Source organism: Lacibacter luteus (assembly GCF_004118265.1).
GTDB classification, from domain to species: domain Bacteria; phylum Bacteroidota; class Bacteroidia; order Chitinophagales; family Chitinophagaceae; genus Lacibacter; species Lacibacter luteus.
The window spans coordinates 634,388-692,058 of sequence record NZ_SDHW01000002.1 but is presented as its reverse complement, the minus strand read 5'-3'; the positions used below and the strand labels follow the sequence as shown (position 1 = coordinate 692,058).

Below are 57,671 nucleotides of genomic sequence, written 5' to 3'. Positions count from 1 at the left end.
CACCGCAAAAATTTCATACATCTGGGCAGTAGTAATGCCTAATTCGTGGCATTTACCAAGGTGATATTTAATACAGTCATCGCAACGGAGCACCATGCTTGCCACCAGGCCGAGCATTTCTTTGGTTTGAGTTGATAATGCTCCTTCTGCATAGGTATTCGTATCGAGGTTCCAAAGACGTTTAATTACAAGATTATCTTTACTTAGAATTACCTCGTTCATTTTGCTGCGATAATCGTTAAATTCCTTTACCAGGTTACTCATTTGTTTTTTTGGTAAAGATACCGCCTAAGTTTAGTGTAAAACAAAAGCCCCGCAGTAAGCGGGGCTTTGCTATCTGGTATTAAACAAGATTAGTAACGGTTGTTGCTGAAGCTTCTGTTGTTACCTGAAAAAGAGCGACGGTTGTTGTTACCGCCTGCACGCTCTTCACGAGGTTTAGCTTCTGTTACTTTAATAGCACGGCCTTCTACCATACCACCATCGAGTTCGCTGATCGCTGTTTTAGCAGCCTCATCATCACTCATTTCAACAAAACCAAAACCACGACTGCGGCCAGTGAATTTGTCGTTAATTACTTTAGCGCTGGTTACATCACCATAGCTTTCAAAAAAACCTCTTAAGTCATCGTCTGTTACGTTGAAGCTTAAGTTAGAAACATAAATGTTCATGTTTGTTAATTAAACATTGAATAATAAAAACTGAGAAAATACGGAGCTGAAAAGAAGATGACTAACTATTAGCAGATTGTGCGTAGCAGATAATACGATTCACTTACAAAACACTGTATAACTCAAATAACGGCGCAAAGATAAGGGTAATTCTACCTACAATGCATGTTAAGTAAGTATGAATACACTTGTTATATAAAAAATTTTATACTTAGTACAACGTAGGAAAACACTAATAATGCATTATTCCACAATACCTTATCTGCACTTAATACGAACACTGACTCGTAGATTTACGGCAACATTTAAAAAAAATACTGAAAAATGCTATGCCGTTTCAAAACTTGCATATACTTTTGCTATGTAATTACCCTTAGAGAACGATAAATACTTTCTAAAACAGCCTTTTCTGGTTTGTTTTTTTTCCGATCGACATCTTGGGGTTTTTACTTGAAAACTATAAGTAACCGTACCATGAAACAAAAATTTTACCCCGTAATTTGTGCAATTGTTATTGCCCTCACTTTTTTCTCAACAACCGTTAGTGCTCAATCAAGTATGCTTTCAGGAAGTTATCCCGCAGCTTCAGAAAATTTGCTTGGCGTTCGTTACAGAAAATTAAATCTTGCTACAAGTAATCAAAGTGGCGCCGTTTACAGCGGTATTCCCGATCTTAACTCAAACCGTAGCAATAGCCGTGCAGATGGCGATCTCGTTTACGGTACCGGAGGCACCTACATTTTTGCTATTACTTACAATACTGTAACAAACACTTTTACTACTGCAACTACAATTGCCGGTTCTACAGTAAGTAATGTTGTAACAAACGTATCTGGCAAGCTTAGCTCAGACGGCAAAGTTGCTTCGGCAGGTAACATTAACCTTATGAACCTGATCGTTAAGTCGCACAATGCCAATACTATTACGGTTTCAAACCTTACAATTGATGGTGTTCCAGTAACAGGCACCTACGGTCGCAGCAACTCTTTAGGCACTTCCAACTGGTATATTCCTTCTGCTGCATTAAACAATGGGTTTGTTGTTACAGGTATTGTAACAATGGCCGGCACAATGGCTAATGGTAATGAAGCTCAGTTTGTTGAACTTGGTTTTGCAAACTCAGCCGCTGCTGCTCCTGGTCCATTACCTGTAGTTTGGGGTGGTTTTGCCGGCAAACGTGTAAACAACGCTTCTATTGGTTTACAGTGGAGAACTTTGCAGGAGCAAAACACATCGCATTACAATATTCAACGTTCTGAAGACGGTGTTCATTTCCGCACAATTGCAATGGCAATGGCTCAAGGAACTACTGCTTCAGTAACAGACTACAACTTTGAAGATAAACAAGCAACCGGCAACATGTACTACTATCGTTTAGAGCAGGTTGATCTGAATGGTTCGAGCAGTTTTTCTTCTATTATTAAATTAGGTAACGGTGGTAAAAAGACATTGGTTGGTGGCCTTGGTAGTAATAAAATCCTGGTTCAGTTTTTCAGTAACGATAACCGCAGTGTCCGCATTGTAAACAACAGTGGTGTTATTGTTAAACAAATGAACAGTACAACACAACAAGAAACGCTTGATGTAAACAGTTTGCCTATTGGTGTTTACGCATTACAAATCATTAACAGCGATGGCACCTCAGAAGTACACCGCTTTGTAAAATAATTTCTAGTTCTCTTATGGTACGGATCTGAGGGCAGTTGTTTCTACAGCAGCCCATCAAGATCTAAAAAAGCCCCACATTAATTATGCGGGGCTTTTCTTATTTTAAAGACGACTCCTTTATGCTGTTACAGCTTCTCCATATAACTCCTGCTGCAGTTGTTTTACCCTTGCATCTTCCAGGTATTCATCAAACGTCGTTAAACGATCGATGATGCCACCCGGCGTTAACTCAATAATACGGTTGGCAGTAGTATGCATAAAAGTATGATCGTGCGATGTTAACAACACCACACCTTTATATTCAATACACTGTTCGTTAAAGCTTTGGATACTTTCCAGGTCAAGGTGGTTGGTTGGCTGATCGAGCAATATCACATTCGGATTCTGCATCATCATTTTACTAAGCATACAACGAACTTTTTCGCCACCACTTAATACGTTGGTCTTTTTCATAATGTCATCACCACTGAACAACATCTTACCTAAAAACCCACGGAGGAAAGGTTCATCCGCATCCGTAACATGACTTGGCACATATTGACGCAGCCATTCCATCAGGTTCAATCCTTCCGTAAAAAAGCTGTTATGTTCAACCGGCAAGTATGCTTTTGTAATAGTTGACCCCCATTCGAATTTACCTGCATCAGCTTTTTCTTCATCATTAATAATATCAAAGAAATGGGTTACAGCAAGAGGATCTTTACTTACAATGGCAATCTTATCGCCTTTGTTAACTGTAAAGTTTACTTTATCGAACAGCACACGACCATCAATTGATTTTTTCAGATGTTCTACGTTCAGGATCTGGTTACCAACTTCACGCAATGGCTGAAAAATAATACCAGGGTATTTTCTGTTCGATGGCTCAATTTCTTCAATGGTGAGCTTTTCCAACGCCTTTTTACGGGAAGTAGCCTGCTTACTTTTAGAAGCATTGGCGCTGAATCGGGCAATAAAGTCGATCAATGCCTGGCGCTTTTCTTCCACTTTCTTATTCTTATCGCCCAACTGGCGTGCCATTAACTGACTACTCTCGTACCAGAAAGTATAGTTGCCGGTAAATACTTTGATTTTTGAACGATCCACATCGGCCACATGCGTACACACAGCATCGAGGAAGTGACGATCGTGACTCACCACCAATACGATGTTTTCATAATCGGCAAGGAAGTTCTCCAACCAGCCGATTGTTTCAATATCCAGACCGTTTGTAGGTTCATCGAGCAGAAGAATGTCGGGGTTGCCGAACAACGCCTGCGCCAATAACACACGCACTTTGAGGTTAGAAGGAATATCCTTCATCAACATCTGGTGGTAATGATCTTTCATACCCAGACTGCTGAGAAAAGTAGCGGCATCGCTTTCAGCAGTGTAACCACCCATTTCGCCATACTCGGCTTCCAGTTCACCTGCCTTCATATAATCATCTTCGGTAGCATCGGGGTTTGCATAGATGGCATCTTTTTCATGCATTACATCCCACATTTTCTTGTGGCCCATCAAAACCGTGTTTAACACAGTTTCCTCATCAAACGCAAAGTGGTTCTGCTTCAACACAGCCAGGCGCTCGCCGGGGGAGATCTCCACTGTTCCTTTGTTCGGTTCAATTTCGCCGCTGAGGATCTTTAAAAAGGTACTTTTTCCGGCACCATTGGCACCAATAACACCGTAACAATTTCCTTTTGTGAAGTTGATATTTACTTCATCGAACAACACCCGCTTACCGTAGGAGAGGGTTATATTTCTTGCACTGATCATAGTTGTGATTGTATTTCAACGGCTGTTACCTGATGTTTGCAAAGTTCTGCAGCCGTCGCCAATTTTTGAAGCCGCAAAGGTAGGTAAAAACAGGCAGGGAAAGGGTTTGAACGAAACAATCTGATGCCATCATTTCATTTAACCAGAGAAATAAATGTCGGAAAAATACTTTTGTATTGCTCGCCCCCCTATTTTTGATTTAACCAAACCAAAACTAAAATCCGGCGACTTTTTGTTCCCATTGAAAAGAACGCCACTTAAAGTACTCACTATGCGTAAAGCCTTTGTTCTTTCGTACCTGCTTGTTTGTACCCTTTTTATCCAAGCTCAGGAATTGAAATCCAACGTTAAAAAAGGGAAGCTTTATATCAACGACACTGCAGTATGCATCATTGAAAAAATGAAAAAGGGATTTCTTGCAAAACAAGAATTCTTTATTAAATCGCTGGATGAAAAAGAGATCGGAACAGTTTATAACCATGATCTCACCGGCCCTGTAACGGGTCTCAAATCCTGGTTCGTATTTAGTTTTCAGGGATCAACCGACTCTGTACAGCTATCGATGAGCGATGTAAAACAATTCAACAGTGGTTTACTGGTTGATTATGCAGAGTGCATTGGTAAAGTTATTGCCAAATACAAAATTCTTGAAAACGGAACGATTAATGTTGCCGGAGTAAAAGCATTTAAGCAGGATTATGCAAAAGACTATGGAGTTGAATATGCCGCCGTTGTTGAAAAGGAAAAAACCTGCGCAACGCATAAAAACGATCCGGCATTAAGTATTTCTGAAGAACCCGTAATTGTGAGTTTACGTAACATCGATACAAGCGGTAAACTGGCAACGATGTATTACGATGTAAAACAAAAAGAAACAGCAATAGGAGTTATTGTAGTGCGTGGCCATATAAAATCGGTAAGTGAGGAAGATGCCGAATACGATTACAGTTCGGGCATGATGAATCTTAACCTCAAAGGTGGCGGCCCTATGTATTATGAATTTAATAAAGCCGATGGATGTTTTATTGCCAACTACAATCCTGAAGAAAAGATTTTGTTTACCTGGAAGGATGGTTTAAACACAAAATCAACTGATCTGAAAAAATTCAACAAAGAAAAAATAAATAGCCGATTGGCTTATCTCCAGGCTATTGCAAATTTTCTTGTGCAAAAAAGATACCTCTAAAGATTTTTTTCAAACCACAACTGACACATCAACATGAAAAAGATTACCCTGTTTATTACAATGCTTGCAACAGCATCCATGCTGGTGGCTCAAAAAGTAGATCTGGACCGCTTTAATTTTCGTTATTTAACAAGAACACTGCCAACAAATCCGCTGCCTGACGGTTACAAAACCTATCACTTCAATATTGCTTCAAGCGCAAGCGTTCGTGAGGTTTATAACGATGACCGGATTAAACAAACACTTACACTTAATGGCTTAAAACACAACGAAGGAAAAGGCCATATCACCATCAATATGAATCTTGGAGAGGTGAGTTTAAAAAATCCAGAATTGAAAGAGCGAGAAGAAGTAATAAAGGATAAAGATGGCAAAGAAACCGGTCGTAAAAAATATTATTGGATAGAGGCTGTTTATGCCTGGACAGGTGAAGTAAATGTAACCGACTATAAAGGAACGAAACTATACAGCACAACAATTGGGGTTGGTAATACTATCTGGAAAGGTGCTGAAAGTGAAAACAAAGGTACTCCCGGCGACTATTACAACAATAACAAATATGCAATCCGCAGTGCCATTGCAACAGATGTTGTTACAAACAGTATGCAGCGTTTAAGCTTTGGTTTAAACCGGATGTATGGTTACGGTACTATTACTGATGCTGATTTTCTTTGGTTGCTTGACAGCAAAAAACACCCCGAAAACGATGCGATGAAAAAAGCATGGGCTTCGTTTAAAGAAGCTGTTTCATTAATGAATGAGAAAGATGAAATTACCCCGGTAAAAGAAAAGATGATTCCCGTAATTCAATATTTAGACAGTTTAAAAACAAGAATTACCGGCACAGAAAAAGCAGATAAAAAACTTCGTTACGCAGCTTACTATTCATTAGCAAAAATTTATCTGATATTAGATGAGCCGGATAAAGCAATTAAAGAAGCAGAATTACTTATTGTAAACGATTATGACACAAATGATGGAAAAACACTAATCAGTCTTGCAAACGATTTAAAAGCCTCTTTTGAAAAGAACAAAATTAACACACGCCATTTCCCGATTGATATAAGCAAATACTCAGCACCGGAAGGAAATTAATTCTCTTCTGAAAAATATAAAAGCCCACTTTGTAGAAGTGGGCTTTTATATTTTATAATCTGAGCAACTGTGCTTAGAGCTCTTTGATCCTAATATTTTTAAACCATACATGATTGCCGTGATCCTGCAACGCAATGTGTCCTTTTTTGTAGGTGCCGAAATCGGGCCATGCTTTAAATTTACTACCTGCGATCATTTTCTTCCAACCTTCATCCCACATGGTTGTGGTTACTACTTTAACACCGTTGAGATAAAATTCAAGTGTTCCGTTTTGTGATTTGATTTCTGCAAGGTTCCACTCCAAAGCCGGCTTAACAGTTTCCAGAGCTGAAGTAATTAAATCGTACAGATCGCCTGCACGATGCTTAATGATTTTTGCATCGGGATGGCATTTGTTATCCAACACCTGCATTTCGGGACCTGTCATCCAGGGAAACTGATATTTAGCTGTGTCTTCATGAATATTAAAAATAATCCCGCTGTTGCCACAGGTGTCTATCTTCCATTCCAGTTTTAAATGAAAGTTTTCATATTCCTTATCACTTACAATGTCGCCACCATCTTTTATCTGCCAGTTTTCTTTTTGGTTTGCATCTAAATGCAACACCCCGTCTTCCACTTTCCATGCACTGCCAACCGGTGCACCCCCATACTTATGCCAGCCTGCAGTTGTTTTACCATCAAACATGGCCTGCCATCCATCGTTGATCTCTTCCTGGGTTAACACTGTTACTGCAGGTTCAGCAGCAGTAGATGTATCGTTGTCTGATACTTTTTCGCCATCGTTATTACAACTAATGGTCATAGCAATCGTTGTCATTAATAAAGCAGAACGAATCATGGTATTTATTTTTTAAGTAAGAGGATGTATTTCACCATTTGTTCTGCATCGGCTTGCGTAACAGCAGGGTGCGGAGTCATTTGTACTTCGCCCCAAACACCAGCACCACCTTTTACAATTTTTTCTGCAAGCAGTTTTACATTGGCTTCAGTATTTTCATATTTATTTGCCACTTCACGGTAGGAAGGGCCAATTACTTTTTCATCTACTTTATGGCAGGTTAAGCAATCGCTGCCTGCAACCAGTGCCAGGCCTTTTTCATAATCCGGATTATCGGAAGGGGCTGGTGTTGTTGCAGCCGCTTCTGCAGCTTCTGATTTTGTTTCAGTTGTTGCGGTATCTTTTTTTTCTTTATCTGAACCACCACATGCAATTAATGCAAGCGCAACTGCTGAAGTAAATAAAATCTTTTTCATGATCTATTATTTTAAAAATTGAAAATTAACTTAATCGAGCCCTAAAATACGACGGTTCGATGCAACATCGCTTCCACCGCCTGCAAAATCATCGAATGTTTTATCGGTTACCCGTATGATGTGGTTTTTTATAAATTCTGAACCTTCACGTGCACCATCTTCGGGATGTTTAATACAGCATTCCCATTCCATTACTGCCCAGCCATCGTAACCGTATTGTGTAAGTTTACTGAAGATGGTTTTGAAATCAACCTGTCCATCGCCCGGTGAGCGATAACGACCTGCACGGTTCAACCAGCTTTGATAACCACCAAACGTTCCTTGCCTACCACTTGGATTAAATTCGGAATCTTTTACATGAAATGCTTTGATGCGTTCGTGATACAGATCGATGTATTCAATATAATCGAGTTGCTGCAATACAAAGTGCGAAGGATCGTATAACAAACATGCACGTGGATGATTGTTTACTTTTTCTAAAAACATTTCATACGTAATACCATCGAACAAATCTTCACCGGGATGAATTTCATAACAAACATTCACACCGCATTCATCAAAGTAATTCAGAATCGGCAACCAGCGTTTGGCGAGTTCTTTAAATCCTTCATCTACTAATCCATCAGGTCGTTGCGGCCATGGATGAAATGTATGCCACAACAACGAACCGCTGAATGTTGCATGTGCAGTTAAGCCTAAATTCTGCGATGCCTTTGCACCATACATTAATTGTTGCACTGCCCATTCCTGTCTTGCTTTCGGATTATTCTTTACCTCATCAGCAGCAAAAGCATCGAACATAGTATCGTATGCAGGATGTACAGCAACAAGTTGTCCTTGCAAATGTGTACTCAGTTCAGAAATTTCCAAACCATAACTGTTGATCTTTCCTTTCAACTCATCAGCATACGTTTTACTTTCTGCTGCAAGTTTCAGATCAATCAATCGTTTTTCCCAAGTTGGAATCTGTACTGCTTTAAAACCAAGTGATGCAGCCCATTCGCAAATTGTTTCCAAACTGTTGAATGGTGCTTTATCGCCCATGAACTGGGCTAAGAATATAGCTGGACCTTTTATTGTTCTCATTTTTCAATTATCAGTTATCAATTAAACAACAAACTCTTTCCACTTCACCTCACTCTCACCGCTGTCGATTACATTATTCACAAAGGCCATTCCACGCACACCTTCGTTAACACTTGGATAATCGAGGCACTCATCTTTTGGTTGTTCGCCATTCATTTTTGCACGAACGGTTAAGATAAAGTTGCGGTAGAGATTACCAAATGCTTCAAGGTAACCTTCCGGATGACCCGCAGGTACACGTGTGTTATGTGCTGCAAACGAACTGTTGTAACCGGCGCCTGTACGGTAGATCTCTGTTGGTTTATCGAGCCATTTTACCAATAACGTATTTGCATCTTCCTGTTTCCATTCAACACCACCTTTCTCACCATATACACGAATCTTTACATTGTTCTCTTCACCTGCTGCAATTTGTGTTGCCATAAGCACACCTGTTGCACCATTGTTGAATTTTAAAAATGCAGCACCATCATCATCCAGCATTCTTCCCTCAACTACAATATTAATATCGGCGCAAAGATGTGTTACTTCCAAACCTGTAACATATTCTGCTAAGTTGAAAGCATGTGTACCAATATCGCCCATAGCACCTGCTTTACCGCTACGCTTGGGATCGGTACGCCAGCTTGCCTGTGCATTTCCTGCTGCTTCCAGTAAGGTACTTAACCAACCTTGCGGATATTCTACATATACTTTACGGATCTTCCCCAATGCGCCGCTTTTCAAAAATTGTTTGGCCTGTTTTACCATTGGGTAACCGGTGTAGGTATGGCAAAGCAATAAGCTCAATCCTGTTTCTTCAACTTTTGCCTTTAATTGTTTTGCTTCATCTAAAGTAAACGTGATGGGCTTTTCAATAACAACATTGAAACCTTTTTCCAACGCCATCATTGCCGGTTCAAAATGAACAAAGTTGGGCGTAACAATACTTACAAAATCAATCCGTTTATCTGCAGGCATCGCTGCTTCTTTTTCGAGGAGCGTTTTGTAATCGGTGTAAATACGTTCTTCATCGAGAAATAACATGTTACCCGATTCAATGGCAACTTCCGGTTTAACACTTAAAGCACCGGCAACCAATTCAACCTGTCCATCCATATTTAAAGCAATGCGATGTACGGCGCCGATAAATGCATCCTTACCTCCACCAATCATTGCCATGCGAAGTTTTCTGTTCATACAATCAATCGTTGTTAATGTTTATGTAATCACTTTTATAAATGAACAATAGTGAATGCGCAAAATTCACATTCACTATTGACTATTGACTATTCACCTTTTTACCAGCCTGTTCTGTATTCTCTTTTTACAAACTGATTTGCTTCGTCAAAGTTGGTGATTTTCATGTTCTGTGCATCCCACAATAATTTTTTTCGACCAAGATATTTGTCACCCCAGCCTGTAAGCTTCGGATTTTTGATCATCCATGAACGTATTGCAAGATTACCCATCAGAATACTTTCAGTAAACGGACCGGCATATTCAAACGGCGAACTTGTTTCTGCATTACCATGACCCGCAATACAAGCATTTACCCATTGTACGTAATGGCCTTCGGGTACACGTTTCAGTTTTTGCTTAGGTAATTTAGTTTCCTTCATACGACTTGTTGGTAATAAACGTGGGTTGCCGCCATAGCAATCGCACATCATTTTACCTTTTGTGCCTTCGAAAATAACACCACCATCCCAGTTACCCATCTCTTCATCAGGTAATAATTCTGCCGGACGTTGTGGCAACAAACCACCATCCATCCAGGTTACTTTTATTTCACCTTTACCATCTGTACGTGGATAATTCAAATGTATGATGGATGCAGGAGGGCAACTATCAATATATCCGGCTTCTGTCCATGCACCTGTAAATTGGTTTGGCAAACTACATTCTACTTCGTTCGGATAAAGAATGGGAAGTATGCGGTAGATAGGATCCATGATGTGGCAAGCCATATCGCCCAATGCACCTGTACCAAATGCCCACCAGCCACGCCAGTTGAACGGATGATAAGCAGGATTAAAATCTTCATACTTCGATGGGCCGATCCACAGATCCCATTTCATTGTTGAAGGAACAGTGTGTGTACCGCCTGGCTTCGCTAAGCCTTGTGGCCATACCGGTCTGTTTGTCCATGCATATACTTTGGTTACTTTACCAATCAGTTTGGCATCGTACCATTCTTTCATGCTGCGTACACCATCGCCGCTGCCGCCCTGGTTACCCATTTGCGTAACCACTTTGTATTTTTTAGCAGCTTCAGTAAGCATACGTGCTTCATAAATATCATGCGTTAATGGCTTCTGCACATATACATGCTTACCCATTTCCATTGCAGCTAACGTTGCAATAGCATGTGTATGATCGGGTGTTGAAACCGATACTGCATCAATATTGTTCTTTTCCTTCTCCAGCATTTCACGATAGTCGTAATAGAATTTTGCTTTGGAGAAACGCTTCATTGAACCTGCTGCCTGTGCTTCATCAACATCGCAAAGTGCAACAATATTTACCTTGGGGCTTTTTGCAAATTCCGCCAGATCGCTGGCGCCTTTACCACCGGCACCAATGCCTGCAATGTTTAAACGATCGCTTGGTGCAATGTAACCCGGTCCGCCGAGTACATGACGTGGTACAATGAAGAAGCCGGCTGTAGCCATAGCTCCGGTACGGAGAAAGTCTCTTCTCGATTTGTTGCTCATAATAATAGTTGTTTGGATAGATCAGGAAAATAATATCAGGTTGTTTTGTCGAAAGAGATACATTCTTTCAATTCCTTTTCGGTATATGAAAGTCCGTATTGCTTCAACACATCATCAGGTACACCGTTCCATTGGTTTGGAGTGTTACCCATGTAACCAAGGTCTTTTACACCAATTTGTGAAGTATAAAATCCTGTTGCTGTTAAGTTGCGCATGAGGTTAAAGAAAGCAACACCCTGTTTCATTTCGGGTTTTGCTTTTTCGGGATAAGCAATATCATCAACGATTGCTGTTTGTTGTTTACTGTCGCAATCCACAAATGCTTTTTCAAAACGTTTGCTGCTTTCCAGGTCGAGCCAACGCAAACCACCACGCATAGGTGTTTGGTGTTGCGGCATGTCTTTTACAATAAACTCAATAAAATCGGGCACCCCTGCTTCTGTTGCACTGCCGCTTACATCATCTTTAGGTATGATGATGTCGGCCAATACAGCAATGGTTGCCAGTTCATGTTTACTGAAGTAGGTTTCGGCCATCAGTTTGGCTTCGATCTCTGCTTCAACTTTTGTACGGTCGATGGTACTTGCAGGAGTTGATGAAGTTGCATTTGCTTTTTCATCAGCTGTTTTACAGGCATCAACCAATACCGATGATGCAACTGTACCAACAAGAATGGCTCTAATGGAATCTCTTCTTTTCATATGTAACCCCCTAAATCCCCCTGCAGGGGGACTTTTAGCTTTGTGCATTAATTTAATTTCAAATAAATACTCATCTTTTGTTTTTCAATTCATCAATAATATCTGCAATTCGTCTGATCACTTTTTCTTCATCTTTAAATATCTGTTCATTTGTAAATCGTACTACTTCATAACCCCACTCATTCAGATTTTGTTCCCGTATCGCATCATATTCTTTTACTTCAGGTTTGTTATGTATACCACCATCTGCCTCTATAACGAATTTCAGTTTGTGACAATAAAAATCAGCAATGTAGTTTTTCAAAGGATGCTGACGTCTGAATTTAAAACCACCGATTCCTTGCTTTAAATGAGACCAAAGTTTTTGTTCAGCTACAGTCATATTTCGCCGTAACTCTTTCGCAAGTTCGAATACAATTGGATTAGCGCCTTCAAACATCTCACCATACTTCTTGCCTAAATCTTCGCTTGGTTGTTGTTTCATATGTTGAATCTTGTTTTGTTGTTCATCAACCATTCAACAGTCAGCAAGTCCCCCTCAAGGGGGATTTAGGGGGCTACAAATTCCCCTTCTTCAATTCACTAACAATATATTCGCTTGCACGCATGCTCAATGCAAGAATGGTCCAGGTAATATTTTTATCGGCCTGCGATACAAAGGCAGCACCATCTACCACAAACAAATTTTTACAATCGTGTGCCTGGTTATTTTTATTCAATGCACTGCTCTTAGGATCGTTGCCCATACGTGCAGTACCGGCTTCGTGAATAATTTTTCCGGGAGCTTCTAAACCGTAACTGTTTTCCGGACCATCATCGCCACCCCATGTAATAACTGCACCCATGTTGTGCATGATTTCTTTAAAGGTTTCCTTCATGTGTTTGGCCTGTTTAATTTCATGTTCACTCCACTTTACATTAAACTTCAACACCGGAATACCGTACTGATCAACAACCTCCGGATCAATAGCACAATAATTTGTTTCAACAGGTATTGCTTCACCACGACCAGCCATACCCACGTTTGCTCCATAGAAGAAACGCATGTCTTCTTTCAACGATGCACCGTAGCCACCCGCTTCTTTCTGTTTACCTGCAACAGCGTATTTACCGTTGAGCATTTGAATGTTCATTCCAAAACCATACGCAGGTTGACCCATGCCGCCCCAATATTCAATATGATAACCACGGGGAAAATCAAGCTTTTTATTATCTAACCACCAAGGGCTGTAAATATGCGCACCACCTACACCATCTTCGTTATACTTTTTACGGCCAAACAAAGTTGGTAAGTAGCCGCCCAAAGCAGCACCTGTACTATCGTGCAGATATTTACCAACTACGTTGCTGCTGTTGGCTAATCCGTTTGGATGACGTTGCGATTTTGAATTGAGTAATAAACGTGAAGTTTCGCAGGCACTTGCAGCAAGTATCACCACTTTACCTTTTACCTGGTACTCGTTCAAATCATCTTTGTTTACATAACTAATGCCTGTTGCCAACCCTTCTTTATCAGTTAACACTTCACGTGCCATGGCGTTAGGAATAATATCTACATTACCTGTTTTTAATGCAGGGTATATTAATACGTTGGTAGATGAGAAATCGGCTTTTGCCACACTACAGTTACGGCCGCATTGCGAACAGTAAAAACATGCACCTCGTTCTGTAGTGCTTTCAATTTTCTTTGTAAGAATTGATAAACGTGAAGGAATTACTTTAACACCTGTTTGTGTTGCTGCATTTTTAATAAACAATTCGTGCAGGCGAGGTTTAGGTGGCGGAAGAAAATAACCATCCGGATCATTTTCTAAACCTTCATTTGTACCAAAAATACCAATGAGTTGATCTACACGGTCGTAATACGGTTTAATGTCTTCGTAACCAATTGGCCAGTCATCGCCTAAGCCATCAATACTTCTGCGTTTAAAATCTTTCGGACCAAAACGAAGAGATATACGACCCCAATGGTTGGTGCGCCCGCCGAGCATACGTGCACGAAACCAATCCCATTGTGTGCCTTGTTCTTTTGTGTATGGTTCGCCGTCAATTTTCCAGCCACCATAACACGCATCAAAATCACCAAAGGGACGGTGCTGCGTACTTGCACCTCTTCGTTTACTTTCCCACGGACCTTTTAATTGTGTAACATTTTTTTGCGGATCGTACATGGTGCCTGCTTCGAGCAAACACACTTTTAATCCTGCCTTGCTTAATTCGTAAGCAGCCATACCGCCACCGGCTCCGGAGCCTACAATTACTACATCATACGTTTTAGGCTGAACTTTTACCTGGAAATCTCCCATGACATGCAATTGGTTTGAAGGTTCTAAAGGTAATGACAAAATGAAAACAACAAATTCTAATTACACCTGCCCATTGGCCATTCCTGTAAATAAGGTTGTAATATAAAATAGTATCAATGAACTGCAATACAGGTTTGATATTCATTAACATTTCAAACGTTTGCAAGCAGCCACCGAAAAAAATTAAGGTTTACACAATGAATAAATACCCTAAATTTAAAACCTCGATTGCGAAGGCAAACAAAATAAATTACAAAAACCAACCACAACGATTGCAGCATGAATTCGATCAACCGTAACCAATTATTTATAGGAAGCTGTCTTGCTTTATTAGTTACTTCACTTTCATTTGGTATAAGAGCTGGCATCCTTGGTAAACTTGGAACTGATTTTAATTTGAATGCTACTCAACTGGGTACAATTGCTGCAACAGCATTCTGGGGCTTTCCGCTGGCTGTAATTATAGGAGGTCTGGTAGTTGACGTTATTGGAATGAAACGCTTGCTTGAAATGGCGTTTTTCTTTCACCTTGGCGGTATACTTCTTACCATTTTCGCCGGTGGTTTCTGGAGTTTGTTTTTTTCAACATTATTAATTGGTATAGCCAATGGTACTGTTGAAGCCGCTTGTAATCCTTTAGTAACAACTTTATACCCCGATAAAAAAACCACCAAGCTAAACCACTTCCATTTATGGTTTCCCGGTGGTATTGTTATTGGTACGTTGATCAGTTTTTATTTCTCGAAGTTTAATATCGGCTGGCAAGTACAGGTAGGCACAATGCTGATACCTACTCTCATTTATGGATTCCTGTTTTTGAAATTGAAGTTCCCTGTTACAGAACGTGTAGCTGCAGGTGTAAGCACAAGTGAGATGTATAAATCATTGGGAAATCCATTATTCCTGTTTATGATCATCTGCATGTTTGGTACAGCAATAACCGAATTATTTACAGGCCAGTGGATCGATGTGTTGCTCCGTAATGTAACCGACAATGCCCTTCTCATTCTTACTGTAACTACATTGGTAATGGTTATTGGGCGAGGTTTTGCAGAACCAATCGTTCATCGTCTTTCGCCAACAGGCGTGCTGGTTATTTCCGCTGTTTTATCTGCAGCAGGTTTGTATTTATTAGGACACAGCAGTGGTAACACGTTGTTTGCAGGAGCAATAATATTTGGAATGGGTGTTTGCTTTTTTTGGCCAACAATGCTGGGTTTCGTGGCAGAGTATTTACCTAAAACGGGTGCTGTTGGATTAAACCTGATGGGCGGTGCAGGCATGTTCGCTGTTTCGGTTTACATGATGTTTATGGGTAAGTTTTATGATGAAAAACTCATAGCCAAACTTCCTGCAAATGCGAGTCTTGCTGATTACAGTGCTGCTGCACCAGATTCTGAAATGGGCAAAGCATTGGCACAGGCAAAAGTTACTGCCGGTCCTGAAATTATCAATGCAACGCTTATTATACCTATTATATTAACTGTTGCCTTCACCGGCTTATACTTTTACATGCGTGGCAAAAGCAAACAAACATTAACAACAGCATAAGATGTTCTTAGCACAGAAATATCCTACATTTAAAACCCCGATAACGATTAGCAGGCTTTAGCAATTATGCTAAATTCTTTTGGGACTACAACCAACCAACTTAAACCCGATTGTGCATGACTTCGACCACCCGTTTACAATTATCCATCATGATGTTCCTGGAGTTTTTCATCTGGGGTGGATGGTTTGTAACACTGGGAACGTTTTTAAACAATAACTTATCAGCAACGGGTGCGGAATCGGGACAGGTTTTCTCTACGCAATCATGGGGTGCTATTATTGCTCCGTTTATTATTGGTTTAATTGCTGATCGTTTTGTAAATGCAGAAAAAATTCTTGGCATACTGCATCTTATAGGTGCAGTGTTAATGTACCAGATGTACAGCGCCGATAATATTGCAGTGTTTTATCCTTACGTATTAATCTATATGATCTGCTACATGCCTACGCTGGCATTGGTAAACTCAGTATCCTTCAACCAAATGAAAAATCCTGAAAAAGAATTTTCGGTGATCCGTTTGTTTGGTACTGTGGGATGGATAGCTGCCGGTCTGCTCATCAGCTTTTTGTTTCATTGGGATTCAGCAGAAGGTACAAAAGAAGGTTTGCTGAAAAACACTTTCCTGCTTTCCGGTGCGGCATCATTAGTGCTTGGCCTGTTCAGTTTTACATTGCCAAAAACACCACCGAAAGGAAAAGGCACAAAAGTTACTGTAAATGATATTTTAGGTTTGGATGCTTTAAAGCTGTTGAAGGATAAAAATTTTCTCATCTTTTTTATCTCATCTATCCTTATTTGTATTCCACTTGCCTTCTACTATCAAAACACAAATTCATTTCTTTCGAGCATAGGTGTAGAAAATCCTACCGGCAAAATGACCATTGGACAAGGATCGGAGGTACTCTTCTTATTGTTATTGCCTGTATTCTTTAACCGATTTGGGTTTAAAAAAACAATTCTGGTTGGTATGCTTGCATGGGCTGTACGTTATGTATTGTTTGCTTACGGTAATGCAGGAGACCTCACGTTCATGTTACTGATAGGAATTGCTCTGCATGGTATTTGCTATGATTTCTTTTTTGTATCGGGCCAGATCTATACCGACTCTAAAGCAGGTGAACAACACAAAAGTGCAGCACAAGGTTTAATTACACTGGCTACTTATGGTTTAGGTATGCTCATTGGTTTTGCTGTAGCTGGAAAAATTACAGACAGCTACAAACTTGCAGACGGTACGCTGGATTACAAAATGGTTTGGCTTATTCCGGCAGGTATTGCTTTTGCTGTGTTCCTGATCTTTGCATTATTATTTAAAGACGAAAAAACAAATAAGACCGCATAATTGTATAAAGTAAGTATTCATGTCAAATCAATCATCGAGAAGAGAAGCTATTAAAAAATTTGCAGCAGCCACCGTTGCTGTTACTGCAGGCAATGTTGTAACAGGTGGTACAATTGAAAGAGTTATGGGAGAAGAACAGTATAAATTAAAAGGTAACATCAATCATTCTGTTTGTAAATGGACACATGATTTTCTTTCGCTTGAAGAGTTGTGCATGGAAGTAAAGAAGATGGGCTTTTCTGCTATTGATCTTCTTACACCAAGTGAGTGGCCCGTTGCCAAAAAACATGGCATCCATGTTTCCATGTGCTATACCAATGGTAAGGTTAGTTTAACCGAAGGATGGAATAACAAAAAAAATCATCCGCAATTGATCGCACAGTTTACCGAAGCTATTCCATTGGTAGCAGAAGCAGGTTATCAAAATCTTATCTGCTTCAGCGGTAACCGTAATGGTATGGACGATGAAACAGGTTTGCAGAATTGTGTGGAAGGTTTAAAACAAATAATGCCATTGGCAGAAAAGCACAATGTCATCATCCAGATAGAAGTGTTTAACAGCAAAGTAGATCATAAAGATTATATGGCTGATAATACAAAGTGGACCATTGAATTATGCAAACGTCTTGGTTCGCCCAATTTTAAAATACTGTACGATATCTACCATATGCAAATCAGCGAAGGCGATATCATCCGCACCATCAAACAAAACCATCAGTACTTCGGTCATTATCATACAGCAGGTGTTCCCGGCCGTCATGAAATCATCGAAAACCAGGAATTGTTTTATCCGGCGATTATGAAAGCGATTGTTGAAACAGGTTACAAAGGATATGTTGCACAGGAATATATTCCTACCGGTAAAACAAAAGAAGAAAAGCTGGCTGCTTTAAAAGACGCCATCAAACGATGCGATGTATAACACGTATTATTATTTGATAATTATCAAGCAAACAATCATTCAAACCAAATACATTTAATCTTAAACTTGTCATATGCCTGAAAATAATGTGTACGATGCCATTGTTATTGGCTCTGGTATCAGTGGTGGTTGGGCCGCCAAGGAATTAACCGAAAAGGGTCTCAAAACAATTATGCTTGAGCGTGGTCGTAATATTGAACACATCAAAGATTATGTGAATGCTACCAAAGATTCATGGGAGTTTCCGCACAGAGGCGCAAGACCAACGCAGCAAATGATTGCTGATTATCCTGTGTTAAAGCGTGACTATCCCTTAAACGAAACGGTACTGGATTATTGGGTAAAGGATAAAGAATGTCCTTACACCGAAGAAAAACGTTTCGACTGGTATCGTGGTTATCATGTTGGTGGCCGTTCGCTTATGTGGGGCCGTCAGAGCTATCGTTTCAATAAATGGGATTTTGAAGCAAATGCAAAAGAAGGCATTGGAGTAGATTGGCCTATCCGTTACGATGATATTGCTTCGTGGTACAGCTATGCCGAGCGCTTTGCAGGCATCCAGGGAACAAAAGATGGTTTAGAAGTATTACCTGATGGTGATTTTATGCCGGGTATGGAACTGAACTGTGTAGAGAAAGAAGTGAAGCAACGTTTGCTCGATCATTACAAAGGTACACGCCACATGATCATTGGCCGCAGTGCCAATCTTACACAGGCGCATAATAACCGAACCAATTGCCAGTACCGAAACCGTTGCTGGAGAGGTTGTCCGTTTGGTGGTTACTTCAGTACACAATCTGCAACCTTACCTGCAGCAATGGCAACAGGTAATTTAACCTTGCGTCCTTTCTCTATTGTTACAAAAATTTTATACGATAAGGATAAGAAGCGTGCAACAGGTGTTGAAATACTTGATGCAGAAACAAACAAAACCTACGAGTACAAAGCGAAGATCGTTTTCGTTTGTGCATCGGCATTTAACTCAACATGGGTGTTAATGAACTCTGCAACCGATGTATGGGAAGGTGGTTTGGGCAGCAGCAGCGGGGAGTTGGGTCATAACGTAATGGATCATCATTTCCGTTGCGGTGCAGGTGGTAAAGTAGAAGGCTTCAGCGATAAGTATTTGTTCGGTCGCAGACCAACCGGTATTTACATTCCACGCTTCCGGAATATTTATGATGATAAGCGTGATTACCTGCGTGGCTTCGGTTACCAGGGAGCTGCAAATCGTGGACGTGGTATGGAAGTGGCCGAATTAACCATTGGTGCAGAACTGAAAGATGCATTAAGTATGCCGAGCGATGATTGGGGAATTGGCATTACTGCCTTTGGCGAAATGCTTCCTTATCATGAAAACAAGATCTCACTCGATAAAACAGTGAAAGACAAATGGGGCTTGCCTGTTTTAAAAATGGATGTAGAGATCAAAGAGAATGAGAAGAAGATGCGTATTGATATGATGAACGATGCAAAAGAAATGCTGGAAGCTGCAGGTGTGAAGAATGTAAACACCTACGATTCGGGTTATGCACCGGGCATGGGTATTCATGAAATGGGTACTGCCCGTATGGGTCGTGATCCGAAATCGTCTGTACTTAACGGCAACAACCAAGTGTGGGATGCGCCCAACGTTTTTGTTACAGATGGTGCATGTATGACATCTGCATCTTGTGTAAACCCTTCTTTAACCTACATGGCATTAACAGCACGTGCTGCTGATTTTGCAGTTAAAGAATTGAAGAAAGGCAATCTTTAATTGATCGTTCATGGCAGATAATACATTTGATGCAATTGTAATCGGGTCGGGCATCAGCGGCGGCTGGGCAGCGAAAGAACTTTGCGAAAAAGGTTTGAAGGTGCTGATGCTGGAGCGTGGTGCTGAGCATAAACATATCACCGATTACAAAACGGCAACAAAAATGCCTTGGGAGTTTGAGCATCGTGGCAAAACAACTCAACAACAAAAAGAAGATTACCCGGTTATACACCGGGGCTGGGCAGCCAACGAACGTGTAATGGATGCATGGACGAATGAAAAAGATTCGCCTTATACCGAAGTAAAACCGTTTACCTGGTGGCGTAGTTATCGTATGGGAGGCCGTTCCGTTTTATGGGGCCGCCACAGTTATCGTTGGAGCGAACTGGATTTTGAAGCCAATGCAAAAGATGGCTTTGGTGTTGACTGGCCTATACGTTATAAAGACCTTGCACCGTGGTACGATCATGTTGAACGTTTTGCAGGTATCAGCGGTTCGGTTGAAGGATTGCCTTATTTACCCGATGGACAATTTCTTCCACCCGTTCCGTTGAATATTGTAGAAAAAGATGTAGCAGCAAAGATCAAAGCCTTCTATAAAGGTGAGCGACATATGATCAACAGCCGTGTAGCGAATATAACAGTGCCACACGATCAACGTCCCGGTTGCCAGTTTCGTAACCGCTGCTGGGAAGGTTGTCAGTTTGGTGGTTATTTCAGCACACAGTCTTCTACATTACCTGCTGCCGTAAAAACAAACAACTTAACAGTTCGGCCTTTGTCAATCGTAACAAAAATTCTTTACGATAAAGACAAGAAAAAAGCAACGGGTGTTGAAGTGCTTGATAGCATGGATAACAAAACCTATGAGTTTAAAGCAAAGATTGTTTTCGTTTGTGCATCGGCGTTAAACTCTACCTGGTTGTTATTTAACTCAGCTACAGATATATGGCCCGGCGGTTTAGGCAGCAGCAGCGGCGAGTTAGGACATAATGTAATGGATCATCATTACAACCTTGGTGTAAGCGGCGAAATAGAAGGTTATGAAAATGTAACAGAATTTGGCCGTAGACCTGCCGGATTTTATATCAGCCGTTTTGCAAATACACCCGGCGATAAAAACCGAAGCTTTTTACGTGGGTATGGTTACCAGGGAAGTGCAAGCCGGCAAGGTTGGGGAAGAGTGGTTGCAGAACTGAGCATTGGCAGCGAACTAAAAGAAGCATTGACAGAACCCGGCGGCTGGCGCATTGGTGCAACAGGTTTTGGCGAAATACTTCCTTATCATGAAAACAAAATTTCATTGGATAGTGAAGTAAAAGACAAATGGGGATTGCCTGTTTTAAAAATGGATGCTGAAATGAAGGAGAACGAACTGAATATGCGCAAGGATATTAAAGAAGATCTGCAGGCCATGTTTGAAGCGGCAGGTGTAAAGAATATTTCTACGTATGATTCAGGACATGCCATGGGCCACGGTATTCATGAAATGGGTACTGCACGCATGGGTCGTGATCCGAAAACAAGTGTACTCAACGGCAACAACCAAGTGTGGGATGCACCGAATGTATTTGTTACCGATGGCGCATGCATGACCAGTTCATCCTGCGTTAATCCATCATTAACTTACATGGCATTAACTGCACGTGCTGCCGATTTTGCTGTGAGTGAATTAAAAAAAGGAAATCTATAACTATTATTATCAATCATTTTTTAAACAATTTTTTATATGAACCGTCGTGATCTTCTAAAACAAATTGCACTCCTTACAGGTGGTGCTGTTATTGGTGGCGAATTGTTTTTAGCCGGTTGTAAAACAGGTGCAAAAGCCGATGCAGGTTTTACTGCAGCCAATATTTCCTTGCTCGATGAAGTGGCAGAAACCATTATTCCTGCTACATCAACGCCTGGTGCCAAAGCAGCCAAGGTTGGCGAGTTTATGAAAGTAATGGTAACCGATTGTTACACACAAAAACAACAGGATGCTTTTGTAAACGGTATTGGCGAACTGGATGAAGCCTGCAAAAAAATGCATAGCAAGGCTTTTATGGAATGTACGCCTGAGCAACGCAAAGCTTTTTTAGTAAGCCTTGAAAAAGAAGCGAAGGAGTTTAACCAGAAACGTGATGATGCAGATAAGCCATTGCGTGAAGAGCATAAGAAAAAGAATGAAGCGCTTGCGTGGAAAGATCAGACCGAGTTTGAAGGATCGCCAAGTCATTATTATACCATGATGAAGCAATTAACATTGCTCGGCTTCTTTACATCAAAAACAGGTATGACAGAAACGTTACGTCATGTTTCTGTTCCTACCAAGTACGATGGAGCTTACCCTTACAAAAAAGGCGATAAAGCCTGGGCTGAGTAATTATTCTGTATAAGCAAACTATTTAATATCCTGCAGGAACAACCTGCATAAAACGATTTGAATTAAAATGAGTTACAATCGCAGATCATTTTTAAAAACGTCGGCTGCAGCAACAGCCGGTATTACATTGGCAGGCTTGCCTTTATTTTCCTGTGCTGCTGCACCTGATGCCGCAAAACTTAAGTACGGACTTCAATTATACACTGTACGGAACGATGTAGCTAAAAACCTTGCAGGTACATTGGATTATGTAGCAAAAGCAGGTTATACGCAAATTGAATTGTATGGCTTTGATGGAAAAACATTCTTTGGCAAAACGCCAAAAGAATTCAAAGCAATGTTCAACGATCGTAACCTTGTTTCACCAAGTGGTCATTACAATTTCGGGCCGGTACTCAGCAGCGGCAATCTCGATTTCTGGAAAAAAGTAATTGAAGCCGGAAATGAAATGGGCAATTCCTATGCTACTATTCCATGGTTAGATGCAAACCAACGTGGTGCCGATGCGTTACCAAAACTCGTTGAGTTGGTAAACAAAGCAGCAGAAATTACCAAAGCAGCCGGTATGAAACTGGCTTATCATAACCACGATTTCGAATTTAAAAAACTGGACAATGGTAAATCGTTCCTCCAGGTGTTGCTCGAAGGAACAGATCCCTCAATGGTTGAGTTTGAACTTGATCTTTACTGGAGTTCGTTCATGAACGAAAATGCAGTTGAATGGTTCAACAAATACCCTGGTCGTTTTACGCAGTGGCATGTAAAAGATGCAACGGTGAATGCTAAAGGTCAAAAAGAAAGTACACAGGTAGGTGATGGTACTATCGACTTCAGCAGCATTTTTGCACACAAGAAAACTGCAGGCTTACGCTTTGCTTATGTAGAGCAGGAAGCCTACACCATGCCCGAAGAAGAGTGTATTAAAAAGAGCATTGCATACATGAAGAAGAAAAAGTGGGGCAATAAATAAGCAACATTTTTCTATTTATAGTTTGAAGCCGTTTCAGCAAGACTGAAACGGCTTTTTTTTGACCTTTCGTGAAGATTCGTGTAATTCGTGGTGGCTTTTTTTATTACATTCAAATATGAAACAATTACTCCTGCTTACAGCGCTGCTGTTTTCATTATCCTCTTTTGCACAAACAAACGATGAACAGCAGATACGTTCAATTTTATCTGCACAAACAACATACTGGAACAAAGGCGACCTGGATAATTTTATGAAGGGTTACTGGAACAACGATTCATTGATGTTCATTGGCAAAAGCGGTATTACTTACGGCTATAACAACACACTGGAGAATTATAAAAAAGGTTATCCCAACCGTGATGCAATGGGTACACTTACATTTCCTTTCATTCAGCTAAAGCGTATTTCTGCAGATGCGTATTTTGTAATTGGTCAATGGCATTTAGCAAGACCCAAAGAAGGTGATGTAGGCGGGCATTACACATTGCTGTTTAGAAAAATAAAAGGCCAATGGTTAATTGTAGCCGATCACAGCAGTTGATATAGTTTCAAAATTAAGCTGCTGGCTTTTTTGTTTTACAACTTCCCTTTCCACAAACGATAGTAGTAATAGATCAACCCGGCAAGCGAACCAAGAAAAACGATGTAATAAATAATGTTGCCGATAGAGGGTGTGCCTTCAAAGAAACCCCAGTTAAGATACAGCCCAAAGGTCATGTGCAGCAACATAAACAGCATGCCAACCGAAACAGTTTGTACAATCCGTTTCAGAAAATCCTGTGTTTCCGGTTCCATGCCGCTCATACTGTATAATTTTCAGCGAAAGTTACGAACATAAAAAATGCTGTTGCACAAACTGTACAACAGCATAATGTATAAATTGTTTTCTTAGAGTGTAAAGCGAATAGCGAAACCACCCCAGTTGGCGTTAAAGCCGTTACGGGTACCACTGCCCAATTCAAAACTGGGTTGCCAGTCGAGCGCCAGGTTCAATGGCATATTGGTGAATTTATAATCAATACCAACTACCCCATCAATACCAACAGCTGTAATGCCTTTGTACAAGCCCACATGCGCACCCGGACCAACATACCATTTCAATGCACCTTCGGAGCTGAGGTTGCCATGTATTTCGTACAAACCTGTAATACGTGTACCATAACGATCAAAGAAACCAATAAACTCCAACGCATTATTGTCTTTAATAAATGTTTTAATTGACACACCACCACCTGTCCACAGTTTAGCACCAATGGCTGTTTTATATTCAGGACTGTTTGCTGTTTCGTTTTGTGCCTGTGCAACGTAAAAGGCGGAGCTGAGAAGAATAGCCAGGAAAAGTTTTTTCATACAAGTCATTTAAGTATTAAGACGAATAATTGCCCGTTCTGGTCGCAAAAATAAATACTATTTCAAAAGCAGTTGTTGAAATTCTGTGCTATCGCCATTGAACACATTAAAATCAACCTTACCTGCAATACCATTTACCCTTCCGCTTTCGCTGTGTTGCCAAAAATGCCAGTTGCGTTCAATACGTGGTGCAACAGGTCGTAAATAATGTGCCACCCACAACGGATATTCATCAAAAGCACCATCGAGGTACTTTGTATAAAAATCGGCATTGGTGTAAATGATCGGTTTTATACCGTACGCCAATTCCGCAGCATACAAAAAAGCTTTTACACGTTGTTGTAAAACTGTTTTTGATACACCATAGGTTTGTTCAACATCTAAAACAGGTGGCAGATCGCCGGGTGTAAGTTTTACTTTCTGTATAAAATTTTTTGCCTGGTTGGTACCATCTTTTGTGGCAATAAAAAAATGATACGCTCCTCTTGTTACACCTGCTTCTTTTGCATTACGCCAGTTGCGTTTAAAATGAAAGTCGGTACCAATTAACCCTTCTGTTGCTTTAATAAATGCAAAGCCCACCTGCACACCTTCTACATTCATTGCCTTTACTGCATCCCAGTTAATGGTTTGCTGGTAGCGGCTTACATCAATACCATGCACAACATAATTCGATGGAATTTCAATACCAAACTCACGGTAACGTATTTTACCCGCCTGCCACTCGAGCCACCAGTTACGGCCATAGAGAAATGCTCCTGCCAAAAACACCAGCAGAATAATGATCCAGGGCAGGAAACGCAACGATTTCTTTTTCTTACGGGCCATAAAGAGTTGCAAATCTACTTTCCGCAAAGCGCAAAAAAAGAGTTCGGCCTGTTTTTAATTTTTTATTGACAGATACCGGTGTGCAGATAAAATTTACAGTTCGGTTACTGCTGCTTATTTTGCAGCATGCTATGGCTGCTGTTTACATGCTGTTTGTTGATGCCTTATACAGTATTGCTGTTGTTGTACCGCTATTGGTGGAATAAAACAAAGGACATTGCAGCAACAAATGAGTTTACTGCAACAACACGCTTCAGCATTTTAATTCCTGCACGTAACGAGGAGCAGAATATTACAGATTGCTTGCGATCGATTGAACAACTGAACTATCCTAAAGAATTAATTGAAGTAATTGTTGTGGACGATTTCAGCGATGACGCCACAGTTGCAACTGCCCGTCAATTTCCGTTTGTAAAAGTGATTGAACTGAAAGACCAGCTCAGCGAAAAGATCAACTCCTACAAAAAGAAAGCAATTGAAGCCGGTATTGCAGCTGCAACAGGCGAATACATTGTTACTACCGATGCCGATTGCATTGTTCCTGTAAACTGGTTACGCAATTTTGCATTCATCATTCAACAGCAACCAACCGTTTTTATTGCTGCACCTGTTGACATGAAAGAAGAAAGCTCTGCAATTAAAGTATTTCAGTCGCTTGATTTTTTAAGTCTGCAGGGCATTACTGCCGCTTCGGTTGCTGCAGGTTTTCACAGCATGTGTAATGGTGCCAACCTCTGCTACCGTAAAGATGCCTTTTATGCAGTGGATGGTTTTAAAGGCGTAGATCATATTGCCAGTGGCGATGATATGCTGCTGATGCATAAACTGTACAAACAATACCCGAGCGAAGTGCATTACTGTAAAGCGGCAGACAGCATTGTTCTTACCAACCCTGTTGAAACAGTTGCAGCATTCTTTCGCCAACGAATCCGTTGGGCCAGCAAAGCCGACAAGTATGATGACAAGCGCATTTTTGCTGTGCTGCTGTTGGTATACCTGCTCAATGCATGGTTACTGGTACTTGCAATAAGTTGTTTATTCATCAATAATAATTTGCAATTGCTGTTACTGGCGTTGGGTATTAAAACAGTTGCCGAACTGTTTTTCCTTTTTCCGGTTGCAGGATTTTATCAAAAAACTAAACTGTTGTTATGGTTTCCGCTTGCACAGCCTTTTCATATTGTGTACACTGTTATTGCGGGTTGGCTGGGTAAGTTTGGTAAGTATGAGTGGAAGGGAAGAACAGTGAAGTAAGAAGCTCCTGATGAATCGAATAATTAATTAGCTTCATTTCTTTTTCAGATGGCAGTAACAGAACAATCCTTCACAAAAACATTTTGGAAAAAACTGCGCCGTAACAAAGGCGCTGTGTTTGGATTGATTGTGATTGTACTTGCTATCATCACAGCCTTGTTTGCATACGTACTCGCTCCCGATGCAACGCCCGATGCCAACCGTATTATTGTAGAAATTGCAGCAAAAAAGCCGGGCTATCAGCAACAGTTTTTTCTTTTAGATAAAGAAGCAAATGCGGGCGGCAGTTTGCTGTTTGGTAAAGATGATGCAGTGCAATACATTCCTATTACCGCTTACAGCGCTTTCAAAGACAGTATTGAGGTAGATAAATATGTGGATGATGGCGTTACTGAAAAATTAAAATTCGCATTAAACGGCAGGGATTATCATGAAGCTGTTACCAACAAAACCTTTTGGTTAGGTACCGATAAGTTTGGCCGTGATATTCTCAGTCGCCTTATTGTTGGTGTACGTGTAAGTTTAAGTGTTGGATTGATTGCTGTACTCATTTCACTAACTGTTGGCATTTTTCTCGGTGCAGTGGCAGGCTACTTTCGTGGCTGGATAGACGAAGCCATTCTCTGGTTGATTAATGTAGTGTGGAGCATTCCTACTTTGCTGTTGGTATTTGCCATTACACTTGCATTGGGTAAAGGTTTCTGGCAGGTGTTCATTGCCGTTGGTTTAACCTTATGGGTAAACGTTGCCCGTTTGGTGCGTGGACAAATACTCAGCATTCGTGAACTGAATTATATTGAAGCAACTAAAGCCATGGGTTTTTCGCATGGCCGTACAATTTTTAAACACATTCTTCCAAACATTATGGGTCCGGTAATTGTTATTGCTGCAAGCAACTTTGCCAGTGCCATTGTTATTGAGGCCGGACTTAGCTTTCTTGGGGTAGGTGTGCAGGCACCACAACCAAGCTGGGGATTGATGATCAAAGAAAACTACAACTTCATCATCACCAATAATCCTATGTTGGCCATTGCACCGGGTATTGCTATTATGCTACTGGTGCTTGCTTTTAATTTGTTGGGAAACGGATTGAGAGATGTGCTGGATGTAAGGAATTAATGCAGATCCGTCGCCTCAACAAAGGAGAGGTTGCATGAGCGAAAGGCTGTATTAATTTTAAGAGATGTCTCGTTCCTCGACTTGACGAACAGACTTTCCTTTTTCCCAACATCAACCGTTTGCGGTCTATGAGCAATCCTAAACTTGATTTATCTTTCCTAACGATTGCTGCCTCGTGCAGTTAGTCCATATAAACCAACCCAGCTGCACATGTCTATTTCAAAACCACGGTTAAGCTTTTGGCAAATCATCAACATGAATGTTGGTTTCTTCGGCATTCAGTACAGTTTTGGTTTGCAGCAGAGTGCCGTTAATCCCATCTACGATTTTCTTGGTGCAAAGCCCGACGAAATTCCATGGCTTAATCTTGCAGGGCCACTCACCGGTTTAATTATTCAACCCATTATTGGTGCGTTGAGCGATAAAACGTGGCATCCCCGTTTTGGCCGGCGTACACCTTACTTTTTTATTGGTGCAATGATCTGTAGCATTGCATTGTTCCTTTTTCCCTTCAGCAGTGCATTGTGGATGGCCGCCGGCTTATTATGGATACTTGATGCCGGTAACAACACAGCCATGGAACCTTACCGTGCATTTATAGCCGATAAGTTAGATGCATCGCAACAACCAACCGGTTTCCAGGCACAGAGTTTCTTTACTGGCTTTGGTCAAACATTGGCCAACATATCGTTGTTTATTTTTCCGTTGATCTTTATTGGTAAAACAGGTAAGCTGCCTACATGGGTTTTTGCTTCCTTCTTTTTAGGTGCTGTTTGTTCAATCGGTTCTATCTGGTGGAGTATGCGCACCACACCCGAAATTCCGCCAACAGAAGAAGAGCTGCAAACCCTCAAAGAAAAAAACAAAGGCATGCCACATCCGGTTGTGCAGTTTTTTCTTTCCATCATTACTACCGTTGTTGCGTACATCATTATTGCAATACTGCTCATTCCTTCTTTGTTTGTAAAAGGATTGCTACGTAAGCTTATTCGTTATACCGAAGAACATCCAACACTAAAAATCATTTTTGCACAGAATATTGAAATTGTTGATGCCATCATTAACATGCCGAAAGTAATGTGGCAGTTGGCATTGGTGTATTTGTTTCAATGGTATGCGTTGTTCTGTTACTGGCAAAACTCTTCAAAAAGCATTGCACTGTCTGTTTGGAAAACTTCTCCGGAACAGGACAGTGACCTTTATGAAAAAGCAGTTAGCTGGACCGGTCTTGTAAACGGCTGGTACAATGTAATTACGTTTGCAAGTGCTTTTGTGCTGGTGTACTTCGCCAAAAAATATTCGCCCAAGCTGGTACATTTTGGTTGTTTGGTACTTGCAGGTATCGGCTTATTATTCTTTCCGTTTATTGAAAACAAGTACCTGTTGTTTCCTGCCATTACCGGCTTTGGTATTGGCTGGGCAAGTATGATGGGTATTCCTTACCTCATTGTGGTGAGTAAAATTCCAAAAGAACGTTATGGTGTGTACATGGGTATTATTAATATGATGATCGTTATTCCCATGTTCATCCAAACAACCACGTTCGGTTTTATTCTCAAGAAATTTCTCGGCAATCATTCCGGTAATGCCATTGCGTTTGCCGGTGTGCTTTTATTAATTGCGGCATTACTTACATTATTCATAAAGGCCGGTAAACCTGCAGCGGATACAACTGTATCTTTTGCAGGAGGTCATTAAACCAGTTGTATGAGTTACCTGCGTATAGGATTGCTTTTACTGATCGCTGTTTGGTTGCTTGTTTCCTGCAAAGAAAAAAATACAGCAACAAAACAAACAGCCATGCAAAACAAAACCTGGTGGAAGGAAGCGGTGGTGTACCAGATCTATCCCCGAAGTTTTAAAGACAGTGATGGCGATGGTATCGGCGATATCAAAGGCATCATCTCCAAACTCGATTATATACAGTCGTTGGGTATTGATGCAGTATGGCTCAATCCTATTTACGAATCGCCGAACAAAGACAATGGTTACGACATCAGCGATTACAGAAATGTATCGAAGCAGTTCGGCAGCATGAACGATTTTGATACACTGCTTGCAGGATTTCACCAGCGGGGTATTAAAGTGTTTATGGATCTGGTGGTGAATCATTGCAGCAACGAACATCCCTGGTTTAAAGAAGCAAGCAAAAGCAGAAACAGTCCATACTATAATTATTTTCATTGGTGGCCTGCAGAAAAAGGTGAGCCGCCTTATCGTTTCAGCATTTTCGATGAAAAAGGTTATGGATGGGAATTTAACAAAGCAACCAACTCTTACTACCTGCATTACTTCGGCGATTTTCAACCCGATCTTAATTGGGAAAATCCAAAGCTTCGGCAGGAAGTGTATGACATTATGAAGTTCTGGAGCAAAAAAGGTATTGATGGCTTCCGTATGGATGCATTGGCCTTTATTGCAAAAGATACTACATGGCCTGCGCTTCCTCCTGAGTACAATGGTGTTTGGGTGATGTATTATGCAAGTGGTCCGCACCTGCACGATTACATTCAGGAAATGAACAAAGAAGTATTAACGCCTTACAAACTTGCAACTGTTGCAGAAGCAATGGGCGATGTACCACGGGTGAAAAAGTTTGTAGATGAAGACCGCAACGAGTTAAACATGGCGTACAATTTTGAAGCAATTGATTTTGGTTACTTACCTAATGAATATAAAATGCCTGACCCCCAAGGATGGGATCTTGTAAAATGGAAACAGATCTATAAACGTTGGGACAGTGCGTTTACTGAAAAAGGATGGGGTACGGTTTATCTCGCCAACCACGATCAGCCACGAATGGTTACACGTTGGGGAAATGATGCACCGGAGTTTCGTGAGCTGTCGTCAAAAATGCTTAGCACATTTATTCTTACCATGCGTGGTACTGCATTTTATTATTTCGGCGATGAAATAGGTATGAACAATATCAAGTTCGACAAAGTAGAAGATTATAACGATGTGGAACTGCATACCAACTACGCACAGGTAAAAGCAAAAGGTGGCGATCTGAAACGTTTTCTCGAGGGCATGAAAATTTCCTCCCGTGATAACGGCCGTACACCTATGCAATGGGATAGTACAAGCGGTGCAGGTTTTACATTGGGTAATCCCTGGCTAAAGATCAACCCGAATTATACAACTGTAAATGTTGCTGCTGCAGAAGCAAATCAAAACAGTGCATTACATTATTTCCGTAAGCTCACCACACTACGCAAAGCAAACGAAGCATTGCAGTACGGTGCATTTACTTTGGTTGATGCAGATAACCCCGATGTATTTGCTTACACCCGCACACTCAACAACAAAACTTTTTTAATACTGCTCAACTTTAAAAACAAAACAGCAACGTTAAAAACAGGTATGGATTTGAGCAAAGGAAAAACCTTACTCAACAACTACGGATCAACAAATGCATCAGAAACATTACAACCGTACGAAGCATCGGTAATTGAATTTTAACCTGTCCTAACTATTTTGATTATGAATAAAATTCTTTGCATTGGTGAAGCGCTCATCGATATGATTTGTACCGACAAAGGAAAGTCGTTATCGGACGGTGAACATTTTTTAAAAAAGCCGGGTGGGGCACCAACCAATGTTGCAGCAGCCATTGCTGCCTTAGGTGGCGATGTGGACCTGAGTGCCAAAGTGGGCAGCGATCCGTTTGGCGATCATCTTATACAGGTGATGCAGGATTTTCGTGTAAACACCAATCATGTTATACAGGATAAAAAACATTTTACCACGTTTGCCTTTGTATCGTTAATGGAAAACGGCGAACGTGATTTCTACTTTAACCGTGGTGCCGATGGTGAGTTGAACAAACAGGATGTAGATCGTATTGATCTTACTAATTACTCCATTATTCACTTTGGATCTGCAACAGGCTTTTTACCCGGACCATTAAAAGAAGCGTATGCAGGCTTGTTGAGCCGTGCATTGAAACAGCAGAATTTTGTAAGCTTCGATCCAAACTATCGTCATCTTTTATTTAAAGACAACCAGGATTCATTTATCCTGCAATCCTGGTACTTTATGCAGCACTGTCATTTCTTTAAAGTGAGCGATGAAGAAGCACTGATGCTATCGAAGAAAAATACAGTTGATGAAGCTGCTGCATATTTTCTTGAACAAACCAATGCTGTTTTTGCCATTACGTTGGGTAAAGATGGTACACTGCTGGGAATGAATGGTGCAACCTGTGTTATTGACAGTATTGCCATTACACCTGTTGACACCACAGGTGCAGGCGATGCATTTACCGGAGCAGTATTGTTTCAATTACGCAATTACAGTTTACACGAAATAAAACAGTTGCCTGCTGAAGAATGGATAAAGATCATCATCAACGCCAACAAAGCAGGAGCCCGTACCTGCGAATACCTCGGCGCTATGGAAGCCTTTAAACATTTAAGCAGCGACATTTTCAATTAAGTTTTATGTACACATTCGGCGTTCACGAACATATTAATGCATTACTGAAGGAACAAAAAATTGATGTTGGTGGTGAAGACAACTTGTTTTACACCCGCATGCTGGCAAATACTGCCCCCATTCTTGAATTGTATCTGCAGTTATACGAACATCATCCATCAGCCGAGTTGTTGTTTGATGATGTGGTGAAAACAATAATCGTTGCTTATCAAAAAAGAACGGCTGTTCTAAAACAACGGGATATTCAAAAGCTGGAAAAAGAATACTGGTTTCTCAGCAATGAAATAAACGGGATGAGTTTGTATGTTGATCGTTTTGCAGGAAGCTTAAAAAACATGCAAACCAAGCTGGATTATTTCGAAGAGCTTGGTATAAACTTTTTACACCTGATGCCGATTTTTGAAAGTCCGGCTAATGAAAGTGACGGCGGTTATGCAGTTTCCAATTTTCGTAAAGTAGATGACCGTTTTGGATCGCTGGAAGATCTGTTGCAGTTACAGGAAGAAATGCGCAAACGTAACATGTACCTCATGCTCGATATTGTGTTGAATCATACTTCGCACAAACACGAATGGGCCATAAAGGCGAAAGCAGGTGAAAAAAAATACCAGGATTATTTTTATTTCTACAACGACCGCAGTGTACCCGATCAATACGATCGTACCATGCCCGAAATTTTTCCTGAAAGTTCGCCGGGCAACTTTACCTATGTGCCTGAATGTAACAAATGGGTAATGACGGTGTTTCATAATTACCAATGGGATTTGAATTATACCAATCCCAATGTGTTTATTGAAATGCTGGATACCATTTTCTTCTTTGCCAACTTAGGTGTAGATATTCTGCGCATCGATGCGCCTGCATTTATCTGGAAACAACTTGGCACTACCTGTCAGAATTTACCACAAGCTCATACGTTGTTGCGTTTAATCAAACAATGTGTGCAGGTTGCAGCACCGGGCATGGCGTTGCTGGGCGAAGCCATCGTTGCACCGAAAGAAATTATGAAGTATTTCGGCAATGATCATTACACAGCACGTGAATGTGATTTTGCATACAACGCAACACACATGGCTTTGCAATGGGATATGCTTGCAACAGGCGACACCAAAGTAATGTTGGCTGCTCAACACGAAATTCTAAAAAAGCCTTATGGCACATCATGGATCACTTACACACGTTGCCACGATGATATTGGTTTGGGTTATGACGATGCAATGATTGAGCAGGCGGGCTTTGAAGCTTATGCGCATCGCAGGTATCTGAAAGATTATTATTCGGGAACACATCCGGCTTCACCTGCTGTGGGTGCATTGTTTTCCAGCAATCCTAAAACAGGCGATGCACGCATCAGCGGTTCATTGGCATCGTTATGCGGATTGGAAAAAGCAATTAACAACAACAGCTCAAAAGATATTGACGAGTCGATCCAGAAAATATTGCTGATGCAGGCACATAGTTTTTTCCTCGGTGGTGTGCCCATGCTATTTTATGGCGATGAGATCGGGTATACAAATGATTATTCTTATTTAAACGACAAAGGAAAAAGTTATGATAACCGTTGGATGCATCGTCCTGTGATCGACTGGCAAAAGAACGAACGCAGAAAACAGGAAGGAACTGTTGAACAACGCATTTTCAATTCAACAAAAAAATTATTAGCAATCCGTAAGCAACTTGATTTTGTAAGCGATCAAAGTAATCTTACCTGGATAACGCCACACAATGTGCATGTAGCTGCATACATACGTGAAAGCAACAGCAAGCGATTATTTGCTGTATTTAATTTTGCAGGCAGCGTTTCCTTCCTAACCTGGTTTGCATTTAAAGAAAAAGGCAATGCGCCATCATCTTTGTTCGATCACTGGAGTGGAGAAACCTATGCAGTTGGCAACGATCATGAATTTTTTGTGTTACCGCCATATGGGTTTGCTCTGCTGGAGGGATAAGCAAGAAACCTTCTGTTTTACTACTTATTAAAAGTATCTCTCTCTTGTGGGGTGAGATGATAGTACTCCGAGTATTCGGCACATTGTAATTTTATAAACAGCCTTAAATCGTCATGTCGAGGAACGAGACATCTCTGAAAATTAAAGTTGCTTACCTACTTTTAAACTAACTGAAACTTTAGAGATCTCTCCTGCGTCGAGATGACGACACTCCTATTTTTTAAGTACTCAAACTAATTTTCAGAGCCGTCAGGTCAGCTCGTGCTGAGCATTTTTTTAAACGACGAGAGAAGAATATTCCCAACAATCTCCCCCTTTACTTCAACAGCAATTTCATTGTTGTATTTGTGCAATTGCAAACGACCTTTAAAAATACTGGCCGTATCTGCAATTAAAAAAGTTTCCATTGCTTTCTTCCGTTCAATACGACAAACATATTCTTTGCTGTTTTCATACACAACAAAACGAAGTTTGCCGTTGTAGGGTTCAACAGAAAAACTGAGTGTATTGTTCAAACGAATATTATTCATACTTCTTCATCAAAGCTAGTAAAACGCCGTTGGTCCACCCAAAACCATCCTGACCTGCATATTCACCACCACCTGCTTCCAGTTGCGTGTTCACCACATTGTATTTTTCCATTAGCTTCCCTGTTCTTGCAAACACATCTTTATTCAGCTTTATCCAGCGCTTTGCAACATCGGCAGCAAGCAACTGATGCCCGTAATTCTCCAAGCCCACAATACTCATCCATTGCAACGGAGCCCAGCCATTCGGCGCATCCCATTGCTGCCCTGTTTCGTAGAGCGTAGTAAGCAAGCCGCCATCTTTTAAAAACAATTGCTGCAATGCTGCTGCAACCGCATCGGCTTGTTGTTGCGTTGCAATGCCAACGAACAAAAGAGTTGCTGTTGCAAGTGATTGTACACTTGTGCAACTGTTGGTAACTGTATCGTAATCGGTAAACAATTGCAGACTTTCATTCCAGCAATATTTAAGAATGGCTTTTTTTCTTTTTTCTGCTGCAATTGCAAACAACCCGGCATTTGTTTCATCATTCGACATGCTGTTTACTTTTGCAAGTAACTGCTCCAGGTTAAACAGCAGGCAATTCAAATCAACCGGAATTATTTCTGTTGTATGAATTGTTGAAAAATCATTGATGTTGCTGAACCAACGGCAACTGTAATCCCAGCCCGACTCTGCACCTGCACGCAAATGCGCATACAATGTATCTGCAGGTTGTGTTGCCGCATGTGTTAACTCCACATCTTCCCGGTACGATTCAGGTCTTGCAGTTGTGTATGCATCGCAATAACGGTTCAATACTTCGCCATCCTTCATCAGCACAACATGTTTTTCAAAACGATGCGTAGTTGATAACAGTTCGTTTCCTTTCATCCAGAAAGCATATTCTTTCTCCAACGCATCTTTGTACTGCACTAAAATTGCTTCGCCTTTCACTTCCGCCAACAACTGCAGCATGAATGAATAGAACGGTGGTTGTGAACGACCAAGATAATACGTTCTGTTTCCGTTCGGAATAAAACCGATGGTTCGGATAAGATGTGTAAAGTTGTTGACCATGTTCTCCAGCAAATCAATACGTCCCGATTCTCTTAAACCCAGCATGGTAAAATAACTGTCCCAATAATATACTTCACGAAAGCGACCACCGGGCACCACGTATGCATTAGGCAACGGAAGCAATGATCCCTTTTGGGCAAGATCAGGCTGTCTTGTCAATTCATACCACAATGCATCAATATGTGCAACTATCTCTGTTTGTGTTTCGTGCTCTCCAGTTACATTTTGTTTTGGCAGTACAAAATATTTTTCAACAAACTGTTGCAGGCTAAAATTTGTTTTTTGTTTTTCAGCTGCGTATTGCTGTAAAATAAAAGTGGGCGGTGCAGCGGGCACACAATCCACAAATGTTTTTCCATCTTCAAAAATGCGGCTCATCTGCACATCTTCGAACAATGGATGCATTTCAAAAAGTTCGATCGTTTTCACGTTAATGTCCTCCTGCAGTTTTAATATCTACTAATGCGCCGCCTTTCGGCTGCAGGCGTTTAAACACGATCAGCAATACAATAAGAATTGCAATAGGTATAAGTGATAAATAAAATGCTGTTTCACCGCCATAAGCCTGCGATAAGTTGCCGGTAATGATGGAACCTGTTGAACCTCCCAATGCAGAAAACACAACGATCAATCCACTCATAGCACCGTGCCGATGTGAAGGAAGGTTGCTTAGAATAACAGAGTTGATAGCAGGGTAGATGGGCGCAAGAAATAAACCGATCAACGGAAATGCAAATGCAACAACAGGAACATCAGCAAGTGTTTCTTTTACACCGGGTGCAATATTAGCTGCCATGGGCATTGTAATGAGAACCACAACACCAGCACATAACAAGCAACCAAGTAATACATAAATCCAGTCAACTTTTCTGAGAATGATCCCTGCAAGCAAGCGGCCTAATCCAATAAATGCAGAGAGAATACTTGCAAGCTGTATGCTTAAGCTGGTAGAAATATTCAGCACATCTTTATTGAATGTAGGCAACCAACTCATAATACTCTGTTCAATGAGTACATAAAAGAATGCACTGAAAATAAATACAAGTACCAATGGCAGAACAACCAGTTGCAGCATCTCTGTAAAATCATTCGTTGCCGATTTATTTTTCTCTGCTTCTTTAATCGACGACTCATCGAGTTTGGTAGTAAGCAGCAAAACAAATGCTGCAGCAGCTAACCCGCCGAGTATGTAATAGGTGTTGAACCATGTTACAGATTTCGGATCGCTGTTATCAACCATTGAAGCAAACAGGAAATAACCCGACAGCACACCAACCATAAAAAACGATTCAAGGAAATTCATAAAACTGAGATGTTCGCTTTTCGATTTTGTTACCAATCCTATTGTTGCGAACACACTCACTTTTATTAATGCAAAGCCAATACCTGCAGCAGCAAACAACATCTTCGTCATATAAAATGTTGGAAGCGATGGAATGCTTAAACACATTACGGCAACCAGTGCCAGTGCAATAAGCATGGTGCGTTTATAGCCGATCTTGTTTACATACGATGCAATAAGGAATGAAGTAAAAGCAATGCTCATGTCTTTAAAAGCTTCAAGCACGCTTGCAGAGCTTTTACTTACATCAAAATTATTCTGCACCTGCAGTATAACAGTACCAACACTGTTAAGCAGAATAGCGAACACGAAATAATTAAGGAAAAGCGAAAGCTTAATGCGGAAGGTTGACATGGCAAGTAGTATTGAATTTAAATATACCCGATACTATGCACTTACCAAAGCAATTACACTACAAAGAACCGCCTTTTACCAACATTGATTCTATGCAAACGTTTTCGGCAACAGGTTCGCCTTTTAAACGACCAAGCATTTGCGAAAAAGCCTGTTTGCCTAACTTATAACCACTGGTTTCAACATATGTAACAACAGGATTAAACAACGTTGGAATAAAGCCATTACTGATGCCGATAACAGCAACATCATCGGGTACTTTTAAATTAAGTTGATGTATTGCACGCATTACTCCAATTAAGATTAAATCGCCCATGCAGAAAATAACATCCGGAGGATTGGATGATCTGAATGCATTCAGTACAATTTTTTCTGATGGATCGGCCTGTTCGGGATAATCAACCGATACAATTGTATCCGGCGAATTTGCTTTCATTGTTTCAACAAATGTTTTGCAACGCACTTTTGTGATACTTAAATGCGGATGACCAAACAAAGCCAATACATTTTTCTTTTTCTTTTCAATGATGGCTTCTGCTGCAATGCGTGCTGCATCAGCATCGCTTAAACAAACTGTGTACACTTCTTTTTCTTCGGGCACACGATCAAAGAAAACAACAGGCACATCCATATCTTCCATTTTTCTGAAATGAGCAATGTCTTCTGTTTCGATCGATACAGTTGCAAACAAACCCATCACCATATGTTTGCGAAAAATAGAAACGTTTGCAACTTCGGTTGCAGCACTGTCGCCCGATTGCATGATCAATACTGTATAGCCGAATTTTCTTGCTTCATCTTCAACAGCTGCAATAAACGAATCGTAAAAAAAATTAGTGATCGATGGAACAAGTATACCCAGCACATTACTTTGTTTGGTGCGAAGCAATACTGCATAGCTGTTGGGTTCGTATTCCATTGCAGCTGCAAGTTCTTTTACCTTAAGTTTTGTAGATGCAGAAATATCCGGATGATCCTTTAATGCCCGGGATACAGTTGAAATGCTGATACCAAGGGCTTCGGACAATTTTTTTAGTGTGCTTTGTTGCATGCGTATATCATTAATCAATAGTAGCCTAAAGATAGCTTTTCCTGCAGCATTACAAAAAGAAGGTATTAAAACAAAACTCCCCTGTAAAACAGGGGAGGAGAATTTATACTACTGATAAAAGATGAATAATGTTAATTTGCTCCATCGGCATTGGCTCGTGTAATGGCATAGCCGCCAATAACGTTACCGCATTTCAATCCTTCTTCACAATCGCTGCGGTAATGAATAGCACCATACAAACGAGAAAGTGATGCTTCTCTTGCCATTGCTTCATATGCTGTTTTACGATCAGGATTAATGCGACCAAGAATTGTTGCTGCTGCTCCGCTGAATGTGGAGTGACCACTTGTATAACTTGGAAAGTTGGGCAAACCTGTCCATGTTTTTATTTCAGAATTTACCTGCGATGGCCGTGGATTAAAGTAAAAGAACTTTGCATCCCAACAGGCAACAGCTGCATCCATCATACTCATGTTTAATAAAGCCATGTTGCGTGCCCAACGTACTTCACTAAAACGTTTTGCAATAAAATCATCTGCAGCAATTGCGTTCCAGTGACCGGGAGGTGTATGTGTTGCCAAACCATCGGCCCAGTAATGCACAATAGCCAACTGTTCACGTGTTGCGTTTTTACTATAGTGCAGCACTTCTGCCACTTCCTGTTTAAACTTTTCTGATTTGGTTGATGGTGGCGGACCCGGACGAATACTTGTAACCATCGTTAACGAATCGAACAACCATGTACGCACACGACCGAACAACGGTAACATGGGAGGACGCTTAGGCGACTCCTGGCTGATCCATGGTGTTTCGCCTGTTGCAGCAGTTTGCGTTTCCATTTGCTGCCACAATGTTGCATTGCCAACTGCAGCACCGGCTCTGTCGCCTCTTGCACGTGTAACAAATTTTTGTGCAACCAATCTGCCTAATGCTTCACCTGCTTCAATATCACTGCGTACATTCATGCCGGCCATAATTCTCGTATTCTTATGTTCTGTTGCCAGTTGTTGAATAGCTGCCTGTTCGCTGGGAAAAAATAATTTCAACATCTCCACCATCACGCCGACAACTACCGCATCTTCACTTGGGTAAGATGGTAAATCTGATTGTGGTAATAAAGTAGTGATCGTATTATTGATCTTGTAAGGCGCTAAGCGATTGTATAATTTTTTATAATGCCATGCAGCCACCAATGCATCGTATTGCGCAGCGCTTACATAAGCATAAGCACGTGATGCGTACGGCGGATTAGCAAACGGAAACTGCGGATTGTTAAACGGATTGTTTGCATCGGGCACAGGATAAGTACCATCAGGATTTTGATAAGGCGGCAGATTATATTTTGCCACCAAGCCACGCATGATTTCGTTCCAGCGAAATACTGCACCGGCACTCCAATAATTCATGCGTTCTTTTTGTGTACCCGTCATATCTTTTTGATAACCCTTGATCTCATTCAATTCTGCAGTATAACCGGGACCACTTGCTGCACCAGGTGCTGCAACTGCAAACTCATCGGGGGCAGTAAGTAATATGGGCTTCCATGTGCCGGCATTTGCATCAATGTTCGACGGATTTAATGCCGGTGCATTTTTTGTTCGTTCCGTAATTTCTTTACTGCAAGATGCAACTGCAACAGACAGTAACAGTACAGCAGTAATTTGTTTTATGTTGATATACATTGTTTCGTATTTACTTGTATTAAATCAGTTTGCTCAGCATTAAGCTTTCTTTTCTTTCTTGTTTAAGTTGAAGACATAGAACACTGCTCCATTAGCAGAAAAACTTTGTCCCATGTTTCTCCCGGCAACAACCTGGCTTGCGCCACCTGTTAACGAAAGCTGCGGCATTTTTTTGAACACATACTTTACATTAAACCCAAGCGATGTGGCGTTCATACGGTTGCTGATAAACGGCATGTTGTTTTGTGTAATGTCGAAACCTCCTTTTGTTGTCCAGTTATTTAATACAGCTTCTGCAATTAACCATTGTGTGCGGTAGCCTGCACGAATGTTATAACTGGTTGCATTGGGCATATCCACTTCGTTTGAAAGAATAAACCGATCAGTATAATACGAATCACGATCGAGTGTAACCTTGCTGCGCCACACATAGGTAGCCGATGCTGTTGCAAACCATTTATTATCGTACTGATAGTCCAGCATCAATCTTGCCATTGCAGTTTTACTTTGCATGCCGATGGATAAAGGCAATAGGTCGGCTGTGTAATTACTTATGGGTAACGAACCGCCCAACAAACCAATTAAAGCAACACGGCTATCGCCGATCTTTTGATTGATTGCACGATACTTCAGCATCAGACTCAGATCCTGCATGCCTCTTTGTCCACGCAATGTTCCTACACTTGCTTTAGTAACCACGTACGGAACATTAAATAATGCATTGAGTTTTTTGGTAACACCGTAGTTACCCATTACTGCAAACATTTGTGTAGAAACTGTGCCGAGATTAAGATTCTCTCTCTTCTTTGTTCCTTCCCAATAATTTTTCCAGCTGCTGTATGCATAACCGGGGCCAACGCAAAATGCGTTCTTCTCCATCATAATGGCATCAATATCTGTTTGGGCAGATGCCTGTATTACCGCAGTACAGAACAGTATAAGTCCTAAAAATTTTTTTGTCAATTCCATTTGATGATTGTTTTACAACTTCTTTGCTTCTACTAAGAATTAAAAACGAACGGTGCAACCGATATTGATGGAATAATCGGCAAAGGCAGCATCGCCCTGTGCAAATACACCGGTGATTTTTGTACGTTGTTTATCGGCATAGCTCTGTGTGCGGTTTTTGCTGAACCAGTAAGGAACAGTTGCAAACAGGTTTACTTTTTTCATTTGATAAGCAACACCTGGCTCAGCACCAAAAATGCGGCCCGGTCTGCGGAAACCACTGCTTCCTCCCATAATATCTTCAGATGGTACTGCTTCTAAACGCACACCTGCTGATGCAGAGAATGCACCCAGCATTAAATTCAATCCACCACGAATCATGTATTGATCGGGTACACTCATAACACTGCTGCCATATAAAATATTGGTATTGCTTGTTGTTCCTCCACGTGCTGTTGATACACCATTGTGTTCACGTGGGTTGCTGAGATAATAAAAATTACCATAAGCACTCAGTTCTTTTGTGAATACATAATAACCATTCAACTCTAATGAAATACCTGTACCACCATCGCCTAACTGAATGGACTGATCAACGGGGCCAAGCACTTTTGTTGAATCATTTTTCCAGAAGAAATCGTTGTAACGATAGTCGCCTGTTGGCAATTTCAATCCCAAGCCCACTTGTATATTTCCTTTTTTGCTTTTTATTGGATCAAGCATCCAGCGATAAGCAGTAATACGAACATCTCCAATGCCGAATGATGTTGTTTCTTTTCTTGCATTAGGACTTGTACTGCTGTTTCCATAATGTTCATACATCGATGAACGGCGGTTGGAGATAATGGGCACATTTACTGCAATAGACATGCGTTTGTTGAGCTTGCGTGCCAATGTAAAATCGACGGCATGTTGCCAGTTACGTACATCTGTTCCTTCAGCAACACGATGTTTTTGTTCTTCAGTTCCTACAAAATGACGGAATGAATGAAAATAACGGTAGCCGGTTGTCAATTGCCAGTTGTGGTTATCTGCTGCGTCTTCTCCTGCATGGCTACGTGTACACATAGCACCATTGCTGCGTACGGCAACACAACCTTGTGCAACTAATCTGTTTGTTACAGAAATGAAAACTGAAAAAAATAAAGCAATTGCTATCAATAGTTTTTTGTTCATAATTGTAGTATTTGGTTGTTGATTGTTTGCAGGTGTCAGTTAGCTCTCAACTTAATGCGTTGAACGATCAATTCGCCAATTTGCCTGCCTGCTTTTAAGCCTTCATCGTTATCAAAACGATAATGAATACCTCCGTACAGTCTCGACATAGCAGCTTCCGCTGCTGCTGCACGAAACGATTTTACTTCACGGTTGGCGATACCAAACTCCAGCAGCGATGTATCTGTAAATGATAACTGATCGCCAAACCACGATGTCATGGTTTCGGCAGCTGCGGCAGAGTTGGTTGCATGGCCGCTTACATAAGAAGGAAAAGGCGGTGTTTGGATATATGGCCGCCATTCCTGGCTTACATATTTGTTAATTGCTGTTTCAGGACGTACATAATTGCTCTTGTATTTTTCTTCCCATCCACGAATGAAGGCATCGAAAAATGCAATAGAAGTAAGCGCATACGCACCAACAGTTGAATTAAAGTCGGCCTTTGCTGCTTTTGCTGCAATGCCAACAATGTTTAACCAATGGCCCGGAGGCGAAAACTTTTTGGTGGCAAACATTACATGTCCGCTCACATTCATTTTAAACGGATTATCGTCCCAGAAATCAGCAATATGTTTTTGTTCTTCTGTTAAACTATCACCCACGTTTTTAACTTCCATCATGTATTTGTAATACACACTGTTATTGTTTGCAACATCAAATACAGGCGGACGTGGAATTTCAAACTGTGAAGAACTGTCTAATACCATTGGTCGAATTTTACTCCAATGCGGTTCAACCGCAGTGGCGTACATAGGTGGTGTAGGTACCCAACGGCCGTTTTCCTCACGAACAGTGAATTTTTCAGCACCTCGTGTTTTTGCATAATTATCCCCTTTGCTCCAACGTAATACAGCTGCAGCAATGCTATCCGAAAAAGCAATCGTATTCTCTAACATGTCCGACGGCATCCCGGCCGAGTCGGCATTATGTTTTAACTCATTGTAATACTCCATCATGCTTCCCTCTGGAAAGGTAACAGCATTACCAACTTTTGTTAACGCAAATAAAGCAGCCAGTGAAAAATCAATTGGTGCTTTTGTTGTATCGGGCTTAGGCATTGCAGGCATATGTTTTATTTGTCCGCTCATGCTTCTGTAATTTTTATCGCCTGCAGCTATACATTCATAAGCTGCAATGTTTGCATACACATAATTACGTGCAGCGATCATTGGCGGAAAATTATTTTCCAATACGACATTGTTTAACTTCTTAACCGTTTTACTATATAATAAAGGGTCGTTGGTATACGCTTTATAATCTCCTTTCTGTTTACACGCAATCAGGAATACAGCAATTACTGCTGTCAATACAATTTGTTTCATCTGAATAATCTGTATTACTCTATCTTTTGAGATAGTACTCGTCTTACTTTTTAGAATATGTTCATTATCTGCAGCTGCAGTAGTAACAGTACTCCCGTCTCACCCGGGTCTACTGTTGAAAGAGGTATGCTTTTGCATTTACAAATCTGTAAGCTTGTACGTTTTAATGTAACGTTCTGCCACCCTCATAGCAGAGGCGAAACAACGACACAATTGCAGATGAGTAAATTTCAGAAAAGCAATCAAGCGAAAATTTCAGGAGGTTGTTCTGCTTTAAGGAGATGTGCAGAAAGTGTTTTGCTTGAAAAGGTTTGGTTAAATGGCGCTTGTAATTCGTTTAACGCATCGAGCGACCAGTTGGCTAACTGCTCGCAATATTCAAATGAAAATGCTTTGTAAGATGGTGCAGGTTGTTTACCCGATTTTTCAGGCGATTGTGTTTGCAGATCGTTCACCAGTTTAAAGAAATTTTCACGTGCATTCAGTAAACGGGCTTTGCCTTCGTCGGGAATACATTTGTAAATCATTTCACCACCTTCCAGTTTGCGCTCTACGTATTTGTAGTGCATACCGTTGATGGTGATCTCACCGCTGACACGTTCAAATTCTTTCCAATCGGTTTGATAAGGTAAGCTTACCGGTGCACGCACTTCAATCAATGCACTTGCATCATAGTCGTTGTTATCAATTTTTTGTTCAAAACGGGAATCTGCTTTTTGCTGTACGTAATCCATGACAAACCGGTAACCGAACCAGTTAAATAGTAGTATGGAGAGAAAAAATATGGAAGCAAAAATTCTCAACAGCAATTCGTTAGTCCTCTAAAGATAGAGTAATTCATTGATGTTAAGCACATTTAACGAAGGAACTATTTGTAAAATATTTTCGTACGCACCGAAATCGTTTGCAGAAAAATGACCCGTGATGGCAATGGCTTTCATACCTGCTTCCAGTGCTGCTTCAATACCCTTTGGAGCATCTTCAAACACGATGCAATGTTCGGGTGGGGTGTTCAATTCTTCAGCCAGTTTAAGCCATGTTTCGGGGTGAGGCTTGCTGAGCTGTACATCATCAGCGCCAACTATTGCACTGAGGTAACGACGCAGATCAAGTTTATCCAATGCAAAATCAATATTGGCCTGGTTGCTGGCTGTACCAATGCCCATGGGAATGTTTTTCGCAAGCGCTTCATCTAAAAATTCTCTTGCTCCTTCCAGTACGGTTATTTCATTTCCGTATAATGCACGATAGCGTTCTTCTTTTGCAGCCACTATCTCTCTTGCTTCTTCTTCTGTAAAATTGCTACCTGGTACAATTCTTCTCATCAATTCTGCACCATTGCCATATAGTTGATTCATCAATGATTCTCCTTCAAGCGGGCTGCCCATTTCCTTTACCACTATTTGCCAGGTTTTGAAATGTGCAGGCATGGTATCAATTAATGTTCCATCAAGATCGAAGAGAAAAGCTTTAGTCATGCTGCAAAAATAAAGCTGTTGCTATGTTTCCAGCTGGTTTTTGTAAATGAGATCTCTCCTTCGTCGAGATGACGACACTCCGAGTAGTTCAACAGGTCAAAAAATAATAAACATCTTTAACCCGTCATGTCGAGGAACGAGACATCTCAATAAATTAAGGAGTTGCCAATATGTATAATCGTTTGAGTTGAATAGAATATAGATTAACAAAATCCTACTTCCTATTCACAAACGTTTTCTTCTGCACACCAACACCTGTAATCGTTACACTCTTCCAGTTAGCAGGTAATACTGTTTTGATTTGTGTGATACCCGTTGGCGTAATTTCCAAGCCACCAAAACCCATCAACACACTTTGTAAAATACCACCTGCACCTGTAGCAAAGTAAGGATTGGTTCCTCCCTTCGTTTCTGCAATTACACGAAACGGTGGATTGAGATTTGGAATGAATGCATCTTTAAACCAATGATAGGCTTTTGTTGCATCACCAAGTCTTGCATACAAAGTGGTGAACACCGCCTGCGTCATTGCTGGTGTTCCTTCGTTTGGCACACGTTGTTCATAGTATTCCAAATCTTTACGGATCGTTGCAACATCTTTTACTTCTTTCAACGGATATGCAAGCAGATTCACATCGGCCTGTTTAATGCCTTCACCATTGTAGCTTGCATGTTCTTTTGTAACAGCATCCGGAAATTTCAGCACAGGAATATTGTTTGCCACATTCATCCAATCTGCATTTGGAGCAATGCCCAACAACTTTGCTGCTTCTGTTGCAAATTGTAAGTTGGTTTTTGCTGCCGCATTTGTAAATGCGTTGTTATCTACATTCTCCGCCCACTCATCTGCCGCCACTACATTCTTAATATCATACTTGCCCGCACCATTTCGTTCAACACGACTTGCCCAGAAATCGGCCGTTGCACTGAGAATAGGATAACCTTTTTCTTTCAACCACACTTTATCCTGTGTTACACAATAATAATTCCATGCAGCTATTGCCACACATGCAGTAATATGATGTTCGAACGGACCACTCAATGCCCACACCGGTGTTTCTTCAACTCCTGTTTCCGCACTTTCCCATGGAAACATCGCTCCTTTAAATCCTTTGCTGAATGCATTTCGTTTTGCTGCCTCCAATCGTTGATAACGATACTCAACCATGCTTTTTGCGAGTTCAGGTTTTAATACAAGCAATGCCGGATACATCCATAATTCTGTATCCCAAAACACATGGCCGTTATAACCCAATCCGCTTAATCCCATTGGTGATGGTGATAACGCAGTTCCTTCTCTTGTAAACGAATACAAATGATAAAGCATGCTGTTTATATCCTGCTGATCCTGTCCCGCTGTGGCGGGATCACCTTCAATAATAATTCGACTACTCCACAATTCATCCCATGCTTTGTTATGAAACTGTAGCAGGCGTTCTCTTCCTTCGAGCTTTGCATAAATGGTTAAACGTTCTGCTTCGTTCAACGGATCATCATGATGTGCTGATGTAATAGATGAACCTGCAATAGAATAACGATACGTTTCACCTGCTTTCAGTTGTTTGCTGAACTTGAGCAAATGCATATTGTTGTCCCACATTTCATGGATCACTCTTGGTTCGCTGCCATGATGTTCAGAAAATAAAAATGTATTGCTGGCACACATCAACAATTTACCTGTAGGACTTTTGGCTGATGATGTAAGCAGGCTCATGGTTACATGAGGACGATCAATTTCGTTGTAATAATTCTGTACATCTTTCAACGCATCTGGCGCTTCCATTACACTTGCGCCTGTAATATTGATGTTTGCCTTTGCAGTAATGCTGATGTCCATCAACACTGTAAACGGCAAATGACGCAATGAATAATACGTATAAGTTACAGTTGCTTTATCTGCATAATCAAATGTTGTTGTAAAGCTGGCGTGCTGCATATCCAGTTCCTGTTTCATATTAGCAGCCGACTTTGCATCGATGCGTTTGCCATCAATTTCCAAATAGCTGTTGAGCAAATTAAAGCTGCGTAAAAAATTACTAACCCTTCCCCGACCATACAAATCATACGCACCGGCAAGCACTACATCTTTTACTTTAAACGGTTCGGGTGATGATACAACACCGATCATTCCGTTTGCAACTGTAATGCCGTAATAATTGGATGGATCAATTTTATCGGTTGAAATTCTCCAGGGATCGATCGTTTGTGCAGAAATTGAACAGGTAGTAAAGAGCAGTATAAACAGCAGCAATTGTTTCATGGCAATCGTTTTTATCATTCGTACAGGAAAGATAAACAGTAAAGCACAAAGAAAACAGGCTTGAATTTACGATTAGAATCTGCAAACGTTTGCTATGGATTACTTGTTTCAATGTAAAAAGAAAGCGCCTTTTCTGCACTCGATTTCACCTAAATTGCAGATGCTTCAAACGTTTTGTCTGATGAAAAGATTACTGTTGTTTGCTTTTACTTTAGTTCTTGTTGCTGCTGTTGTATTCTATTTCCGTATTCCACAAAAAGAAAGCTACAGCTACAAAACAGTATTCCGTTGTACCAATAATGCAGCAATGCGTTTACTGCACGACAGTACACAATGGAAAAACTGGTGGGCGGGTAAGCAGGAAAGTAATTTGATGTACAGTTTTAACCATCGCAATTATCGTTTTCAGCAAATGACACTACCCGGTATTGAAACAAGAACACTTGCGGGTACCGATTCTGTAACAGCATACTTTCAGACCTTTCCTTACAACGTAGATTCTGCTTATTTTGAATGGAGCTATGCATTTGCATACAGCAGTAACCCGGTAACAAAGATCAGACAGCATTTACAACTCCGTTCGTTGAAAAAAGATTTCAAACAATTTCTTGCTGCTGTAAAACCATTTTTTGAAGATGAACAAAATACCTATGGTATGCGTGTGGAAACTCAACGTGTAAAAGATTCTACACTTATTTCGTTGAAGAAAACATTCGATCATTATCCCGACACAGAAGAAGTGTACAGCATGGTAACTGCTGTAAAGAATTATATTAAAGCAAAAGGAGGTGAAGAAAGCAATGCGCCGATGCTGAACATTTTTTCTGCTTTGAATAGTCAGTACGATGTAATGGTGGGTATTCCTACAAAAGCAGATGTTGCAGAAGAAGCTCCGTTCATCCGCAAAAAAATGATCCTTGGATATATTTTAGTGGGTGATGTAAAAGGAGGTATTGCAACAGTAGCTGCTGCCGAAAAGCGTATGGCCGATTATGCTTTCGATCATCAACGTACTGCACCGGCCATTCCGTTTCAATCGCTCATTACCGATCGCATGCAGGAAAAAGACACGAGCAATTGGATCACCCGCATTTATTATCCTGTACTTTATTAAGTTTATTTGAAGCGAATAATCTGCACTGCATCATTATTCTTTGCAAGTATGTAAGCCTGCTTTCCGTTGATGGTTATTGCTCTGCTGTTCCTTACCTGGCCGTTAATAGTTAAGCCGTTCAGTGCTGCATATACAAATTTGCCTGCGCCTTTATTGATGAGCAATGTACCAAAGTCGGCATCCTGTCTGCCGATCTCTACATTGTTATCGTAATAATTGCCGAGCAGTAGTACATCGGGCAGGCTGTCATTGTTCGCCTGCACAATCAGTGCTGTACGATAAGTTGTTAACTGTGCTTCGTATGGTAATGCTATAGCTTCAAAGGTTTTGTTTCCTTTATTCAGCAACAAGGCATTGCTTAAATAATCAGCTGTATATTTCTGTGCCTTCTTTAGTTTATCCGCACCAAACAAATCGTTGAGCGATGCTTTTGCAAAATCTTCTGCATATAAAAACTTTTTCTTCAACAGCGGTAATTGCTTTTCCAACTCCTGTTTGGTTGCAAAAGGAATTTCTTTGTGTTGCAGATAATAGGTAAGCACCTGTTCGTTTCTTCCATTTGCATCAAAATCGTTTACGTATAAAGAAAGCGGTTCATCTGCTGACGCCTTCAAACGACTGTTTAATCCAAAGTTGCCGGCAATAAAATCAAGCTGACCGTTTGCGTCCACATCAAATGGTAATATAAACGTCCACCAACCTTTGTTGGAAGTAATTGTTTGTTTTATGAAACTATTCTTTGAAAAAAGAAATGCATCAATACCGCCCCACTCGTAACAAAGCAGCATATCCTTTTTACCATCTGCATTCACATCTATCCATTGTGCATCGGTTACCAAACCGGGCTGCATTAATTCTTTTGTGTAAGCAGCTGTAACATCAATAAACTTTCCGGTGCCATCATTCTTTAATAAATAGGAGCGTGGTTTTATACCAAAATTCCATGGTTCAACTCTGCCCGGCAGAAAAATATCTGTAAAGCCATCGCCCGTAAAATCGTATACAGCCATTTTACTTTGCGTAACAACAATGTCTGCAAAAGCATCTGTCTTCTTTGTGAAATTTCCCTTGCCGTCATTCATATATAACAGAGGCAACAAATGTGCATCTGTTCCATAGTATTCATTTCCTCCTGCAGCTATCAACAGATCAACATGTGTATCGTTGTTTACATCTACAAATACAGCATCTGCATTCTCCGTCATACTATCGAGCCACATAGCAGGTTGTGCTTTGTAGCTGAATGTACCTGAAGCTGTTTGCACATACACTGCATTGCGATAGCCTTTTGATGAACCAATGAACACATCGTCCAATCCATCGTGGTTAATATCGCCTACAGCCAATGCCGGACCTTCAGTTGAGTTCATATGTTGCAGCAAAGGTTCCCGTGCAAATTCGTTGAATGTATTTTCAATATGCCGGTGATCGAGTTTAGTTTGTGCAGTAATATCTTCCAACGCATTTACAGTTGGCGCATGAAAGTTGATGACCTTGTTATAATCAAACAGTGGTAATCCTTTTGTATAGGTAAACTCCTGCTTACCTGTTTTAATATTGATGGATTGATACGTACGGTCGGGCCAGATAAGAAAAGCAGAGTCGATCTTTGTTCCATCTAACCCAATATGCATCGGCACCAACATGCTTGATAAAAATCCATGCACAGGATTGTGTTCGTAGCTGCGTATCTCATTCCCTGCAAACAAAACAATGGTTGATCCGATGGCATTGGGATTCTGCATCGATCCTTTTAACGTAATAGCAGCTGATGGTTTTACAACTGTTGAATTTGTTTTGTTCTCGTACAACAGCACAGGATCGTTGATGTTGTTTACGATCAGATCCTGATCGCCATCATTATCCAGATCTGCATATACCGATCCATTGGAAAATGTTGGCAGATTATTTTCAATACTGTCGGTTACATCGTCGAACTGCAGATTACCTTTGTTACGAAAGAAGCGATTCGGAATTTTTATTTCGGGAAACTTATTTACCAGTGCCATGTCTTTATCCTGCACCGTTCCGCTACGCATTTTTTCCTGCAGCTCTTCATTTGATACAAAGTTGATGTAATCAATATCGTTCATCCGTTTGGGAATACCGTTTGATACAAACAAATCTTTGCGTCCGTTATTATCAAAATCCATCCACAGGGCAGCCCAGCTCCAGTCGGTTGCATTTACACCTGCATACTGACCAACTTCGCTAAACAAACCATTGCCCCTGTTCCACTGCAGATTATTGCGTGCATATTGGTAGTTGTAACCGTAATTGATCTTGTTTTGAAAAATGTTATAATCATCTTCTGCCAGCGAACGGCGGATCATGTATGGATCGTAAGGCAACATATCCATCGAAATAATTTCGGGAAAGCCATCGTTGGTAATATCAGCTGCATCTACACCCATGCTGAACTGGCTGCTATGCATTAAACGTTTCGTGGCTTCTTCAGCAAATGTTCCGTTCTTTTGATTGATGTAGAGATAATCGTTTTCATGAAAATCATTTCCTACATAAATATCAGGCCAGCCATCAACATTAATATCGCTCACTACAACACCTAAACCATAACCGATCTTTGATCCGTTGATACCGGTTGTTGCTGTTACGTTGGTGAAGTATGCATGTTGCTGTTGATCGGCTGTTGTAACAACATCGTTTCTGTACAAACGCTGACCAGCCAATGAATCATAAGTATTCAAAAAGTTTTTGCGTGGAGCGTAGTTGCCATCATGATTAACGGAGTGATTTAATAAAAACAGATCAAGATCTTCATCGCCATCATAATCGAAGAACACTGCCTGTGTACTAAAGCCCGAAAAATCCAGACCATAGTCTGCAGCTTCATCCACAAAAACAGGTACACCGTCTTTATTTATTTCTTTACAAACAAGCAGTTGGTTTTTTCCTTTCAGCACTTTGTAATTACCAACACGGCAAATGTAAATATCCAGCAAGCCATCGTTGTTAATATCCACTACTGAAACACCGGTGCTCCAACTGCCATCCTGCGGAATATCTGCTGCAGCAGTAACATTGGTAAACTGTAGTGCTCCTTTGTTGAGAAATAGTTTATTGCTGTCCTGGTTTGCGGCAAAAAACAAATCAGTTAATCCATCCTTATTAAAATCGGCAGCAGCAACACCTGCACCGTTGTAATAATACATGTACGAAAACAAATTAAATTCTGCTGTTGGCTTTAATTGATTGCTGAAGTGCAATCCGGTTTCGATACTTGTGCGTGCTTCAAACAATGGATTTATGATCCTGTGCTTTTTATTACAGGCATTCATCATCAGCAATGCAAAAAGCAAAGCAGTAAAAAAGTAGGGTATGCGTCCGTTCTTCTGCATCATTGGTTCGCTTCTTACTTTGAGTTGAGTTTATACAGCACAGGTGTTGCATTGTTTTCGAGAAAGAGCAGGTAATCGCTGCTGTTCCTGTTCCAATGTACAATGTCTCTTGTTTGTCCATACAGGTTTAAACCTGTTTGTACAGCGGGCACAACAGTAAAGCTTCCTTTTTTATCGTTAAGCAGTATTTCACCATAACCTGCATCGAGCCTGCAGAACTGCGGCAACAGGTTAAAGAAGTTTCCTGCAGTTACAAGATCATCGTAGCCATCTTTATTTACATCGATCAATTGTATTGCGTTGATGCTTGAAAGCTGCACCTGCCACGGCAATGCTTTAATTGTAAAGTTTCCTTTGCCATCGTTATAGGCAACGCAGGATGATGCATAGTTTACTTCTTTGAGCTCTGCATCTTTCAATTCCTTTCCAAACAGATCCTGTATTGTTTTCTTTGCAAAATCCTGGTGCTTTAAATTCAGTTTCTTTAATGATGGCACCTGGTCGGTTATTTCCCGTTTCATAAATACAGGCACATCCGTTTTATTGTAAGAGCGTGTAAGCATTTTATCAGTTATGCCGTTTGCATCAAAATCCTTCATCCATATTTTAACCGGTTTATCATTAGCCGCCTGCAAATAAAAATTTTCGCCAAGGTTACCAAGAATCAAATCGGCATCACCATCTTTATCTACATCGGCCACCTTCAGTGTTTGCCACCAGCCTTTGTAATTTTCAATACCTGTTTTTTGTTCTGCGAATTGTTTGCCGTTAAATGCATATACTTTCACTTGCATCCACTCGCCTGTTATAAGCAGCTCATTCTTTTTATCGTTGTTTACATCAGCTACAGCTGCTGCTGTTATCATTCCTGCTTTTAAAAATACAGGAGCAACAGTTGCTGTTACGTCGGTATAATTTCCGTTGCCATCGTTGTGCAGTAAGTAACTTTCAGGTGTGGCACCATAACTCTGCGGTACACTTCTGCTCCCAACAAAAAGATCTTGAAAACCATCTCCATCATAATCGAATGCAACAGCTGCACCGCAGTTGGTATTGAACATGGGGATAGCGCCACGCTTTAAAGTGAAGCCGCCATTACCATCGTTAATGAATAACTGATTTTGATAACCGCCAACTGCTGCTGCAGAAAAATTACCACCGCCTCCGGTAAACAGATCCAGGTCACCGTCTTTATCGCAATCGAAAAACAACGCAGCTGTTACATCATTAAACGCATAAGTTTTAAAGTCGGGCACATCTGCCAATCGAAAACCATTGGCTGTTTGCAGATACAATGCACCGGGCTGACCCTTGCCTCCACCAATGTACACATCGGTTAAACCATCTGCATTCACATCGGCAGTTGCAGCTTTCGGTCCCTGTGTTGAAAGCATGAAAGGAATATTGCGTTCGTAAAAGAAATCAACATGCTCATCTTCGATATGTGTGGCAAACAAACTATCCTGCTGTTGAAAATAGGTTTCGATGGGAGGATAAGCCTCCCAAAAGTTTTTGTTTACATTGTTTGTATTGTATTGAATAGTATGCAGTTTGTTGATCGCAGGTTTTACAATTGTTGTGAACGATTGATTAGGCCAGATGATGCGCATGGAATCGATGACGTCTTTACCAACGCCAAAGACTTGTTTGTAATCGATCGATGATTCAAAGCCTCTTGCAGGAACAAGCTCACGTGTGAGTACCTGGTCTTTCTGATAAAGACGAATTAAACTGCCAATGCCAAACAGGTTTTGTCCTTCATATTTTAACTGAATGCTGATGTAATTGTTTTGATTCTGCTCTCTGCTGTTATTTTTATATACAAGTGCCGGCTGGTTTACATTGCTGATGACAAGATCAAGATCACCGTCATTATCCAGATCGGCATAAGCAGCACCGTTCGAAAATGTTTTCTTCGTAAAGCCCCAGTCTTCTCCTGCATCGGTAAACTTTAAATTACCTGTGTTGCGGTAAGCTTTGTTGGCAATAGGGTTTGAAGGCATACGGTTAATGATGTTGCTCACTTCTTCTTTCTTGCCTGTCTTCACCATTTGTTGTGCCACTTCATTTGCAAAGAAGTCGATGAAATCCTGATCAGTTACATCGTAATAAATACCATTGCAAACATAGATATCTACATTACCATCGTTATCTGCATCAAACATGAGTGCTCCCCAGCTCCAGTCACTGTCGGCAACACCACTGAAAAATGCCGTTTCAAAAAACTTTCCCTTTTTATTATTTACCTGTAATGCGTTTTGTGTGTATTGATAGTAGAAGCCTTGTTTCACTTTCAGGTTAAACACATCATATGTTTCAAACGATGAATTAGCCCGCAAACGATAATCATCGCCGGGCAGCATATCGGTTGTAAAAATATCTGGGCTGCCATCGTTATTAATATCCTGCATGTCTGCACCCATGGATGATAAACTCGTATGCTGTATACGTTCTTCCAGTTCATCTTTAAACGTTCCGTTGCGTTGATTGATGTAGAGATAATCCCGTTCAAAAAAATCGTTCGACACATATACATCGGGATAACCATCTTCATTTACATCACCTACCGTAACACCAAGTCCTAATGAAATTAAGCTGCCATGTATACCCGCTTCTTTTGTTACTTCTTTAAACTTTCCGTTATCGTTGCGGTAGAAATGATCCCCACCAGGTTTTAAAAAATCGGCTACCTGCCATTGTGCAGCAGGCAAATCACGAAGGCTGGGATAGTTGAGTGTGTTTACCGGAATAGGGCTGTTGTTGATGATAAAGCAATCGAGGTCATCATCCAGATCGTAATCAAAGAATGAAGCATGCGTGCTGTAACCATCATTATCTAAACCATATTCAGCTGCTTTGTCTGTAAAGGTTAAATTATGATTGTTGATGAAGAGTTGATTGCGGCGCAACGATGAATCGAACATGTTGCCTGCATTGCAAACATAAATATCAAGCCAGCCATCGGCATTAATGTCAACCAATACAACACCGGTGCTCCATTGTTTTTTTTCGGTAAATCCTGCTTTTGCAGAAACATCTTCAAATTGCAGATTGCCTTTGTTTAAATACAATTTGTTGCTGCCCTGGTTCGAAACAAAAAACACTTCGGGTAAGCCATCATTATTTAGATCGCCGGTGGCAACACCTGCACCGTTGTAAAAATTACGATAAGTAAAAATGTTGAAGTCTTTATCGTTGCTGAGTTTATTTTCAAAAGAAATTCCGCTGTTCTCAACTTCCGTAAAAAGCGTTTGCTTTTTTTGTTTGTTGCATGCAAATGCAAAAAAAGAAAACAACAATAAGGTAAGGCCTTGGTTAATTGTCATATACAACACAGAATCGTTAAAGCTACAAGATAAAACTGTTTGCTTTGTTTAAAGTATTTACACAACGCTTCTCATTAAAAAAAGAGGCCGCTGAATTCAGCGACCTCTCCCCTATTGATTATGATACAAACTAGTACCCGGCGTTTTGCTTCAAATTCGGATTTGAAGAAAGAGCGATTGCAGGAATCGGGAAGATCACTTTTGTAGGATCTGATTCTGTTGCACGTTCCTGAACCGGTTTGTTGAACACACCGTAACGGATCATATCGTTTCTTCTCCAACCTTCGAGATACAATTCACGACCACGTTCAGCCAATAAAACTGTAAGCGTTGGAGCTGCTGTTAATAAAGTAGCACTACGTCTTGTTCTGATGCTGTTTACGATTGCCAATGGAGTTTCTGCATCGGTACCGCCTCTTAAGATCGCTTCTGCTTTCATTAAGCGAACATCCGATAAACGCAGGAACACAAAGTCGTTTGCACTTCCCCAGCCGCCATCATTAATAGTAGCAGGATCGAGCGGGAATTTATTGGTACGGATACCACTTGCTTCACCGTTAAAGAAGATACTTACGTTGCGTGTAAACACAAGCGGGTTACCACTACGATCTTTCAGATCAACCAACGCATTACCAATACGCTGACCTTGCGGACCTCTTGCCTGGCCAATGTTAAACCCTGCTTTTGTACCAACCTGATCTGAGAAGCCGGAGAGTGTAGTGCTCTTACGAACATCGCCATCTTCAAAGCTGTCGTAGAAATCAGAGAGTGTGGTAAAACCATTCCAGCCGCTTGGTGTTTGATTGTAGTGACCACCCATACAGGTTGCCCATACGAGGTTAATACCATCTGTATTTCTTCTTACAAAAATGTTTTCTGATGATACTGAGTTATTGGTCCATTTGAAGTTGTCCCAGTAATCTGTTTCAACAGCAAGGTTTGTGTTTGCAGCAACACTGTTACAGTATTGAATTACTTTATTCATATCTGCTGCAGCAAATGTGTAAGGACCCGCAGGTGCAGACGCTGCTGCTTTGTACACTGCTTTGTTCAAATACAATTTTGCCAACAATGCCCATGCAGCCTCTTTGGTTGCAACATGGCGGTTGGTTCCGGAGAATGAAGGCAGTCCCGCAACAGCTGATTCCAACTCGGTAATAATTAAATCAATTGCTTCTGCACGAGGTACAACAGATGGAATACCACTGGCCGGTGCATTTGCAGCACGTACCTGCATTTGACCAAATGCATCGATCATTAAGAAACGGAAATAAGAGCGGAGGAATTTACCTTCTGCCTGAGCCTGTCCTGTAAGAAGTTCGGCAGCAAGTGTTGTTTGATAAAGCGCTCCGTTTAAACCATTCCATACGTTGTTGATCTGGTTATGATCGGGACCCCATGTGTGGAGGTGAAGACGACGCCATGTACCGAAATCGTCCCAGTCTGTACCACGTGTAGGTCCTAAAATTTCATCAGTACTATGTTCATTTAATGCAAACCAGTTTTCCTGGCTGATCAATTGGTTTAATTGTCCGTAAACCGATGAGATGGTTGGTGCTGTCGGGGTTGCACCGTCTTTCACAACGCCAACCGTTTCCTGTCCACCTAACTCCGGCTCCAGCTTCGTACAAGAAGATGCAAACAAAGTGAAAGCAGCAGCTACACCGGCAACATAACTTTTCATACTTGTTTTCATTATAATTAGTTTATAAGGTTAAAATTAAAATCCAAGGTTAACACCGAATGTTACAACACGGGGTCTTGGATAGTTTGTATAATCGAAGCCACGAGAAGGAACACCACTGATGCTCTTGTCTACGTTTACTTCAGGATCGATGCCAGTGTACTTCGTAAACAATACAAGGTTCTGACCAGAAGCATACAGAGAAAGCGACTTGATCGTTTTGCTGTTCTTCAGGTTAAACGCATAGCTGAGGTTTACGTTTGATATACGGATGAAATCGCCTTTCTCGAGGAAGCGTGTTGAAACGCTGCCCGGGTTGAATGGGTTTTCAGGACTTGTACCTGCAGCATATGTTACGTTACGACCGTTACGCAAGCTACCTTTCAGGAACAGTGCGTTGGCTGTGTTGTTATATACGTGGAAACCTCTTACAGTGTTTGCAAACACACTCAAGCTCCAGTTACCTAATGTAAAGTTGTTGGTTAAACCGGCGAAGAAGTTAGGAATAGCTGTACCCACCAGTTGGTTTTGTGCACCGTTTTCGTAACGGGCATTACCGTTACCATCAAAGCCACGGAACACAGGCATAGACCATGTAAACAAAGGCTGACCATTTGTAAAGGTTTGTGCGTAAGCACCGGTTAAACCCTGGCCGCTTACACCACCTGTAAT

General features: G+C 40.9%; 47 protein-coding genes (2 of these 47 running past the window's edge). 18 read left to right on the top strand and 29 right to left on the bottom strand.

Annotated features, from left to right (window positions below):
• Together ESA94_RS10670 and ESA94_RS10665 are read right to left on the bottom strand one after the other, a co-directional pair.
• On the bottom strand, positions 1 to 264 hold the 5' portion of the coding sequence (locus ESA94_RS10670; protein WP_129130872.1) for a carboxymuconolactone decarboxylase family protein. 84 nt of this gene lie to the left of the window's left edge; only the first 264 of its 348 coding nucleotides appear in the window; it begins with the start codon at positions 262 to 264; its stop codon lies off the left edge, out of view.
• Between the two features lie 89 nt (positions 265 to 353).
• Positions 354 to 671: an RNA recognition motif domain-containing protein gene (locus ESA94_RS10665; protein WP_129130871.1), complete on the bottom strand. Its 318-nt coding sequence runs from the start codon at positions 669 to 671 to the stop codon at positions 354 to 356.
• A 474-nt stretch (positions 672 to 1,145) separates the two neighbouring features.
• Here ESA94_RS10665 and ESA94_RS10660 point away from each other — a divergent pair, with 474 nt between their 5' ends.
• A complete protein-coding gene (locus ESA94_RS10660) occupies positions 1,146 to 2,339 on the top strand; it encodes a T9SS type A sorting domain-containing protein (RefSeq protein ID WP_129130870.1) in 1,194 nt (397 codons plus the stop codon).
• 117 nt (positions 2,340 to 2,456) lie between these two features.
• On the opposite strand, the gene ESA94_RS10655 is transcribed toward ESA94_RS10660, so the two are convergent.
• Positions 2,457 to 4,097, bottom strand: a complete 1,641-nt coding sequence (locus ESA94_RS10655) for an ABC-F family ATP-binding cassette domain-containing protein (RefSeq protein WP_129130869.1) — start codon at positions 4,095 to 4,097, stop codon at positions 2,457 to 2,459.
• Positions 4,098 to 4,497: 400 nt separating this feature from the next.
• Between ESA94_RS10655 and ESA94_RS10650 the strand changes: the two genes are divergently transcribed.
• Together ESA94_RS10650 and ESA94_RS10645 are read left to right on the top strand one after the other, a co-directional pair.
• A complete protein-coding gene (locus ESA94_RS10650) occupies positions 4,498 to 5,283 on the top strand; it encodes a hypothetical protein (protein WP_164972705.1) in 786 nt (261 codons plus the stop codon).
• Between the two features lie 33 nt (positions 5,284 to 5,316).
• On the top strand, positions 5,317 to 6,378 hold the full coding sequence (locus ESA94_RS10645) for a hypothetical protein (RefSeq protein WP_129130867.1): 1,062 nt from the start codon (positions 5,317 to 5,319) through the stop codon (positions 6,376 to 6,378).
• Positions 6,379 to 6,451: 73 nt separating this feature from the next.
• On the opposite strand, the gene ESA94_RS10640 is transcribed toward ESA94_RS10645, so the two are convergent.
• The 8 genes from ESA94_RS10640 to ESA94_RS10605 all read right to left on the bottom strand — a co-directional run bounded on the left by ESA94_RS10640 (position 6,452) and on the right by ESA94_RS10605 (position 14,424).
• Entirely contained in the window at positions 6,452 to 7,219 is a 768-nt protein-coding gene (locus ESA94_RS10640) for a 3-keto-disaccharide hydrolase (RefSeq protein ID WP_205755953.1), read from the bottom strand.
• A gap of 5 nt (positions 7,220 to 7,224) precedes the next feature.
• A complete protein-coding gene (locus ESA94_RS10635; protein WP_129130866.1) occupies positions 7,225 to 7,635 on the bottom strand; it encodes a c-type cytochrome in 411 nt (136 codons plus the stop codon).
• 30 nt (positions 7,636 to 7,665) lie between these two features.
• Positions 7,666 to 8,721, bottom strand: coding sequence for a sugar phosphate isomerase/epimerase family protein (locus ESA94_RS10630; protein ID WP_129130865.1), 1,056 nt, complete (start codon positions 8,719 to 8,721; stop codon positions 7,666 to 7,668).
• A 21-nt stretch (positions 8,722 to 8,742) separates the two neighbouring features.
• Positions 8,743 to 9,900 carry a Gfo/Idh/MocA family protein gene (locus ESA94_RS10625; protein ID WP_129130864.1) on the bottom strand — a complete coding sequence of 386 codons (1,158 nt, stop codon included), beginning with the start codon at positions 9,898 to 9,900 and terminating at the stop codon, positions 8,743 to 8,745.
• 101 nt (positions 9,901 to 10,001) lie between these two features.
• Complete coding sequence (locus ESA94_RS10620; RefSeq protein WP_129130863.1) at positions 10,002 to 11,417, bottom strand: Gfo/Idh/MocA family protein; 1,416 nt, start codon at positions 11,415 to 11,417, stop codon at positions 10,002 to 10,004.
• Between the two features lie 35 nt (positions 11,418 to 11,452).
• Positions 11,453 to 12,118, bottom strand: a complete 666-nt coding sequence (locus ESA94_RS10615; protein WP_129130862.1) for a gluconate 2-dehydrogenase subunit 3 family protein — start codon at positions 12,116 to 12,118, stop codon at positions 11,453 to 11,455.
• A 70-nt stretch (positions 12,119 to 12,188) separates the two neighbouring features.
• Complete coding sequence (locus tag ESA94_RS10610) at positions 12,189 to 12,602, bottom strand: endonuclease domain-containing protein (RefSeq protein ID WP_205755952.1); 414 nt, start codon at positions 12,600 to 12,602, stop codon at positions 12,189 to 12,191.
• A 73-nt stretch (positions 12,603 to 12,675) separates the two neighbouring features.
• Complete coding sequence (locus tag ESA94_RS10605; protein ID WP_129130861.1) at positions 12,676 to 14,424, bottom strand: GMC oxidoreductase; 1,749 nt, start codon at positions 14,422 to 14,424, stop codon at positions 12,676 to 12,678.
• A gap of 279 nt (positions 14,425 to 14,703) precedes the next feature.
• Between ESA94_RS10605 and ESA94_RS10600 the strand changes: the two genes are divergently transcribed.
• The 8 genes from ESA94_RS10600 to ESA94_RS10565 all read left to right on the top strand — a co-directional run bounded on the left by ESA94_RS10600 (position 14,704) and on the right by ESA94_RS10565 (position 23,878).
• Complete coding sequence (locus ESA94_RS10600; RefSeq protein ID WP_129130860.1) at positions 14,704 to 15,975, top strand: MFS transporter; 1,272 nt, start codon at positions 14,704 to 14,706, stop codon at positions 15,973 to 15,975.
• Positions 15,976 to 16,091: 116 nt separating this feature from the next.
• On the top strand, positions 16,092 to 17,318 hold the full coding sequence (locus tag ESA94_RS10595) for a nucleoside permease (protein WP_129130859.1): 1,227 nt from the start codon (positions 16,092 to 16,094) through the stop codon (positions 17,316 to 17,318).
• 19 nt (positions 17,319 to 17,337) lie between these two features.
• Positions 17,338 to 18,240: a hydroxypyruvate isomerase family protein gene (locus tag ESA94_RS10590; protein WP_129130858.1), complete on the top strand. Its 903-nt coding sequence runs from the start codon at positions 17,338 to 17,340 to the stop codon at positions 18,238 to 18,240.
• A 73-nt stretch (positions 18,241 to 18,313) separates the two neighbouring features.
• Positions 18,314 to 19,999 carry a GMC oxidoreductase gene (locus ESA94_RS10585; RefSeq protein ID WP_129130857.1) on the top strand — a complete coding sequence of 562 codons (1,686 nt, stop codon included), beginning with the start codon at positions 18,314 to 18,316 and terminating at the stop codon, positions 19,997 to 19,999.
• A gap of 10 nt (positions 20,000 to 20,009) precedes the next feature.
• On the top strand, positions 20,010 to 21,692 hold the full coding sequence (locus ESA94_RS10580) for a GMC oxidoreductase (RefSeq protein ID WP_129130856.1): 1,683 nt from the start codon (positions 20,010 to 20,012) through the stop codon (positions 21,690 to 21,692).
• A gap of 36 nt (positions 21,693 to 21,728) precedes the next feature.
• Positions 21,729 to 22,367 carry a gluconate 2-dehydrogenase subunit 3 family protein gene (locus ESA94_RS10575; protein ID WP_129130855.1) on the top strand — a complete coding sequence of 213 codons (639 nt, stop codon included), beginning with the start codon at positions 21,729 to 21,731 and terminating at the stop codon, positions 22,365 to 22,367.
• Between the two features lie 67 nt (positions 22,368 to 22,434).
• Positions 22,435 to 23,337 (top strand): TIM barrel protein, encoded by a 903-nt coding sequence (locus ESA94_RS10570; protein WP_129130854.1) that lies wholly within the window; start codon positions 22,435 to 22,437, stop codon positions 23,335 to 23,337.
• 115 nt (positions 23,338 to 23,452) lie between these two features.
• A complete protein-coding gene (locus ESA94_RS10565; protein ID WP_129130853.1) occupies positions 23,453 to 23,878 on the top strand; it encodes a YybH family protein in 426 nt (141 codons plus the stop codon).
• Between the two features lie 35 nt (positions 23,879 to 23,913).
• On the opposite strand, the gene ESA94_RS10560 is transcribed toward ESA94_RS10565, so the two are convergent.
• From ESA94_RS10560 to ESA94_RS10550, 3 genes are all read right to left on the bottom strand, one after another.
• The gene (locus ESA94_RS10560; RefSeq protein WP_129130852.1) at positions 23,914 to 24,141 is read right to left on the bottom strand and encodes a hypothetical protein; all 228 of its coding nucleotides are present in this window, start codon (positions 24,139 to 24,141) and stop codon (positions 23,914 to 23,916) included.
• An 84-nt stretch (positions 24,142 to 24,225) separates the two neighbouring features.
• The gene (locus ESA94_RS10555) at positions 24,226 to 24,687 is read right to left on the bottom strand and encodes a hypothetical protein (RefSeq protein WP_129130851.1); all 462 of its coding nucleotides are present in this window, start codon (positions 24,685 to 24,687) and stop codon (positions 24,226 to 24,228) included.
• Positions 24,688 to 24,744: 57 nt separating this feature from the next.
• Positions 24,745 to 25,515, bottom strand: a complete 771-nt coding sequence (locus ESA94_RS10550; RefSeq protein WP_129130850.1) for a glycoside hydrolase family 25 protein — start codon at positions 25,513 to 25,515, stop codon at positions 24,745 to 24,747.
• A gap of 159 nt (positions 25,516 to 25,674) precedes the next feature.
• Between ESA94_RS10550 and ESA94_RS10545 the strand changes: the two genes are divergently transcribed.
• The 6 genes from ESA94_RS10545 to ESA94_RS10520 all read left to right on the top strand — a co-directional run bounded on the left by ESA94_RS10545 (position 25,675) and on the right by ESA94_RS10520 (position 34,274).
• On the top strand, positions 25,675 to 26,769 hold the full coding sequence (locus ESA94_RS10545) for a glycosyltransferase (protein WP_164972704.1): 1,095 nt from the start codon (positions 25,675 to 25,677) through the stop codon (positions 26,767 to 26,769).
• Between the two features lie 48 nt (positions 26,770 to 26,817).
• Positions 26,818 to 27,888: an ABC transporter permease gene (locus tag ESA94_RS10540; RefSeq protein WP_129130848.1), complete on the top strand. Its 1,071-nt coding sequence runs from the start codon at positions 26,818 to 26,820 to the stop codon at positions 27,886 to 27,888.
• A 210-nt stretch (positions 27,889 to 28,098) separates the two neighbouring features.
• Positions 28,099 to 29,586 (top strand): MFS transporter, encoded by a 1,488-nt coding sequence (locus tag ESA94_RS10535; RefSeq protein ID WP_129130847.1) that lies wholly within the window; start codon positions 28,099 to 28,101, stop codon positions 29,584 to 29,586.
• A 9-nt stretch (positions 29,587 to 29,595) separates the two neighbouring features.
• Positions 29,596 to 31,350, top strand: a complete 1,755-nt coding sequence (locus tag ESA94_RS10530) for a glycoside hydrolase family 13 protein (RefSeq protein ID WP_240671029.1) — start codon at positions 29,596 to 29,598, stop codon at positions 31,348 to 31,350.
• A 21-nt stretch (positions 31,351 to 31,371) separates the two neighbouring features.
• Positions 31,372 to 32,325 (top strand): carbohydrate kinase family protein, encoded by a 954-nt coding sequence (locus ESA94_RS10525; protein WP_129130846.1) that lies wholly within the window; start codon positions 31,372 to 31,374, stop codon positions 32,323 to 32,325.
• Between the two features lie 5 nt (positions 32,326 to 32,330).
• The gene (locus ESA94_RS10520) at positions 32,331 to 34,274 is read left to right on the top strand and encodes an alpha-amylase family glycosyl hydrolase (protein ID WP_129130845.1); all 1,944 of its coding nucleotides are present in this window, start codon (positions 32,331 to 32,333) and stop codon (positions 34,272 to 34,274) included.
• A 254-nt stretch (positions 34,275 to 34,528) separates the two neighbouring features.
• Here ESA94_RS10520 and ESA94_RS10515 read toward each other — a convergent pair whose 3' ends face one another.
• From ESA94_RS10515 to ESA94_RS10465, 11 genes are all read right to left on the bottom strand, one after another.
• Positions 34,529 to 34,804 carry a hypothetical protein gene (locus ESA94_RS10515; RefSeq protein WP_129130844.1) on the bottom strand — a complete coding sequence of 92 codons (276 nt, stop codon included), beginning with the start codon at positions 34,802 to 34,804 and terminating at the stop codon, positions 34,529 to 34,531.
• Positions 34,797 to 36,266, bottom strand: coding sequence for an alpha,alpha-trehalase TreF (treF, locus tag ESA94_RS10510; RefSeq protein WP_129130843.1), 1,470 nt, complete (start codon positions 36,264 to 36,266; stop codon positions 34,797 to 34,799). Before treF ends, ESA94_RS10515 begins: the two co-directional genes overlap by 8 nt.
• Before the next feature lie 25 nt (positions 36,267 to 36,291).
• A complete protein-coding gene (locus ESA94_RS10505) occupies positions 36,292 to 37,557 on the bottom strand; it encodes an MFS transporter (protein ID WP_129130842.1) in 1,266 nt (421 codons plus the stop codon).
• Positions 37,558 to 37,615: 58 nt separating this feature from the next.
• A complete protein-coding gene (locus ESA94_RS10500; RefSeq protein ID WP_164972703.1) occupies positions 37,616 to 38,584 on the bottom strand; it encodes a LacI family DNA-binding transcriptional regulator in 969 nt (322 codons plus the stop codon).
• Between the two features lie 155 nt (positions 38,585 to 38,739).
• Complete coding sequence (locus ESA94_RS10495; protein WP_129130840.1) at positions 38,740 to 40,290, bottom strand: phosphatase PAP2 family protein; 1,551 nt, start codon at positions 40,288 to 40,290, stop codon at positions 38,740 to 38,742.
• Positions 40,291 to 40,329: 39 nt separating this feature from the next.
• Entirely contained in the window at positions 40,330 to 41,259 is a 930-nt protein-coding gene (locus ESA94_RS10490) for a transporter (protein ID WP_129130839.1), read from the bottom strand.
• 39 nt (positions 41,260 to 41,298) lie between these two features.
• On the bottom strand, positions 41,299 to 42,414 hold the full coding sequence (locus ESA94_RS10485; protein ID WP_164972702.1) for a hypothetical protein: 1,116 nt from the start codon (positions 42,412 to 42,414) through the stop codon (positions 41,299 to 41,301).
• A 35-nt stretch (positions 42,415 to 42,449) separates the two neighbouring features.
• A complete protein-coding gene (locus ESA94_RS10480; RefSeq protein WP_129130838.1) occupies positions 42,450 to 43,778 on the bottom strand; it encodes a vanadium-dependent haloperoxidase in 1,329 nt (442 codons plus the stop codon).
• 242 nt (positions 43,779 to 44,020) lie between these two features.
• On the bottom strand, positions 44,021 to 44,512 hold the full coding sequence (locus ESA94_RS10475) for a hypothetical protein (RefSeq protein WP_129130837.1): 492 nt from the start codon (positions 44,510 to 44,512) through the stop codon (positions 44,021 to 44,023).
• 87 nt (positions 44,513 to 44,599) lie between these two features.
• On the bottom strand, positions 44,600 to 45,256 hold the full coding sequence (locus tag ESA94_RS10470; RefSeq protein WP_129130836.1) for an HAD family hydrolase: 657 nt from the start codon (positions 45,254 to 45,256) through the stop codon (positions 44,600 to 44,602).
• A 214-nt stretch (positions 45,257 to 45,470) separates the two neighbouring features.
• The gene (locus ESA94_RS10465; protein ID WP_129130835.1) at positions 45,471 to 47,516 is read right to left on the bottom strand and encodes a glycoside hydrolase family 65 protein; all 2,046 of its coding nucleotides are present in this window, start codon (positions 47,514 to 47,516) and stop codon (positions 45,471 to 45,473) included.
• Positions 47,517 to 47,697: 181 nt separating this feature from the next.
• Here ESA94_RS10465 and ESA94_RS10460 point away from each other — a divergent pair, with 181 nt between their 5' ends.
• Positions 47,698 to 48,630, top strand: coding sequence for a GyrI-like domain-containing protein (locus ESA94_RS10460; protein ID WP_129130834.1), 933 nt, complete (start codon positions 47,698 to 47,700; stop codon positions 48,628 to 48,630).
• Positions 48,631 to 48,632: 2 nt separating this feature from the next.
• Here ESA94_RS10460 and ESA94_RS10455 read toward each other — a convergent pair whose 3' ends face one another.
• The 4 genes from ESA94_RS10455 to ESA94_RS10440 form a co-directional block, all read right to left on the bottom strand.
• Positions 48,633 to 51,992, bottom strand: a complete 3,360-nt coding sequence (locus ESA94_RS10455; RefSeq protein WP_240671028.1) for a VCBS repeat-containing protein — start codon at positions 51,990 to 51,992, stop codon at positions 48,633 to 48,635.
• A gap of 11 nt (positions 51,993 to 52,003) precedes the next feature.
• A complete protein-coding gene (locus tag ESA94_RS10450; RefSeq protein WP_129130833.1) occupies positions 52,004 to 55,315 on the bottom strand; it encodes a VCBS repeat-containing protein in 3,312 nt (1,103 codons plus the stop codon).
• 130 nt (positions 55,316 to 55,445) lie between these two features.
• Complete coding sequence (locus ESA94_RS10445) at positions 55,446 to 57,011, bottom strand: RagB/SusD family nutrient uptake outer membrane protein (RefSeq protein WP_129130832.1); 1,566 nt, start codon at positions 57,009 to 57,011, stop codon at positions 55,446 to 55,448.
• Positions 57,012 to 57,035: 24 nt separating this feature from the next.
• Positions 57,036 to 57,671, bottom strand: partial view of a SusC/RagA family TonB-linked outer membrane protein gene (locus tag ESA94_RS10440; RefSeq protein ID WP_129130831.1) — the 3' end only. 2,436 nt of this gene lie beyond the right edge of the window; only the last 636 of its 3,072 coding nucleotides appear in the window; the start codon falls outside the window, past its right edge — the gene reads right to left on this strand; its stop codon occupies positions 57,036 to 57,038.

Excerpts from the sequence above, each read along its gene's own strand:
- ESA94_RS10590 (WP_129130858.1), top strand. The coding sequence starts at position 17,338 with ATGTCAAATCAATCATCGAGAAGAGAAGCTATTAAAAAATTTGCAGCA.
- ESA94_RS10660 (WP_129130870.1), top strand. The coding sequence starts at position 1,146 with ATGAAACAAAAATTTTACCCCGTAATTTGTGCAATTGTTATTGCCCTC.
- ESA94_RS10665 (WP_129130871.1), bottom strand. The coding sequence starts at position 671 with ATGAACATTTATGTTTCTAACTTAAGCTTCAACGTAACAGACGATGAC.
- ESA94_RS10570 (WP_129130854.1), top strand. The coding sequence starts at position 22,435 with ATGAGTTACAATCGCAGATCATTTTTAAAAACGTCGGCTGCAGCAACA.
- ESA94_RS10630 (WP_129130865.1), bottom strand. The coding sequence starts at position 8,721 with ATGAGAACAATAAAAGGTCCAGCTATATTCTTAGCCCAGTTCATGGGC.
- ESA94_RS10595 (WP_129130859.1), top strand. The coding sequence starts at position 16,092 with ATGACTTCGACCACCCGTTTACAATTATCCATCATGATGTTCCTGGAG.
- ESA94_RS10540 (WP_129130848.1), top strand. The coding sequence starts at position 26,818 with ATGGCAGTAACAGAACAATCCTTCACAAAAACATTTTGGAAAAAACTG.
- ESA94_RS10620 (WP_129130863.1), bottom strand. The coding sequence starts at position 11,417 with ATGAGCAACAAATCGAGAAGAGACTTTCTCCGTACCGGAGCTATGGCT.
- ESA94_RS10465 (WP_129130835.1), bottom strand. The coding sequence starts at position 47,516 with ATGAAACAATTGCTGCTGTTTATACTGCTCTTTACTACCTGTTCAATT.
- ESA94_RS10605 (WP_129130861.1), bottom strand. The coding sequence starts at position 14,424 with ATGGGAGATTTCCAGGTAAAAGTTCAGCCTAAAACGTATGATGTAGTA.
- ESA94_RS10555 (WP_129130851.1), bottom strand. The coding sequence starts at position 24,687 with ATGAAAAAACTTTTCCTGGCTATTCTTCTCAGCTCCGCCTTTTACGTT.
- ESA94_RS10575 (WP_129130855.1), top strand. The coding sequence starts at position 21,729 with ATGAACCGTCGTGATCTTCTAAAACAAATTGCACTCCTTACAGGTGGT.
- ESA94_RS10645 (WP_129130867.1), top strand. The coding sequence starts at position 5,317 with ATGAAAAAGATTACCCTGTTTATTACAATGCTTGCAACAGCATCCATG.
- ESA94_RS10495 (WP_129130840.1), bottom strand. The coding sequence starts at position 40,290 with ATGTATATCAACATAAAACAAATTACTGCTGTACTGTTACTGTCTGTT.
- ESA94_RS10545 (WP_164972704.1), top strand. The coding sequence starts at position 25,675 with ATGCCTTATACAGTATTGCTGTTGTTGTACCGCTATTGGTGGAATAAA.
- ESA94_RS10635 (WP_129130866.1), bottom strand. The coding sequence starts at position 7,635 with ATGAAAAAGATTTTATTTACTTCAGCAGTTGCGCTTGCATTAATTGCA.
- ESA94_RS10560 (WP_129130852.1), bottom strand. The coding sequence starts at position 24,141 with ATGAGCGGCATGGAACCGGAAACACAGGATTTTCTGAAACGGATTGTA.
- ESA94_RS10640 (WP_205755953.1), bottom strand. The coding sequence starts at position 7,219 with ATGATTCGTTCTGCTTTATTAATGACAACGATTGCTATGACCATTAGT.
- ESA94_RS10615 (WP_129130862.1), bottom strand. The coding sequence starts at position 12,118 with ATGAAAAGAAGAGATTCCATTAGAGCCATTCTTGTTGGTACAGTTGCA.
- ESA94_RS10525 (WP_129130846.1), top strand. The coding sequence starts at position 31,372 with ATGAATAAAATTCTTTGCATTGGTGAAGCGCTCATCGATATGATTTGT.
- ESA94_RS10475 (WP_129130837.1), bottom strand. The coding sequence starts at position 44,512 with ATGGATTACGTACAGCAAAAAGCAGATTCCCGTTTTGAACAAAAAATT.
- ESA94_RS10520 (WP_129130845.1), top strand. The coding sequence starts at position 32,331 with ATGTACACATTCGGCGTTCACGAACATATTAATGCATTACTGAAGGAA.
- ESA94_RS10460 (WP_129130834.1), top strand. The coding sequence starts at position 47,698 with ATGAAAAGATTACTGTTGTTTGCTTTTACTTTAGTTCTTGTTGCTGCT.
- ESA94_RS10480 (WP_129130838.1), bottom strand. The coding sequence starts at position 43,778 with ATGAAACAAATTGTATTGACAGCAGTAATTGCTGTATTCCTGATTGCG.
- ESA94_RS10455 (WP_240671028.1), bottom strand. The coding sequence starts at position 51,992 with ATGATGCAGAAGAACGGACGCATACCCTACTTTTTTACTGCTTTGCTT.
- ESA94_RS10610 (WP_205755952.1), bottom strand. The coding sequence starts at position 12,602 with ATGAAACAACAACCAAGCGAAGATTTAGGCAAGAAGTATGGTGAGATG.
- ESA94_RS10445 (WP_129130832.1), bottom strand. The coding sequence starts at position 57,011 with ATGAAAACAAGTATGAAAAGTTATGTTGCCGGTGTAGCTGCTGCTTTC.
- treF (WP_129130843.1), bottom strand. The coding sequence starts at position 36,266 with ATGCATCCATTGTTCGAAGATGTGCAGATGAGCCGCATTTTTGAAGAT.
- ESA94_RS10625 (WP_129130864.1), bottom strand. The coding sequence starts at position 9,900 with ATGAACAGAAAACTTCGCATGGCAATGATTGGTGGAGGTAAGGATGCA.
- ESA94_RS10485 (WP_164972702.1), bottom strand. The coding sequence starts at position 42,414 with ATGAACAAAAAACTATTGATAGCAATTGCTTTATTTTTTTCAGTTTTC.
- ESA94_RS10565 (WP_129130853.1), top strand. The coding sequence starts at position 23,453 with ATGAAACAATTACTCCTGCTTACAGCGCTGCTGTTTTCATTATCCTCT.
- ESA94_RS10450 (WP_129130833.1), bottom strand. The coding sequence starts at position 55,315 with ATGACAATTAACCAAGGCCTTACCTTATTGTTGTTTTCTTTTTTTGCA.
- ESA94_RS10530 (WP_240671029.1), top strand. The coding sequence starts at position 29,596 with ATGAGTTACCTGCGTATAGGATTGCTTTTACTGATCGCTGTTTGGTTG.
- ESA94_RS10515 (WP_129130844.1), bottom strand. The coding sequence starts at position 34,804 with ATGAATAATATTCGTTTGAACAATACACTCAGTTTTTCTGTTGAACCC.
- ESA94_RS10650 (WP_164972705.1), top strand. The coding sequence starts at position 4,498 with ATGAAAAAGGGATTTCTTGCAAAACAAGAATTCTTTATTAAATCGCTG.
- ESA94_RS10655 (WP_129130869.1), bottom strand. The coding sequence starts at position 4,097 with ATGATCAGTGCAAGAAATATAACCCTCTCCTACGGTAAGCGGGTGTTG.
- ESA94_RS10580 (WP_129130856.1), top strand. The coding sequence starts at position 20,010 with ATGGCAGATAATACATTTGATGCAATTGTAATCGGGTCGGGCATCAGC.
- ESA94_RS10585 (WP_129130857.1), top strand. The coding sequence starts at position 18,314 with ATGCCTGAAAATAATGTGTACGATGCCATTGTTATTGGCTCTGGTATC.
- ESA94_RS10470 (WP_129130836.1), bottom strand. The coding sequence starts at position 45,256 with ATGACTAAAGCTTTTCTCTTCGATCTTGATGGAACATTAATTGATACC.
- ESA94_RS10600 (WP_129130860.1), top strand. The coding sequence starts at position 14,704 with ATGAATTCGATCAACCGTAACCAATTATTTATAGGAAGCTGTCTTGCT.
- ESA94_RS10550 (WP_129130850.1), bottom strand. The coding sequence starts at position 25,515 with ATGGCCCGTAAGAAAAAGAAATCGTTGCGTTTCCTGCCCTGGATCATT.
- ESA94_RS10535 (WP_129130847.1), top strand. The coding sequence starts at position 28,099 with ATGTCTATTTCAAAACCACGGTTAAGCTTTTGGCAAATCATCAACATG.
- ESA94_RS10505 (WP_129130842.1), bottom strand. The coding sequence starts at position 37,557 with ATGTCAACCTTCCGCATTAAGCTTTCGCTTTTCCTTAATTATTTCGTG.
- ESA94_RS10490 (WP_129130839.1), bottom strand. The coding sequence starts at position 41,259 with ATGGAATTGACAAAAAAATTTTTAGGACTTATACTGTTCTGTACTGCG.